General features: G+C 71.6%; 53 protein-coding genes and 2 pseudogenes (1 of these 55 cut by a window edge). 22 read left to right on the forward strand and 33 right to left on the reverse strand.

The genetic code is table 11. The annotated features are described in order from the left end of the window. Positions 1-287: helix-turn-helix domain-containing protein (locus T328_RS22200; RefSeq protein WP_496497879.1), on the reverse strand; the 287-nt coding region annotated here is incomplete at its 3' end. Positions 288-499: 212 nt separating this feature from the next. Between T328_RS22200 and T328_RS22205 the strand changes: the two genes are divergently transcribed. The 3 genes from T328_RS22205 (at position 500) to T328_RS22215 (ending at position 1,728) form a co-directional block, all read left to right on the forward strand. Then, positions 500-724 carry a hypothetical protein gene (locus tag T328_RS22205; protein ID WP_496497880.1) on the forward strand — a complete coding sequence of 75 codons (225 nt, stop codon included), beginning with the start codon at positions 500-502 and terminating at the stop codon, positions 722-724. A 306-nt stretch (positions 725-1,030) separates the two neighbouring features. After that, positions 1,031-1,309 carry a CopG family transcriptional regulator gene (locus T328_RS22210; RefSeq protein WP_496497881.1) on the forward strand — a complete coding sequence of 93 codons (279 nt, stop codon included), beginning with the start codon at positions 1,031-1,033 and terminating at the stop codon, positions 1,307-1,309. After that, a complete protein-coding gene (locus T328_RS22215) occupies positions 1,306-1,728 on the forward strand; it encodes a hypothetical protein (protein WP_496497882.1) in 423 nt (140 codons plus the stop codon). The genes T328_RS22210 and T328_RS22215 overlap by 4 nt, the downstream gene beginning before the upstream one ends. A gap of 245 nt (positions 1,729-1,973) precedes the next feature. On the opposite strand, the pseudogene T328_RS22220 reads toward T328_RS22215, so the two are convergent. The 11 genes and pseudogenes from T328_RS22220 to T328_RS22270 all read right to left on the reverse strand — a co-directional run. Beyond that, positions 1,974-2,189 (reverse strand): annotated as a pseudogene (locus T328_RS22220) (site-specific integrase); the annotation flags it as partial. Positions 2,190-2,391: 202 nt separating this feature from the next. Then, positions 2,392-3,846 (reverse strand): aldehyde dehydrogenase family protein, encoded by a 1,455-nt coding sequence (locus T328_RS22225; RefSeq protein ID WP_496497883.1) that lies wholly within the window; start codon positions 3,844-3,846, stop codon positions 2,392-2,394. 14 nt (positions 3,847-3,860) lie between these two features. Then, complete coding sequence (locus tag T328_RS22230) at positions 3,861-4,922, reverse strand: C45 family autoproteolytic acyltransferase/hydrolase (RefSeq protein ID WP_496497884.1); 1,062 nt, start codon at positions 4,920-4,922, stop codon at positions 3,861-3,863. Continuing rightward, positions 4,919-5,524, reverse strand: a complete 606-nt coding sequence (locus T328_RS22235; protein WP_496497885.1) for an FMN-binding negative transcriptional regulator — start codon at positions 5,522-5,524, stop codon at positions 4,919-4,921. The genes T328_RS22230 and T328_RS22235 overlap by 4 nt, the downstream gene beginning before the upstream one ends. Further along, on the reverse strand, positions 5,524-6,516 hold the full coding sequence (locus tag T328_RS22240) for a P1 family peptidase (protein ID WP_496497886.1): 993 nt from the start codon (positions 6,514-6,516) through the stop codon (positions 5,524-5,526). The genes T328_RS22235 and T328_RS22240 overlap by 1 nt, the downstream gene beginning before the upstream one ends. Next, on the reverse strand, positions 6,513-7,250 hold the full coding sequence (locus T328_RS22245) for an ATP-binding cassette domain-containing protein (RefSeq protein ID WP_496497887.1): 738 nt from the start codon (positions 7,248-7,250) through the stop codon (positions 6,513-6,515). Before T328_RS22245 ends, T328_RS22240 begins: the two co-directional genes overlap by 4 nt. Next, positions 7,247-8,167: an ABC transporter ATP-binding protein gene (locus T328_RS22250; RefSeq protein ID WP_496497888.1), complete on the reverse strand. Its 921-nt coding sequence runs from the start codon at positions 8,165-8,167 to the stop codon at positions 7,247-7,249. Before T328_RS22250 ends, T328_RS22245 begins: the two co-directional genes overlap by 4 nt. Continuing rightward, on the reverse strand, positions 8,164-8,979 hold the full coding sequence (locus tag T328_RS22255; RefSeq protein WP_496497889.1) for an ABC transporter permease: 816 nt from the start codon (positions 8,977-8,979) through the stop codon (positions 8,164-8,166). Before T328_RS22255 ends, T328_RS22250 begins: the two co-directional genes overlap by 4 nt. After that, complete coding sequence (locus tag T328_RS22260; protein ID WP_496497890.1) at positions 8,976-9,878, reverse strand: ABC transporter permease; 903 nt, start codon at positions 9,876-9,878, stop codon at positions 8,976-8,978. The genes T328_RS22255 and T328_RS22260 overlap by 4 nt, the downstream gene beginning before the upstream one ends. A 2-nt stretch (positions 9,879-9,880) precedes the next feature. Continuing rightward, entirely contained in the window at positions 9,881-11,488 is a 1,608-nt protein-coding gene (locus T328_RS22265) for an ABC transporter substrate-binding protein (protein ID WP_496497891.1), read from the reverse strand. An 11-nt stretch (positions 11,489-11,499) separates the two neighbouring features. Further along, positions 11,500-13,413, reverse strand: a complete 1,914-nt coding sequence (locus tag T328_RS22270; RefSeq protein ID WP_496497892.1) for a primary-amine oxidase — start codon at positions 13,411-13,413, stop codon at positions 11,500-11,502. Between the two features lie 193 nt (positions 13,414-13,606). Here T328_RS22270 and T328_RS22275 point away from each other — a divergent pair, with 193 nt between their 5' ends. Beyond that, positions 13,607-14,599, forward strand: a complete 993-nt coding sequence (locus T328_RS22275; RefSeq protein ID WP_496497893.1) for a LacI family DNA-binding transcriptional regulator — start codon at positions 13,607-13,609, stop codon at positions 14,597-14,599. Positions 14,600-14,650: 51 nt separating this feature from the next. Here T328_RS22275 and T328_RS22280 read toward each other — a convergent pair whose 3' ends face one another. Beyond that, complete coding sequence (locus T328_RS22280) at positions 14,651-15,826, reverse strand: acyl-CoA dehydrogenase family protein (protein ID WP_496497894.1); 1,176 nt, start codon at positions 15,824-15,826, stop codon at positions 14,651-14,653. A 105-nt stretch (positions 15,827-15,931) separates the two neighbouring features. Between T328_RS22280 and T328_RS22285 the strand changes: the two genes are divergently transcribed. From T328_RS22285 to T328_RS22300, 4 genes are all read left to right on the forward strand, one after another. Continuing rightward, the gene (locus T328_RS22285; RefSeq protein ID WP_496497895.1) at positions 15,932-17,173 is read left to right on the forward strand and encodes a CaiB/BaiF CoA transferase family protein; all 1,242 of its coding nucleotides are present in this window, start codon (positions 15,932-15,934) and stop codon (positions 17,171-17,173) included. Between the two features lie 185 nt (positions 17,174-17,358). Next, positions 17,359-18,036 carry a GntR family transcriptional regulator gene (locus T328_RS22290; RefSeq protein WP_496497896.1) on the forward strand — a complete coding sequence of 226 codons (678 nt, stop codon included), beginning with the start codon at positions 17,359-17,361 and terminating at the stop codon, positions 18,034-18,036. Between the two features lie 633 nt (positions 18,037-18,669). Further along, positions 18,670-19,317, forward strand: coding sequence for a hypothetical protein (locus T328_RS22295; RefSeq protein WP_496497897.1), 648 nt, complete (start codon positions 18,670-18,672; stop codon positions 19,315-19,317). Positions 19,318-19,681: 364 nt separating this feature from the next. Continuing rightward, positions 19,682-22,279 carry a type 1 periplasmic-binding domain-containing protein gene (locus T328_RS22300; RefSeq protein WP_496497898.1) on the forward strand — a complete coding sequence of 866 codons (2,598 nt, stop codon included), beginning with the start codon at positions 19,682-19,684 and terminating at the stop codon, positions 22,277-22,279. A 68-nt stretch (positions 22,280-22,347) separates the two neighbouring features. Here T328_RS22300 and T328_RS22305 read toward each other — a convergent pair. The 8 genes and pseudogenes from T328_RS22305 to T328_RS22340 form a co-directional block, all read right to left on the reverse strand. Beyond that, positions 22,348-22,515, reverse strand: a pseudogene (locus T328_RS22305) (DNA-binding protein); the annotation flags it as partial. A 43-nt stretch (positions 22,516-22,558) separates the two neighbouring features. After that, complete coding sequence (locus T328_RS22310) at positions 22,559-22,807, reverse strand: hypothetical protein (RefSeq protein WP_496497899.1); 249 nt, start codon at positions 22,805-22,807, stop codon at positions 22,559-22,561. Positions 22,808-23,054: 247 nt separating this feature from the next. After that, a complete protein-coding gene (locus T328_RS22315) occupies positions 23,055-26,318 on the reverse strand; it encodes a SpoIIE family protein phosphatase (protein WP_496497900.1) in 3,264 nt (1,087 codons plus the stop codon). A gap of 26 nt (positions 26,319-26,344) precedes the next feature. Further along, positions 26,345-28,171 carry a PEP-utilizing enzyme gene (locus T328_RS22320; RefSeq protein ID WP_496497901.1) on the reverse strand — a complete coding sequence of 609 codons (1,827 nt, stop codon included), beginning with the start codon at positions 28,169-28,171 and terminating at the stop codon, positions 26,345-26,347. Continuing rightward, the gene (locus T328_RS22325; protein ID WP_496497902.1) at positions 28,168-29,322 is read right to left on the reverse strand and encodes a PEP/pyruvate-binding domain-containing protein; all 1,155 of its coding nucleotides are present in this window, start codon (positions 29,320-29,322) and stop codon (positions 28,168-28,170) included. The genes T328_RS22320 and T328_RS22325 overlap by 4 nt, the downstream gene beginning before the upstream one ends. 177 nt (positions 29,323-29,499) lie before the next feature. Beyond that, positions 29,500-29,991, reverse strand: coding sequence for a hypothetical protein (locus tag T328_RS22330; protein ID WP_496497903.1), 492 nt, complete (start codon positions 29,989-29,991; stop codon positions 29,500-29,502). Between the two features lie 130 nt (positions 29,992-30,121). Then, positions 30,122-31,243 carry a cation diffusion facilitator family transporter gene (locus T328_RS22335; RefSeq protein WP_496497904.1) on the reverse strand — a complete coding sequence of 374 codons (1,122 nt, stop codon included), beginning with the start codon at positions 31,241-31,243 and terminating at the stop codon, positions 30,122-30,124. An 87-nt stretch (positions 31,244-31,330) separates the two neighbouring features. Next, positions 31,331-32,533 (reverse strand): MFS transporter, encoded by a 1,203-nt coding sequence (locus tag T328_RS22340; RefSeq protein WP_496497905.1) that lies wholly within the window; start codon positions 32,531-32,533, stop codon positions 31,331-31,333. A gap of 87 nt (positions 32,534-32,620) precedes the next feature. Between T328_RS22340 and T328_RS22345 the strand changes: the two genes are divergently transcribed. The 5 genes from T328_RS22345 (at position 32,621) to T328_RS22365 (ending at position 36,938) form a co-directional block, all read left to right on the forward strand. Further along, positions 32,621-33,190, forward strand: coding sequence for a CGNR zinc finger domain-containing protein (locus T328_RS22345; RefSeq protein WP_496497906.1), 570 nt, complete (start codon positions 32,621-32,623; stop codon positions 33,188-33,190). 135 nt (positions 33,191-33,325) lie between these two features. Beyond that, positions 33,326-33,910, forward strand: coding sequence for an SRPBCC family protein (locus tag T328_RS22350; RefSeq protein ID WP_496497907.1), 585 nt, complete (start codon positions 33,326-33,328; stop codon positions 33,908-33,910). Positions 33,911-33,982: 72 nt separating this feature from the next. Then, positions 33,983-34,480, forward strand: a complete 498-nt coding sequence (locus T328_RS22355; RefSeq protein WP_496497908.1) for a MauE/DoxX family redox-associated membrane protein — start codon at positions 33,983-33,985, stop codon at positions 34,478-34,480. Continuing rightward, positions 34,477-36,102: a radical SAM protein gene (locus T328_RS22360; RefSeq protein WP_496497909.1), complete on the forward strand. Its 1,626-nt coding sequence runs from the start codon at positions 34,477-34,479 to the stop codon at positions 36,100-36,102. Before T328_RS22355 ends, T328_RS22360 begins: the two co-directional genes overlap by 4 nt. Continuing rightward, complete coding sequence (locus tag T328_RS22365; protein ID WP_496497910.1) at positions 36,099-36,938, forward strand: class I SAM-dependent methyltransferase; 840 nt, start codon at positions 36,099-36,101, stop codon at positions 36,936-36,938. Before T328_RS22360 ends, T328_RS22365 begins: the two co-directional genes overlap by 4 nt. A 53-nt stretch (positions 36,939-36,991) precedes the next feature. On the opposite strand, the gene T328_RS22370 is transcribed toward T328_RS22365, so the two are convergent. The 3 genes from T328_RS22370 to T328_RS22380 all read right to left on the reverse strand — a co-directional run bounded on the left by T328_RS22370 (position 36,992) and on the right by T328_RS22380 (position 40,647). Continuing rightward, positions 36,992-37,741: a polyamine aminopropyltransferase gene (locus T328_RS22370; protein ID WP_496497911.1), complete on the reverse strand. Its 750-nt coding sequence runs from the start codon at positions 37,739-37,741 to the stop codon at positions 36,992-36,994. A 60-nt stretch (positions 37,742-37,801) separates the two neighbouring features. Further along, on the reverse strand, positions 37,802-39,391 hold the full coding sequence (locus T328_RS22375; protein ID WP_496497912.1) for a peptide chain release factor 3: 1,590 nt from the start codon (positions 39,389-39,391) through the stop codon (positions 37,802-37,804). A 158-nt stretch (positions 39,392-39,549) separates the two neighbouring features. Continuing rightward, positions 39,550-40,647: a sensor histidine kinase gene (locus T328_RS22380; RefSeq protein ID WP_496498057.1), complete on the reverse strand. Its 1,098-nt coding sequence runs from the start codon at positions 40,645-40,647 to the stop codon at positions 39,550-39,552. Positions 40,648-40,862: 215 nt separating this feature from the next. On the opposite strand from T328_RS22380, the gene T328_RS22385 reads away from it, so the two are divergent. Further along, positions 40,863-42,062, forward strand: coding sequence for a lipid II:glycine glycyltransferase FemX (locus T328_RS22385; RefSeq protein WP_496497913.1), 1,200 nt, complete (start codon positions 40,863-40,865; stop codon positions 42,060-42,062). 34 nt (positions 42,063-42,096) lie between these two features. Then, positions 42,097-42,639 carry a GNAT family N-acetyltransferase gene (locus T328_RS22390; RefSeq protein ID WP_496497914.1) on the forward strand — a complete coding sequence of 181 codons (543 nt, stop codon included), beginning with the start codon at positions 42,097-42,099 and terminating at the stop codon, positions 42,637-42,639. On the opposite strand, the gene T328_RS22395 is transcribed toward T328_RS22390, so the two are convergent. Further along, positions 42,632-43,975 (reverse strand): UDP-N-acetylmuramoyl-tripeptide--D-alanyl-D-alanine ligase, encoded by a 1,344-nt coding sequence (locus tag T328_RS22395; protein WP_496498058.1) that lies wholly within the window; start codon positions 43,973-43,975, stop codon positions 42,632-42,634. The two genes, T328_RS22390 and T328_RS22395, sit on opposite strands and share 8 nt — an antisense overlap. A gap of 275 nt (positions 43,976-44,250) precedes the next feature. On the opposite strand from T328_RS22395, the gene vanH reads away from it, so the two are divergent. The 5 genes from vanH (at position 44,251) to T328_RS22420 (ending at position 48,285) form a co-directional block, all read left to right on the forward strand. Beyond that, the gene (gene vanH / locus T328_RS22400) at positions 44,251-45,291 is read left to right on the forward strand and encodes a D-lactate dehydrogenase VanH (protein ID WP_496497915.1); all 1,041 of its coding nucleotides are present in this window, start codon (positions 44,251-44,253) and stop codon (positions 45,289-45,291) included. After that, positions 45,284-46,324, forward strand: a complete 1,041-nt coding sequence (gene vanA-Sc, locus T328_RS22405) for a D-alanine--(R)-lactate ligase VanA-Sc (protein ID WP_496497916.1) — start codon at positions 45,284-45,286, stop codon at positions 46,322-46,324. Before vanH ends, vanA-Sc begins: the two co-directional genes overlap by 8 nt. Continuing rightward, on the forward strand, positions 46,321-46,929 hold the full coding sequence (vanX, locus tag T328_RS22410) for a D-Ala-D-Ala dipeptidase VanX (protein WP_496497917.1): 609 nt from the start codon (positions 46,321-46,323) through the stop codon (positions 46,927-46,929). The genes vanA-Sc and vanX overlap by 4 nt, the downstream gene beginning before the upstream one ends. 277 nt (positions 46,930-47,206) lie before the next feature. Next, entirely contained in the window at positions 47,207-47,545 is a 339-nt protein-coding gene (locus tag T328_RS22415; protein WP_496497918.1) for an ArsR/SmtB family transcription factor, read from the forward strand. Next, positions 47,542-48,285: a cation efflux transmembrane domain-containing protein gene (locus T328_RS22420; protein ID WP_496497919.1), complete on the forward strand. Its 744-nt coding sequence runs from the start codon at positions 47,542-47,544 to the stop codon at positions 48,283-48,285. The genes T328_RS22415 and T328_RS22420 overlap by 4 nt, the downstream gene beginning before the upstream one ends. A 174-nt stretch (positions 48,286-48,459) precedes the next feature. Here T328_RS22420 and T328_RS22425 read toward each other — a convergent pair whose 3' ends face one another. From T328_RS22425 to T328_RS22455, 7 genes are all read right to left on the reverse strand, one after another. After that, a complete protein-coding gene (locus tag T328_RS22425; RefSeq protein ID WP_496497920.1) occupies positions 48,460-49,188 on the reverse strand; it encodes an SDR family NAD(P)-dependent oxidoreductase in 729 nt (242 codons plus the stop codon). Continuing rightward, positions 49,185-49,313 carry a hypothetical protein gene (locus T328_RS22430; protein WP_496498078.1) on the reverse strand — a complete coding sequence of 43 codons (129 nt, stop codon included), beginning with the start codon at positions 49,311-49,313 and terminating at the stop codon, positions 49,185-49,187. Before T328_RS22430 ends, T328_RS22425 begins: the two co-directional genes overlap by 4 nt. A gap of 127 nt (positions 49,314-49,440) precedes the next feature. Beyond that, positions 49,441-50,232 carry an ABC transporter permease gene (locus tag T328_RS22435; protein ID WP_496497921.1) on the reverse strand — a complete coding sequence of 264 codons (792 nt, stop codon included), beginning with the start codon at positions 50,230-50,232 and terminating at the stop codon, positions 49,441-49,443. After that, positions 50,229-51,209: an ATP-binding cassette domain-containing protein gene (locus tag T328_RS22440; RefSeq protein WP_496498059.1), complete on the reverse strand. Its 981-nt coding sequence runs from the start codon at positions 51,207-51,209 to the stop codon at positions 50,229-50,231. Before T328_RS22440 ends, T328_RS22435 begins: the two co-directional genes overlap by 4 nt. Positions 51,210-51,274: 65 nt before the next feature. Further along, positions 51,275-52,132, reverse strand: a complete 858-nt coding sequence (locus tag T328_RS22445; RefSeq protein WP_496497922.1) for a DUF4097 family beta strand repeat-containing protein — start codon at positions 52,130-52,132, stop codon at positions 51,275-51,277. Positions 52,133-52,233: 101 nt separating this feature from the next. Then, positions 52,234-52,746: a hypothetical protein gene (locus T328_RS22450; RefSeq protein ID WP_496497923.1), complete on the reverse strand. Its 513-nt coding sequence runs from the start codon at positions 52,744-52,746 to the stop codon at positions 52,234-52,236. A 170-nt stretch (positions 52,747-52,916) separates the two neighbouring features. Further along, complete coding sequence (locus T328_RS22455) at positions 52,917-53,570, reverse strand: DUF1707 SHOCT-like domain-containing protein (protein WP_496497924.1); 654 nt, start codon at positions 53,568-53,570, stop codon at positions 52,917-52,919. Positions 53,571-53,805: 235 nt separating this feature from the next. Here T328_RS22455 and T328_RS22460 point away from each other — a divergent pair, with 235 nt between their 5' ends. Further along, positions 53,806-55,179 (forward strand): TrkH family potassium uptake protein, encoded by a 1,374-nt coding sequence (locus tag T328_RS22460; protein WP_496497925.1) that lies wholly within the window; start codon positions 53,806-53,808, stop codon positions 55,177-55,179. Continuing rightward, the gene (locus T328_RS22465; protein ID WP_496497926.1) at positions 55,176-55,901 is read left to right on the forward strand and encodes a potassium channel family protein; all 726 of its coding nucleotides are present in this window, start codon (positions 55,176-55,178) and stop codon (positions 55,899-55,901) included. Before T328_RS22460 ends, T328_RS22465 begins: the two co-directional genes overlap by 4 nt. Before the next feature lie 72 nt (positions 55,902-55,973). On the opposite strand, the gene T328_RS22470 is transcribed toward T328_RS22465, so the two are convergent. Further along, on the reverse strand, positions 55,974-56,809 hold the 3' portion of the coding sequence (locus tag T328_RS22470; protein WP_496497927.1) for an FAD-dependent oxidoreductase. It continues 550 nt past the right edge of the window; only the last 836 of its 1,386 coding nucleotides appear in the window; the start codon falls outside the window, past its right edge; the stop codon is at positions 55,974-55,976.

Consider the following 56,809-nt stretch of genomic DNA (forward strand, 5'->3'; position numbering starts at 1 on the left):
GCCTCGATCTGCTCGTCCGTGACCTTCCGCGGCGGCCCCGGACGCGGCCTGTCCGTCAGGCCCTCCAGCCGGTCGGCGACGAAGCGGGCCCGCCACTTGCGTACCGTCTCCCGCGAAATGCCCAGGTCATCCGCGACCTGCGCGTTCGACAGACCCTCCGCGCAGGCAAGCACGATCCGAGACCGAAGCGCCAGCGACGCAGCAGCGGTCCGCTTCCTCAACCAGCCCTTCAACACCCGGAATTCATCATCGGACAGCACCACCGGCAACGGCTTCGGACCAGGCATCACCCCACCCTACAACCGCCAACGAAACCACGACTCAGGACACTAGCCTCGCCCTTTCATGACGGCCCGCCGGATCTTGCGGCGGGCCGTCTCGGCGACGGACCCCGACCGCCCCCATCTCCACCGAGGTTTCGCGGCGGCGGCTGTCAGAGCTGCTGCCCGTCGGCGGCAGGCCGTACGCGGGCATCCGCTTCCGTGATGACCCGGGCCGCGTGGTCGACTCGTTCGCGATCGCCTCCGATCCGCTCACCATGTACGGCCAGGCACACGGCGACCGGGTCACGACGCTGTGCCTCACGCTCTCCCCCGATGCCGCGACGGAGTCGGCGTCCGGCCTCGAACAGGCGATGCGCGAGTCCGACCTGTTGCTGGCCGACTGGTGCAACGGCCGGCTGCTGGACGCCTCGGCCATCGGCGCCTTCGTGAATCCGGCGTAGCCGCCGAGGAGCCAGGCTCGCCCGTCCTGGACTTGCTCGCTCGGCCGCTGCCGGCAGCACCGCTCCCGGCAGTACCGGGCCGCCCCGGCTCCACAGCCAAGCAGCGAGCGCCGGAACGGGAAGAAGGGTGCACGCTGCATGGGTGGCGCTGCCGCGGTCGGTCGGCATCCGCGGGGCCCGGCAACCACGAGTTCCTCTCAGCACAGCGCCCAGAGGGCCGGCGCCCTGGGGCAACTCGCATGTCGCGGCATGGCACGCGAATACCGAGCTGGTAAGCAGCTGGATACGTGGAGTATGGTCAATAGTATGGCGACCAAGAAGGTGACGGTCACGATCCCCGAGGAGCTCCTTGAGGAGATCCGCGGGGAAGCCGCCGATCGGGGACTGTCGGCGTACGTGGCAGAGGCGCTGCGCTTCAAACGCGACCGGGACCGGCTGCAGGAACTGGTGGACTGGCTGCAGGAGGAGCACGGCTCGGTCACCGAGGACGAGAGGGCGGCGGCCTTCGAGGAACTGGAAGATCTCGACGCCGAGCACGAGCGCCGCCGCGCCACCGGGAAGAACGCACCGGGAGAGGCTGCGTGACGAAGCGACGCGGTGAGCGCCGGCCGCCGCTCCGCGTCTTCGTGCTCGACTGCGAAGCCCTCTCCCTGGCCGTACGCGGCGACCGGAAGATGATCGCCTGGCTCGACCTCGCGGCCCGCGGTGAGGCCGAGATGGTGACGTCCCCTATGACGCTGGTCGAGGCGTACGACGGCAGAACCACCGAGCAGCGCTGGGACTGGGTACTCTCCCGGCTCAAGGTCGCCACCATCGGGAAGGACGAGGCCCGCCAGGCCCGCCGGCTCCTGGCCGACACCAAGCTGCACGGCCACAAGTACGCGATCGACGCGGTGCTAGCCGTCATCGCACGCCAGCAGCAAGGCCAGGTCACCGTCTTCACCTCAGACGTAGACGACCTGGTGAAACTGGTCCCGGACTCGATCGTCGTCAAGAAGATGTGACCCGCCGCTCTGGTCTCAGTTCTGGTCTCATTCAGGCCCGTTCACATCCGTACGCGAGCCTCGATCACAGCCACAGGCCGACAGGTCAGAACGGAGCCGGCCCGGCCCGGACAGCAACACGGCGAATTGGAAAGCGTGTTGGGTTCACACCCTCACGAGTTCGAATCTCGTATTCTCCGCACCCCGCCTGACCAGGCAAAACGAAGTGGCCCGCTGATCTTCAGCGGGCCACTTCGTCGTTGTCCTCAGCCGTCGTTGTCCTGGTTTTTGTCCACAGGGCGTGTCTCCGGGGGTCCCCAGATGGCATCGGCGATCTTCCGGGCCACGTCCTTGAGCATGGCGTCCGGCACGTGGAGGTACCGGGCCCGCATGCTTGCGGAGGTGCCGGGCGCCCACCCCATGATCTGGTCAATGACGCGGTCCGGGACACCGAGCAGCGTAAGCACGGTGGCGGCCGTGTGAATGACCACGAAGCCCGTGCCTGCTCTGCAATGCACCCCGACCGGTCATGTCCGGACCAGCCACACGACTCCGGAACTTGATCAAGCCCTGTCCCGGCCCAGGCTGCCTGGTTGTCGGAGGGCCGCGTGACGTTCCGCGGCGAGCCGGACGAACTGCGCGCGGACGCGGGCGCGTCCGCGACCTCCTCGCGTGCGTGCTTCGTCAGGCTGAACGCGGGAGCCCGCCGCCGAGGTACACGCTGACCGTGTGGGTGTAGAACTCCCGCGGGGCGCGACCCTGTTCGCTCGGGCCGAACCCGCTCCCCTTGAGCCCGCCGAACGGCACCGACGGGGACGTGCCGGACGACTCGGAGTTGACGTGAAGCACGCCGACGTCCAGGCTCTCGACGGCGCGGAGGACCACTCCCAGATCCCGGGTGAAGATTGCCGCCGACAGGCCGTGGTCGCTCCGGTTGGCCAGCGCGATCGCCTCCTCCACGCCGCCTGTGCGGACGGCGCCCAGCACGGGCCCGAACAGCTCTCGCCGCCAGAAGTCGGCCTCCGTCCCCGGCAGCTCAAGCAGGGTAGGCGGGGTGAACCAGCCTTCGCGGGCGTACGGGCCCGCGCCGGTGAGGGCGGTGGCGCCTTGCGAAAGCGCCAGCCGTACGCCCTCGCTGACCCGGTCCAGGGCGGCGGAGCTGACGAGCGGCCCCATCTCGACGCCGTCCGCGAGCGGATCGCCGACGACCAGGCCCTCGGCCAGCGCGGCCACCCGCTCCAGCAGTTCGTCGGCGACCTGCTCGGCGACGATCAGGCGGGAGGTCGCGGTGCACTTCTGCCCGGTGGACCGGAACGCGCCGGACGCCACCTGCTCGGCGGCGAGCTCCAGGTCGGCGTCGGCGAGCACCACCGCGGCGTTCTTGCCGCCCATCTCCGTCTGGACCGGCTTGCCGAGCTCCCCGCAGCGGGCGATGATCGCCCGGCCGACCTGCGTGGAGCCGGTGAAGGAGACGACGGACACTTCGGGGTGGTCGACGATCGCGGAACCCACCTCGCCTTCCCCGTACACGAGGTTGACCACGCCGCGGGGCAGGCCGGCCGCCTGCAGCGCCTCCGTCAGCCGCATCGCGAGCAGCGGCACGAGTGAGGAGGGCTTCCACACGACGGTGTTGCCGTAGACGAGGGCGGGGGCGATCTTCCAGGCGGGGATCGCCGCGGGGAAGTTGAACGGTGTGATCACTCCGGCGACCCCGACCGGCCGCCGCATCACCAGGAGGTTCTCGCCCGGCCGCGGCGAGGGGTAGATCTCGCCGCTCTCCCGGTCGGCCTCGGCGGCGTAGTACCGCAGCATCGTGGCGGCGTACCGCAGCTCACCGACCGCCTCCGGGAGAGTCTTGCCCTCCTCCCGGGTGAGCTCCCGGCCCCACTCCTCCGCCCTCTCCGACACCGTGGCCGCCGCCGCCGACAGCACCGCGGCGCGCTCGTGGTACGGAGCGGCGGCCCAGCCGGGTGCGGCCCTGCGAGCGGCGAGGACCGCCCGCTCCACCTCCGCCGGGGCGGCGAAACGACCGCGCGCCACGGTCTCGGACGGCCGTGCGGGGTTGGCGTCGGCGAACTCCTGACCGGCGCCGTCGATCCAGGCGCCGTCGACGAGGTTGCGGAGCTGCAATGGGGTCACCCTTCCCATGGGTCTCAGAAGTTCTGCCAGGTCGTCTCTGCCACCTGGCAGAGCCGTCCCCGGTGCACCCGCAGTCGGGCCGCGGACAGGTCGATGCTGATCGCTGCGAGGGTCGTCCACCGTTCCTGGAGGGGCAGGGCGGGGTCGGGGTGGGCGCACACCGGCGCCTCGCCGTGGGTCGTCATCGCCCGGGTCCTGGCGGTGTCGTCCGGTGCCGCCAGGGCGGCGGAGCCGTCGAGCAGGTGGGCGAGCCTGGCGTAGGTGCCGGGCCGTTCGACGCCGTGCACCTCTCCGGTCGCGAGGGCGGGGTCGAGGAAGTGGTTGGTGTGCGCGAGCACCCCGTCCTCCCGGGGGTCGACCACGCCGACCCCGGCCGGAGAGATCTCCAGGACGCGGGCGGCGTCCCGCGTGACGACCGTGAGGACGGTCGAGGCCGAGGTACGCGCGGACCGGGCGATCTCGGTGGCCTCGCCGACCGTGGTCGCCTCGTCGAGGATGCGGCGGGCGACGAGGTGGACGGGGACGCCGATGTCGGCGCTGTCGCCGGCGTGCCGCAGGATGTTGAAGTGGACGCCGAGCCCCGCGTCGGACACGCCGATCTTGGCGAGCGTGCCGGCCTCGGTGAAGGTGCGGACGACGCGGTCCGGGGAGGCCGCGTACTCCCACAGGAGGGGGGCGTCGCGCAGATGGTCGAGCCAGTCCCAGGTCTGCAGGGTGAGCGGCGGCCCCCCGTCGCGCAGCACCACCAGAGTGGAGCATTCGCCGGGCCCGGTGTCCCGCAGCGCGGCGAGGATCTCCGTGCGCGCGTTCATCGCCGCCACCTGCCACGTCTGCAGGCCCGCACCCCTGGCGACCGCTTCGATCTCCGCGACGAGGCGGGGCGCCCAGGCGGCCGTTCGCTCCAGCGCCCGCTCCGCCCACGCCCGTACGCGGTCCTCGGTGGCCCCGGTGGCGCCGAAGAGCGTGAGGTAGCCGTCGAGGTTCCGCTGGATGGCCGGGCGGTGCCGGGCCCCGAGCTCTTCGGCGGTGCCGGCGAAGGCCGGATAGCCGGTGCCGGTGCCGGTGATCGGCGTCATCGGGGATCCACCTGGTCCATGAGCGCGGCGAGTTCGGGATGCGCGTCGCGGTGGACGCGGGCCCGGACCTCGTCGTCCTTGTCCTGGCTGAGCTTGAACATCCGCTCCTCGGCGGTGATATGGACGCGGAACGCCACCACGCCGGGCGCCAGCTTGGCGAAGACCTCCCGGGATGCCTCGCTCGGCCGCCAGACCGGGGCACGGCACGACTCCACCGCCGCCACGGTCCGCTCGACGACGTCCAGCACGTCCTCGATGACCTCGATCCGGCCGGTCAGGTGGACGGCCGCGTAGTCCCAGGTGGGGACCGCCGGATCGACCGCGTACGTGGTGGGTGACACATAGCCGTGCGGTCCGCCGAACACCACCAGGACCTCGGTCCCCCGCTTCCAGTCCCGCCACTGCGGGTTGGCCCTGGCGAGGTGGCCGAGCAGGCTCGCGCCGACGAACGACTCGCCGGCCTCACCGTCGAGGAGAACCGGCGTGTGCGTGGCGACGGGAGTCCCGCCGACGGCGCTGACGAGCAACGCGAACGGGTTCTGCCGGACCAGCTCGACCGCGTGGGCCTGCGTCTCCGTGGCGAAGCGCGCGAAGCGGTGCATCAGTCGCGCCCGGCACTGACGATCGCGTCCCAGGCCAGCTCGGAGGCGAGCGTGCCCAGGCCGGCCGGCGTGACGCCGGCGAGCTCGACATCGTCCGTGGTGAGCGTGAACAAGACGTCGCCGTCCTGCTCGGTGTGGAAGGGCTGGATGCCGCGGTGCATGGAGCTGTGGACCTGGCGGCCGAACTGGTCCAGCTGCTGGTCGGTCAGCTTGACGTTGGTCACCAGCACGCTCAGCGTGGTGTTGCCCATGACCGCCGGGGCGCCGGCGAGCGCGGCGTAGTCCTCGTGGGGGTGGCGGCGCACGTCGTCGGCGTGCAGGTTGCCGCGCAGAATCGTGCCGTCCCGGTCGACGATCACACCGATCGAGTTGACCACGGTGGCGAAGAGCACCTTCGCCGTGCCGAACGTGCCGAAGGCGGCGCCCTGCCCGGTCGGCTCGGCCCGGCTGCGGTCCACCTTGCCGGCGCTCGCGCTCCGGCCGGCACCGCAGCGGCCCACCGGGAACACCCCCTCCCCGGCCGCGCGGAGCGCGGCCCTGCCGAGTTCGGCGTCGGGGTGGATCGCGGTGCTCCGCAGGGTGTAGTCGAAGATCACCGCCCCGGAGACGAGCCGCAGGTCCTCCCAGCCGGTGTGGTTGCCTCTCTGCCGCAGCAGCTCGTCGCTGACGCCGGCGGCCGCGGCGAGCCCGTACACCGAGCCGCCGGCGAGGCAGATGGCGTGGTTGACGCTGTAGCCGCCGGACAGGCCGACAGCGCCGCCGCGGGAGTCCACGGCGGTACGCGCGCCCGCCGGGATGTGGACGACGGTGCAGCCGGTCGGGCCTTCGGCGTACTCGGCGGTGCCGACGTGGACGCCCGGAAGGTCGAACGCGACCGAGCCGCGGCCCGGGCTCTCCCGCGGTGTCAGCGGCTGGTCGGCGTTGCCGGGCAGGCCGTCGGAGAGGGCGGATGCCGATGCCGAATCGTCGTTCACATCGGTCGCGTCGGTCACAGGGCCTCCAGCAGTTGGCGCGAGTACGCGTGCGCGGGTGTGTCGTAGAAGATCTCGGTGTCGGCTGTTTCGACGACCTCGCCGTACCGCATCACGGCGATGCGGTCCGCCACATAGCGGACCGCGCCGAGGTCATGGGAGATGAAGAGCGCGGCGAAGCCCTGCTCCGCCTGCAGGTCTTTGATGAGGTTGAGGATCTGCGCCTGCACGGAGACGTCGAGGGCGCTCACCGCCTCGTCGAAGACGAGAAAGTCGGGCTCGGTGACCAGGGCCCGGGCGATGGAGACCCGCTGCCGCTGACCGCCGGAGAGTTCGTGGGGGTACCGCGTCGCGAACGACGGCTCGAGGCCGACCTGCTCCAGCATCGCCTCGACCGCCGCGCCCACCGGCCGTCGCAGCACCGCCATCGGCTCGGCGATGCTCGCGCCGACCCGCATCCGCGGGTTGAGCGACCAGTGGGGGTGCTGCAGGACGGCCTGCATGCGGCCGGCAAGCTCGCGGCGGCGCTTCGGGAAGGGGCTGCCGTCGAAGGCGACCGTCCCGGAGGCGGGGCGCTGCAGGCCGAGCGCGACCCGGCTGGCGGTGGTCTTCCCCGACCCCGACTCGCCCACCAGGCCCAGCGTTTCGCCCGCCGCGACGGACAAGGACACCCCGCGCATCGCGTCCACGTGCCGGCGGCGCAGCGGCGGTCCTGAGGTGAAGGTGACCGTCACGTCGTCGAGTTCCAGGATCATGCGCTGACCTCCGGTCCTGTCGGGTGGTGGCAGAGGATCTCCCGTTCCCCGGCGGTGACGGCTGGGGGGCGCTGGTCCACGCAGACCGGGCCGGCGAGAGGGCAGCGCGGCTCGAAGGCGCAGCCCTGAGCGGCTCCGGTCAGCACCGGCGGCCGGCCCGGCACCGGCCGCAGCCGGACACCCCGTTCCGCCCGGGCCGGCGCGGAGCGGGCGAGGGCGGCCGTGTACGGGTGGACGGGATCGCCCAGTACGTCGGCGGCGGGGCCCTGTTCGACCACGCGCCCGCCGTACATGACCGCGACGCGGTCGCAGCGGCGCGCGACCGCCGGGAGGTCGTGGCTGAGCCAGAGGATGCTGGTGCCGGCCTCCGCGGCGAGGGAGAACACCGTCGTCAGCACCTCCTCGCGTACCTGGGTGTCGAGGGCGGCGGTCGGCTCGTCGGCAATCAGCAGGTCGGGGGTGGTGGTCATCGCCATGGCGACGGCCACCCGCTGCGCCATGCCGCCGGAGAGCTCGTGCGGGTAGGACCTGGCGGTATGGGCAGGGAGCCGTACCCGGTCCAGGAGCTCCGCGGAGTCTCCGCCGGCGACCTTCAGCTGCGCGCCGACCCGCATGGTGGGGTCGAGCGTCGCGATCGGGTCCTGGAAGATGAAGCCGAGCCGCTGCCTGCGCAGCTCGCGCAGCTCGCGCGGGGCGAGGTCGAAGACCGGTGCGCCGCAGACGTCCACCGTGCCTGCGGCGCGGCTCGCCGTACGCGGCAGCAGGCGGCCGATCGCCATGCCCAGCGTCGACTTGCCCGAGCCGCTCTCGCCGACCAGGCCGACCGTCTCGCCGGCCGCCACCGACAGGTCGGCGCCGTCGAGGGCCCTGGTGGCCGCGTAGTCGACCACGAGGTTCTTCACGTGCAGGACCGTCATGTCAGTGACCTCGTCTCCCTCGCCTCAAGCCGGTCCCGCAGCCCGTCGCCGACGACGTTGACGGCGAGAATGGCCAGCACGAGGACGACGCCGGGGGAGATGACCAGCCATGGGGCGGACGCCATGTAGGTGGTGCCCTGCGCGATCAGCACGCCGAGTGAGGACTGGGGCGGCTGGACCCCGAACCCGAGGAAGCTGAGCCCGCCCTCCACCGTGATGCCGACGGAGAGCGCGTACGTGCCCTGCACGGCGATGGTGCCCGCGACGCCGGGAAACAGGTGCCGGCCGAGGAGCCGGGGCAGCCCGGCGCCGCTGATGATCGCGGAGGTGACGTAGTCGCGCTGGGCGATGCCGATCGCCGCGGTGCGTACCAGCCTGGTCATCAGCGGGATCGTGACGAGCACGATGGCCGCGACGGCGGCCGTCTGGCCCGCCCCCACGACGGCGGTGACGAGGATGGCCAAGACGATCGAGGGGAACGCGTACAGCACCTCGACGACGCGCATGACCAGCTCGTTCACGACCCCGCCGCGGTATCCGGCGACGATCCCGAGGGTGACGCTGAACACTGCGGTGGCGGCGACGGCGACGGCGGAGATCAGCAGCGTGGTGCCGATGCCCTCCAGCACCCGGGGAAGGAGCGAGCGGCCCAGGTTGTCGGTGCCGAGCCACCACTCGGTGCCCGGCGGCTGCAGCCGCGGCCCGACGATCTCCTCGGGGTCGCCGCCGAGGTTCAGCAGCGACGCGAGCGCGGCGAGTACAAGTAGTCCCAGGAAGCCGAGACCGGCCAGGGACAGGCGGTCGAGTCTCATGCCCGCCTCCCGCCCAGGCGCGGGTCGATCAGGCCGACGGCCAGATCGATCAGGATGTTCATGACGATGAACACCGCGGCGGCGAGCAGCACGCCCGCCTGGACGACGGCGTAGTCCCGCCGGCTCACCGCCTGGACCACGTACGACCCGATGCCGGGCAGGTTGAAGACGTACTCCACGATCAGCGCGCCCCCGAGCAGATGGGCGGTGACCGTCGCGAGCAGGGTGAGGACCGGCGCCGCGGCGTTGCGCAGCACGTGGTGGCGGACGATGAACCACGGGGTGTGGCCGCGCGCCACCGCCGCGGTGATGTGCGGCTCCACCAGCACGCCCATGACGGCGTCCCGGGTGGTCCTGGCGGTCACCGAGACCGCGAACAGCGACAGGACGGCGGCGGGCAGCAGATAGCCGTCGACCTGCAGCCCGTACCGGGAGAGCAGGAAGACCGCGAAGCTGCCGAGCGCGAACTCCGGGACGCTGACCCCCAGCCCCGACAGGATCCGGCCGACCGAGCCGCCCCGGCCGCGCAGCGCGGTGAGGACGCCGAGCGGCACCCCCACCACGACGGCGATCGCCACCGCGTAGCCGGTGAGCCGAACGGTCCCCGGCAGCCGGTCCAGCAGCTCGGTGGTGACCGGGGTCTGACTGATCATCGAGCTGCCGAAGTCGCCGCCGGCGACCGCGCCGAGCCAGTGCAGGTACTGCAGGAGGACCGGCTCGTCGAGCCCGTAGCGGTCGGCGAGCTCGGCCTTCTGCTCCCCGGTCGCGAACGGGCCGAGGATGGTCTCGGCGAACCCTCCCGGCATCAGCCGGGCCGCCACGAAGATCAGGGCCGAGACGGCGAGCAGCGTCACCAGCGCGCTGAGCAGCCTGCGCAGCCACCACAGGAACAGCCGCATCGCTACTGCGCGCCCGTGATGCGGAAGTCGTTCACCAGCCGGAGCACGTTGCCGTAGCCCTCCGTGGCGTACAGGCTCGGGCTGAGCAGGTCGGTGCGGTAGGCGACCGTTACCGGCCGGGTGACCAGCGGGACCATCTGCGAGTCGGCCTCGACCGCGGCGGCGAAGTCCTTGAGCGCGGCCTTGCGCCCCGCGCCCGCGGGCTCCTGGTTGACCTGGGTGATGAGCCCGTTGAGCTCCTTGTTCGGCTTCATGAAGCCGACGTTGAACCCGGCGGCGGCGGGGTTCCACCACTGCGCGACCATCCCGGCGTCGGCGTACCCGGCGAACCACGACAGGGCGGCGTCGAACGTGCCCGGGTCGTCGCCGTAGACCTTGCCGGACCAGCTCGCCTCGTCGAGCTGCTCGATCTTCATGCTGATCCCCGCCGCCTTCAGGTCGCTCTGCATCACCTGGGCGACCGCCGGCGCGGGCTCGGTGGAGTAGATCGTGAGCGTGAACGACAGGTCCTCGGCCCCGGCCTCCGCGAGCAGCTTGCGGGCGCCCTCGGCGTCCCCGCCGGCGGCGGGGGCGGCGGCGCCGGGCAGCCCGACCGGGGTGGCCGAGGTCGCCTTCCCCTTGCCGCCGAGGGCGACCTCGGCGATCTGCTCGCGGTCGATGGCCATGTTGACGGCGCGGCGTACCCGCTCGTCGGCGAACTTGGGGTTCTTGGAGTTGAGCATCAGGTAGTAGAAGTCGGTGGCGGACTGGTCCGCCACCTTGACGTCCGAGGCGCCGGCGAGCATGTCGGCGCTGTCGACGTTGCCGAGCACGGACATCGCGGCGCTGCCGTTCTGCACGGCCGCGACCCGGGCGGATTCCTCGGGCGCGATGGTGATGTCGACGCCGTCGATCGCGGGCTCGCCCTCGGCCCAGTACTTCTCGTTGCGCTCGAACGTCCACGACACGTCCTGGCGGTGGTCCTCGACGACGAACGGGCCGGTCCCCAGGAGCTCCTTGGCCGGGTCGACCGACTTCGCGTCGATCTCCTTCATCGGCAGGATCGCTGCCGGGACGTTGGCGAGCGCGGCCAGGAACGGCGTATAGGGAGCGCTCAGCTTCACCTCGACCGTCGCGGCGTCCTTCTTCGTCACCTTCTCGACCGGGCCGAGCTGGGCCCGCCACACCGACTCGGACGCGAGCAGCCGGTCCAGGCTGCCGACGACGTCGTCGGCGGTCATCTCCCGGCCGTTGGAGAAGGTGACACCGTCCCGCAGGTGGAAGACGTACGTGGTGGGGTCGGGCGTCTCCCACCGCTCGGCGAGCAGGGGCTCCACGCCGGCGTCGGGGCCGATGGTGGTCAGCGTCTCGTAGCTCAGCGACAGCAGCTGCCAGGTGCTGGCGACATCGGCGAGCTGCGGGTCATAGCCGGTGGCGGCGTCGCTGTCGACGCCGACCTGCAACTCCAGCGTCCCGCCCGGCTGCGCGTCCGAGTCGGCGACGGCGAGATAGCCCGGCTTCGCGGTGGTCTTTCCGTCACCGTCACCGTCACCGTCGGTGGGCGTGGCGGCCGTACAGGCGGATACGACGAAGAGCACAGCGACGGCGCCGCCGGTCAACCAGGATCGCATGGGGGCCCTCTCTAGTGACATGGACTGGTGGTGGGGCTGGCAGTGGAGCTGGGCGGCACGTCGAGAGTGGGGTTCCGGTCGAAGAACCCGACCGGCTTGAGGACGAATCCGCAGGTGTCGACCGGCATGACCGGCCAGTCCTCCGGGCGGGGGAAGTGCGTGAGCCCGAAGGTGTGCCAGAGCACGAGGTCCTGGCCGTCGATATCGCGGTCGGCGGCGGTGTAGGCGGGCAGCCCGGCGCCGCCGGGGTGCTGGGTGACCAGGTCCCCGGCCGGGTAGCGCTCGTCCGGGTGGTAGCGGGTGACCCACAGGTGCCTGGTCGCGAACTCGGCCCGGGCGCGGATCGAGGACCCCTCCTGCGCCAGCAGCGTCGGCTTGCCCTCCGGGTAGAGCGCGTAGCCGACCGGTTCACCCAGCCGGTTCGTGACGGCCGGGTTGACGACGTGCCACGTGCGCTCCCGCGGCATGTCGGCGTCCCGGACCGCCTCGGACTCGGTGCGCAGCCGGGTGGCCCTGCGGCCGAACGCGTTGCCGTGCGGCCCGCCGAGGGGTTCCACCTCGACCTCGTCGACGGCGTTGACCGGGCCGTCGACCGTCATGTCGAGCCGGGCGCCGAACAGGTGCTGGTGGTAGGGGGCGGCGAGGCCGGGAGCGACCTGCGAGGAGTACGGCCGCGCACGCTCGTCGTAGGCGCCGGTGAAGACGATCCCGGTCGCCTTGACTTCGAGTTCGATGGTGCCGTCGAGGTAGAGGTACCAGTAGAACCCGTAGTCGTAGTTCCCGACGGTGACGAAGAAGGAGATGACCAGCCGGCGCTGGCGGCGGGTCTCCCGGGACCCGTTCGCCGGGTCGGTGTGCTTCCACAGCACGCCGACATCCTCTTCGTGCATGCAGAGCGCGTTCTGCTTCACCACCGGGCGGCCGTCGTCCCCGGCGACGGCGACGTCGAAGTAGGTGATCTCGCCGAGGCAGTCGCAGCCGAGCTCAAGGCTGTTGACGAGCTTGCCGAGCTGGTACTCGCCGGTGTCGAAGTAGTTCTGCCAGAACCGCACGGGGCTGGGGTCGCCGTACGGGACCACCATCTCGGCGACCGACGCCCGGTAGACGATCGGCCGGCCGTCGAAGCCGAGCTGGTGGAGCACAAGGCCCTCGCGCATGTCGTACCCGACGCGCACGGTCCACTTCTCCCAGGTGACGACGCTGCCGTCGACGGTGAAGCTGGGACCCTCGGGCTGGGTGATGTGGATCGGCTTCTGGGAGGTCCGGAACTCGGTGTCCAGGTGGTAGTCGCCGGGCTCGGCCGGGATCGGCACAGGACCGGTGTCGACGACCTTCAGGACCTCCTCGGTCATCAGGTCGATGTAGGCGACGAGGCCGTCGATGGGGTGGGCCCAGGGCAGGCTCTCCTCGGTCGGCTGCAGGTGGGCGAGGACCCGGGCTATTCGGCGGCCCTCCTCCGCGGGCAGGTCGTAGTGGCCCGAGCTGAGGGCGGCGACGTAGACCTTGCCGGGGTCGGTGACGCCGCGACAGGCGAGGGCCCTGCCCCACTCCTCGTCGTCCAGCAGCACGCGGCGTACGAGTTCGTGTTCCGCGTCGAGCATCGGCACCTGGCCGTCGGCGACCGGATCGATCGACGCCTTCGCGAGGACCGTCCCCTCGGTGAGGCAGACGGTCACGTCGTAGGCGGTGTTCTTTCCGGTGCTCCCGGTGCCGAGGTCGAGCAGAAGGGCCCGGACCCGCCGGGGCGCCGGCTCGCCGGCGAGCACCGCCTGCTTGTCGGGTTCGGCGAGACCGAGGTAGGCGACGCGGACGTGCTCGCCGAGCACGCCGGCCTCGGCCAGGATCTCCCGCGCCGTCTCGAACTCGGCCGCGCTCAGCGGGTCGAGCGGATGGGGGGTCGTCCCCGTACCCAGGAATCGGGCCATCTCTCGTGTCTCCTGCCTCGCTCGCCTTGCTCTGCCTCACTTGCCGGAACGTTCCGGCAAGAGGTGAGCAACGTACGCGGTCCATGGGATGGGAGGCAAGAGATGTCACCCGTCGTTAACGCGGCGAACTGGCGTGAAACACGATGCCCGTGCGGACTGCTGGGGCATCCTCTCGTCGTACTAGCATGCGGGCGTGCGCCCCGACATGCAGGTCACCATCCACGCCGTCGCGCGAGCGGCCGGCGTGTCCAAGACGACCGCGTCCGACGCCCTCCGCGGCAGCGGACGGGTCTCCGAGCGCACCCGGACACTGGTCGTGCAAGTCGCCGACGCGCTCGGCTACGTCCCCAACGGCTCGGCCCGGCACCTGCGCCGGGCGAGCACCGGAACGATCGGCCTGCACCTCCCGGAGGTGCTCACCCGCTCCAGCTACTACATGGCGTTCGTCTTCGGCGTGGTGGAGCGGGCCGCCGAGCGCGACTACGACATCACCCTGATCACGTCGGGGCGCCGGCGCACGCCCAGAGCCGACGGCCTGCTGCTGGGCGACCCCCTCCTCGGGGACCCCGTCGTCGAGCAGTTGATGGCGTCCGGGCTGCCGACCGTGACGTGCGAGCGGTTCCCCGGCACCCGGCAGGCGGACGGCATCGTCTGGTCGAGGCACGCAGCCGAGGTCGGCAAGCTCCTCGACCACCTCCGGGAACGGGGAGCCTCACGTCCCGCGCTGATCGTGACGGGCGGCGAGAGCGACTGGGCGGCCAGCGTCCACCACGGCTACCGCGAGTGGTGCGCACACAAGGGCGTTCCCGCTCAGGTACGGCAGGTCCCGTTCGCCGGACGTCGGGACGACATACAGGCCGCGACCGGGGATCTGCTGGACGGGTCAGGGCCGGATGTCGACGCACTGGTCTGCGCCCCCACCGGTGCCGCCGCCGAGGCCCTCCCCGCCATCAGGCGGGCGGGCCGCACGGTCGGCGGCGATCTCCTGCTCGCCTCCTGTGTCGACAGCCCGGCCATGCGGATGGCCGACCCGCCGATCACCTCGATCGACCTGCGCCCCAAGGAGGCGGGGGTCGCCTGCGTCGAGTTGCTCTTCGACGTGATGGCGAGCGATGTGCCGAGCCCGGTCGAGCGGGTCCATCCCGTACGGCTCAACGTCAGGGCATCGACTGCGCCGAGCGGCTGAGCGGCCCCCCGGCCTGGCGGGCAACTCCAAGATCCCCGCTTCAGAGTCAGGCTAGCGGAAGGCGGCCTCCCCGGTGAGCGCGTTGCCGACGACCAGGGTGTGCACCTCGCTGGTGCCCTCGTATGTCAGCACCGACTCAAGGTTGTTGGCGTGGCGCAGCACCGGGTACTCCAGGGTGACGCCGTTGGCGCCGAGGATGGTGCGGCACTGCCGGGCGATGTCGAGCGCCTCCCGCACGTTGTTGAGCTTGCCCACGCTGACCTGCTCGGGGGTGAGCTGCCCGGCGTCCTTCAGCCGCCCCAGGTGCAGCGCGAGCAGCATGCCCTTGCCCAGCTCCAGGGACATGTCCGCCAGCTTCTGCTGGGTCAGCTGGTACGAGGCGAGCGAGCGGCCGAAGACCGTGCGGTCACGGGCGTACGAGAGCGCCGTCTCCAGGCAGTCCCTGGCGGCCCCGAGCGCGCCGAAGACAATGCCGAACCGGGCCTCGTTCAGGCAGCCGAGCGGGCCGGACAGACCGCGGGCCGCCGGCAGCAGCGCGCCGGCCGGAAGCCGGACGTCCTCAAGGACCAACTCGCTGGTCACGCTTGCCCGCAGGGAGAGCTTGCCCTTGATCTCGGGGGCGCTGAAGCCGCGCGTGCCCGCGGGCACCAGGAAGCCCCGGACGCCGTCGTCGGTGCGGGCCCATACCACCGCCACATCGGCCACCGAGCCGTTGGTGATCCACATCTTGGTGCCGTTCAGCACCCAGTCGGAGCCGTCGCGCTTGGCGGTGGTGCGCATGGCGGCCGGGTCCGACCCGGCGTCCGGCTCGGTGAGGCCGAAGCAGCCGATCCTCTCCCCCGCCGCCATGCCCGGCAGCCACTCCTGCCTGTGCTCCTCCGAGCCGTACTTCCCGATCGCGTACATCGCGAGCGACCCCTGCACCGACACCAGGCTGCGCAGGCCCGAGTCGACCGCCTCCAGCTCCAGGCAGGCGAGGCCGTAGGACACGGCGTTGGTGCCAGCGCAGCCGTACCCCTCCAGGTGCATGCCGAGCACGCCGAGTCCACCCAGCCTGCGGGCCAGTTCGCGGACGGGGACCGCCCCTTCCTCGAACCATCCGGCGACGTACGGGCGCAGCTCGCGCTCCCCCATCGTCCGCACGGTCCGGCGGATCTCGCGTTCCTCGTCCGTCAGGAGCCCGTCGACGGCAAGCAGGTCGAAGGGGTGCACAGGCGATGACTTCATCTCGGCCTCCAGACAGCTGAAGCGGGTATCGAATATTGGATCCAGTATTGAATATATCTCCAACGTTCCCTAGGTTTCTACGGAAGACGGGGAAGGGAGAGCCGCATGCGACCAGGTCAACCGCTCCCCGGCGGAGCCCTGGAGGGCCCGGAAGCCGCTGAGGCCCGGGAAGGTGCACTGTCCGGGATCGTCGTCGCCGACTTCAGCCGGGTCCTCGCGGGCCCGTACATGACGATGCTGCTGGCCGACCTCGGCGCCGATGTCATCAAGGTCGAACGGCCGGGGTCCGGGGACGACACCCGCGCCTGGGGTCCGCCCTTCGCCGGCGGCGAGGCCACCTACTTCCTGGCCGTGAACCGCAACAAGCGCTCCCTCACGCTCGATCTGCAGGACGAGCACGACCGGGAGACCGCCCGCGCGCTCGTCGCCCGCGCCGACGCCCTAGTGGAGAACTTCCGGCCCGGCACCATGGACCGGCTCGGGCTCGGGTACGAGGAGCTCCGCATCCTCAACCCCGGCCTGGTCTACTGCTCGGTGACCGGCTTCGGCGCTGCGGGAGGCGCCCGGCTGCCCGGCTACGACCTGCTCGTCCAGGCGATGGGCGGGCTGATGAGCGTCACCGGCGAGCCGGGCGGCCAGGGCACCAAGGCGGGGGTAGCGCTGGTCGACGTGATCACCGGGCTGCACGCGGGCCTCGGCGTCCTCGCCGCCCTACGGCACCGGGAACGCACCGGCGAGGGCCAGCGGGTGGACGTCTCGCTGCTGACCTCGCTGCTGTCCGCACTGACCAACCAGGCGTCGGCGTACGTCGGCGCGGGCGTGGTGCCGCAGGCGATGGGCAACCGGCACCCGAGCATCGCCCCGTACGAGGTGCTCCACGCCAAGGACCGCCCGCTGGTGCTCGCCGTGGGAAACGACCGCCAGTTCCGGGCGCTGTGTGCCCGGCTCGGCCGCGCACGGCTCGGCACCGACCCCCGCTTCGCCACGAACACGGCACGGGTCGCCCACCGGGAGCAGCTGATCGACGAGCTGGCCGGCCCGCTGGCCGAGCGCACCGCGGACGCCTGGTTCGACGAACTCACGGCGGCCGGGGTGCCCTGCGGCCCGATCAACGACCTCGCCGCGGCCTTCGACCTCGCACAACGGCTCGGCCTGGAAGCCCGAGTCCGGGTCGAAGAGCCCCGTCATGGCACACCGGTCGACCAGGTCGCCAGCCCCGTCCGCCTCGGCGCCACCCCGCCTGCCTACCGCAAGGCGCCTCCGCGGCTCGGCGAGGACACCGAGGCCCTGCTCGCAGAGCTCGGCCTTCCCTCCCGTAGAGCAGGGGCCACCGACGCGGACGCGTAACGACCCGGGGAGCAATAGCCCGCGGGCCCGCGACGCCGGCTACGCGCCCTCGCTGCGTACAAAGTGCGGAGGCGAAGCAAGCGAAGCGCACCTGACGCCCCGGGTCGTAGGAAGATGTACGGGGTCAAGGTGTACGGGGTCGGCTCCGGGGACCGGCCATGGGACTCGACGAGAGGTGACGGGCGATGAGCGGCGCTGTGCAGCGGCGGCGGCCCCCGACCGCCCAGCAGTTCGTCCTGGACGAGCTGCGGCGCGCCATCACCGGCGGGGAACTGCAGCCGGGCACCCCGATCCGGCAGGACGCCCTGGCCGAGCGGCTCGACGTCAGCCGCGTGCCGCTGCGCGAGGCGCTGAAGATCCTCGAGGGCGAAGGGCTGGTCGTCCACCAGGCGCACCGCGGCTACTTCGTCGCCGAGCTGTCCCTCGCAGACCTCAGCGAGGTCTACCGCATCCGGGAGATCCTGGAGGCGGAGGCCGTCCGGGCGGCGGCCGTCCGGATGGGCCCCGAGGCCCTCGCCGAGACCGTCGCCGCCCTCGAGGAGGCCCAGCTCCAGGTCGAGCAGACCGGCGCGGCCGGGGACGTCGCAGCCATGGCAGCGGCGAACCGCCGTTTCCACTTCCTGCTCATCGAAGCCTCGGGAATGCCCCGGCTGGTACGGCTGATCGGCACGCTCTGGGACGCGACCGACGCGTACCGCTCCCTCTACTACGCCGAGGCCCCCAACCGCGAGCGGGTCCTCCACGAGCACCGGACAGTGCTCGAAGCGCTGCGCGACGGCGACGTCGAGGGTGCCGTACGGCGCCTCGACGAGCACCGCGCGCACGCGGTATCGGCGCTGCGAGAGGTCCTCGGCTCCCCGTGACGGGCCGGGGAGGCCACCCTACGAGGATGCGAGGCCACGCCACGGCGGTGGCGCCGTGGCGCAGGGCTGGTCTTCCTCGGCCAAGCCCGACCCGGAGAAGGCGGAGGTCACCGGCTACTGCCCGCATGCCCTGCCGCGCGACGATCACGCCCGACGGCAGCACGCCCGCGAGCGCCTTCCCAGAAGTAGGGGTTCAGTTTACAGAACTGTACTTCTATATATAGGGCCGGCATGGATAAGCCTTCCGATGTGCGGCTCCGCATTGTCCTTCATGGGCCGGCTGCTGTCAGGAAATGCCCCCCTGCGCGGACGGGCAGGGCTGGAGTTGGCCGTCCGCCCTCTCGACCACCGGCTCGCCGCCGAGTTCTGGGACATCACCGACCCCCACCTGGCCATGAAGGTGCATGCGGTCGTCGGCGGCACCCCCGCCTACCGACGCGAGTTCGCGCGCGGTGACACTCCCGAGGGGCCGGACGACTTCGACGACTGGATCGTCCGCACCGTCCTCAACCCCGAGACCCCCCTCTTCCGCGAAGCCCGCTACTTGCTCGCCGAAGAACCCGACTCCGCGACACCGCCCTGTACCTGTCCGTTCTGGCCGCCGTCGCCGATGGCAACGCCACGCGGGGTGGCATGGCCGGCTATCTGGAGCGCAAGGCCACTGACGTTGCACATCCCATCAATGTGCTCGAAGACGCGGGACTGCTGCACCGTGACGCAGACGCCTTCCGCGACAATCGGCCGACTTACCGCATTGCCGAACCATTGATCGGCTTCTATCACGCGATCATGCGTCCGGTCTGGGACCAGCTTGAACGCCCAGGAAGCGCGCCGCGGGTCTGGCAGGCCAGCCGTCGCCGCTTCATGAGCAATGTCCTCGGTCCCCATTTCGAGCAAGTCTGCCGCGAGTGGGCCCTGCACCATGCCGGTCCCGGGCTTCTGGGCGGCCTGCCCGCCCGTGTCGGACACGGCGTCGTCCACGATTCCAAGGCCCGCATCGGCCACGAGATCGACGTGGCGGTCATCGGAGTCGCAGACGGCACCAAGCCGCCCCTCCTGGCCATCGGGGAAGCCAAGTGGAACGACACCATGGGCATGGCCCACATCGAGCGCCTTCGGCACATCCGCGACCTCGTCGCGCAGGCCGGACGCTACGACACGACCGGAACACGACTCATCTGCTTCAGCGGAGCGGGCTTCAATGACAAGGCGTACGCCGCAGCAGCAGCCGACCCGGACGTCCAGCTGATCGACCTGGCGACCCTCTACGGCCAGGTCTGACGCATGCGTACGTCTTCTGCCCGGCAGGGGACAAGGATGAACACCTCCCGTTGCCGGCGTTGTGGCGCGCCAGGCGCCATCTCCTCAACGAGGGCGTAGCCCGGCTCGGCACCTCAGCGCGGGAGGGGTCCCCGCACTCACCTCAGACACTACGAGTGGGTAAAGGACCTATGCGGCGACACGTCCGGTTGCCACACTGACGGGTCCAACATCCGGAGATCTGTGGGACGTTCGGCTCCACGAGTAGGAGCCGGGGGAGACGACGATGTCTTGGCACTCTGTGGTTCACGCGTTCCGGTACGCCGCCGCTCCGTGGCGCGAGGGAGACCCAGACACACCGGATCGGAAGACGAAGGCGCGGGTCGTGGTGCCGCCCCTCGTGGTGCGCGCCGCCGGGGAAACCGGGCAGGCGGTGGAGACCCTGAAGAGGGTCCTGAACGATGACGACGGGCGGTGCGTTGCCCACGTGCGCACCACCGTGGGCGCGAACACCTGCTCGCCGCACGATTCCGTCACGCCGCTGTGTGACACCGTCGTGCCGGACGAGGTGCGAGGCGGCGTGGTGGAGCGGACGGGCCGGTTACGGCTGCCGAACTACTCGCTGATGTGCGACATCGTCAAGCGGGCAGGGGATGAGGAACTCCAACAAACCTGTTTGCGTGACTTCTGTTTCGAGCGCGAGCGGGAGCGGCGGCTCATCTTGCGTGTGCTGTGGAAGCTGGGAGGTACACAGGCCGACGGGGTCGCACTCGCCGGCCTGTGGAATACGCTCAGCGGCTGGCTCTTCCAACTCTGTCCCCGGTGGTGGTGGGAGCACGGGCTCACCCGCCACCTCCTGCGGTCGAACCGAAGGCGGCACGGCTGGTATCGGTCCGCGACGGGAGAGAATGCCCGGGTCTTCGCGGTGGACTTCTTCAAGCATGTCGAGCCACGCGTGAGCGGCCTCCTGAAGGGCGGAGACGCGCACAGCGGGTCGGTGGCGGAGCGGCAGCGGGAGCTGGACCGGCTCCTGCTGCACGCGCTGCTGGCCGATCTGGCGCGCTGGGCTCGACCGACGCGTATCGCGCCGTGGCGGCGCCGACGGGTGACCCGCTTCGTCTTCCTGATGCACCTGCCCGATGAGGGGATGGCGGCGGGCAACCGCTGGGAGCACTTCTTCGAGGAGTGCGGCTCGGCTGCCCAGGCAACCCGATGCGGTGCGGCGCTGTGGGCCGCTGTCGGCCCGCCGAACGCCGCGATAGCGGGCGCTGACACAGAGCTGGACGCCGCCGCTGCCGTGCTCAGATCAGGCCAAGCCGACACCCACGACGACGTCCGGCCACTGCGGGTCTCGCTGCCGGCAGATGCGGAGCAGCCCAGGGTCCTGCCGGTGCGGCGCATCAGGTCCTTCCCCGGGCCGCGCCTGTGGGCGACTGCTCAGACGCTGGCCCTGGTGCCGATCGTCGCTCTCTTCATCTGGGCCGTCGGGACACTCTGGCCGCCCGGCCCGGAGCCCGACCCGGCCTGCCTCGGCGGCTCGTCGCCCGATCGGGTCGCCGGTTCCCTCGGGGACCCGGCGGACAGGGACCTTCTCAGCCTGTACAACGAGGCGCGGAAGATGGTGCGGGAGGAAAACGCCCGGGCAGAGCAGGCGGCGGCACAGGGCAGGACGGTCCGGACGATCGCCTACATGGCCGTGCCCGTCAGCACCGACTGGGATGAGGAGCAGCAGCGGTCGGACGGAGCCGTGCCGGAGCTGCGCGGCATCGCCCTGGCCCAGCGGCATCTGAACGACGAGGCGCGCAGCGACGACCAGAAAGTCTGGCTGCGCGTGGAACTCCACGATGCCGGTGAGGGATACCGGGACGCGCCCGATGCCGCCCGCGAGATCGTGGCGCAGACCGAGTCCGATTCCGACGAACTGATCGGTGTGGTCGGTATCGCGCAGAGCTGGGACACCACCCAGGAGGCGGTGCAGATCCTCAGCGCGGCGCAGATCCCCACGATCGCCACCAACGCCACGGCAGACGAAATGCAATCGGGCGTCTATTTTCACCAGATCGCACCGCCCAGCAGCCGTGAGGCGGAGATCGCGAGCGCGTTCGCACGTCATGCCAACATCGTCAGGGACGCCTCGGCCGGCTGCGCTCCCGCCGAGGCGGCGGTAGTGGTCCAGGACCCGAACGACCTGTACAGCATGTCCGTCGGCACCAGCTTCAGCCAGGCGTTCGCAGGTGACGGCGGGGGCAGCGTGCAACGTCTCTGGTATTCCCCCGAGCCCGGCTCCCCCAGGCCAACGCCGCCGACGGACGCCTCGTGGGAGGAGAGCGTGCACGGCGTGGCCGAATCGGTGTGCGAGCGGATCCAGCGAAATCCGGACACGCACACCACCGTGTACTGGGCGTCACGGTCGCGCGAATTCGACGCGTTCCTCAACGACTTCGAGGACTCGACGCCCTGCGCGGGGGACACCCTGACGGTGGTAGGAGGCAACGAACTCACGAACGCCGCCCTCTCCGGGATGTATGAGAACCCCTCGTGGCTGCGTCTGTACCACGCCGTGCACGTCCTGCCCGTCGGCCAGTCGCTCAGCAACATATCCCAGAAGTTCAATACCACTTATGCGCGGGAGTACGGGAAGGAGGACCCCTGGCGCAACGACGGGCATGCGGCACTGGCGTACGACACGATGCAAATGATGGCGGAGGCCGCGAACGAGGCGTACCGCAGGACCGACGGGCAGAGCATCAATCGCGCGAGCGTACAGGTCATCCTGACCGGGGGCATCGGAAAGGCCGGCGCCAGCGGCGACATCCAATTCCCCCAGAACGAGCCGGTTTCGCGGGACAAGCCCCTGGTCATCCTGTACCACACCGACAAGGGCTCCGAGCCCGTGCTGCGGTGCGGGGCATTCACGCCGAACGACGGTCCGGTCACGGAATGGGGCCCACACGGAGAGTTCGCCTGCCCGCCCGACAGGTGACATGCCACGGGCTGAGATCAAACTCCGCTTCCAAGCGAAGCAAGCTCAGGTCACGGGGCATGTCATGGTCACAGCCCGATCAACCGGACCTTGCTGCCGCACAGCCGGGTCATGTCATCGACATCCGACGTGAGGATGGCGACCGGGCCAGGCTGACGCAAGGCCGCTTCCGCGAGGGTGGCGTCGATCGCGTACTTGTGTCCGTGCAGACCGGCGCCCTTGAGTAGTTGCGCCGCGACAGCCCCTCACTGTCCAGGACAACAGTCTCCACGTGCCCGCTCACGCAGCGCTCGCGCCGCCGGCGGCCTGCGTCGTACCGAAGATCCGTGCCCGCGCCTCAGCCAGCTCTTCTTCACTGAAGTCCCCGTGCTCGTCTGTGTGGCTGCGCAGCTCGGCCCCCAGAAGCTGGTGCCGGATCTGTCTGGCGACTGCTTCGGCCACGTAGCCGGAGATGTTGTCCGTGATCTTCTTCAGCTCCGCCACCTGCTCGGTGGGGAGCGTCACCGTGATGCGCGTGGTGTCAGCCATAGCGACAAACATACTGCGGTATGCGCACAAGGTGGTCTCTGCTCCCCGCGGCAGGTCCGGTCGGCTGTGGCCTCTTCGACCAACGCCTCCAGCGCGGCTGGATCCCAGGTGCTCACAGCCTCACCGTAGCGCTGCACCGTACGGCTGAGGTCTTTCTCCACGTGGGGCCCCGGGGCAACGGTCGGCTGTTGGACGCCTCGGCCATCGACGCCTTCGTGAATCCGGCGTAGCCGGAACCCGGAACCGCTCAGTCCGCCCGGGGGCCGAATACGGCGTGATCAGGTGGCGGCGTTTCCCTCCGGAGAGGGAGCGGGGCGCCGGCCGGGGTCAGGGGCTGCTCGCACCAGATCGTCTTGCCCGCGGCCGTCTGCCGGGTGCCCCAGCGCTCCGTGAGCTGTGCGACCAGCAACAGGCCCCGGCCGCCCTCGTCCAGCACCCGGGCCCGCCGCAGATGCGGTGCGGTGTTGCTGGAGTCGGAGACCTCGCAGATCAGCATGCGGTCGTGGATCAGCCGCAGTTGGATCGGCGGGTCACCGTACCGGAGGGCGTTCGTGACCAGTTCACTGACCACCAGTTCGGTGACGAACGCGGCCTCTTCCAGTCCCCACTCGTCAAGGACGCGGACGGCGTCCGACCGCACCCGCGCCACGGCGGCGGCTTCGGCGTCCACGTCCCACACGGCGACCCTGCCGCTGTCCAGGGCCCGGGACCGCACCAGGAGCAGGGCGGCATCGTCGGCGGAGTGGTCGGGCAGCATCGTGCGTACGACGTGGTCGCACAGCGAGTCCAGCGAGTCCAGCGAGTCCGGCGGCGCGGCCAGTGCCCCCCGCAGGGCGTCGAGTCCCTCCCCGATGTCACGGTGGCGAGCATGGATCAGGCCGTCGGTGTAGAGGGCGAGCAGGCTGCCCTCCGAGAGGGTGACGTGCGCCGGTTCGAACGGCAGCCCGCCCAGTCCGAGCGGCGGTCCTACGGGGACGTCCAGGAACCCGGCGGTGCCGTCCGGGCGTACGACGACGGGCGGGGGGTGACCGGCGAGTGCCATGGAGCAGCGCCTGGAGACCGGGTCGTACACCGCGTACAGGCAGGTGGCCCCGATGTCCGCGGCGACCTGCGCTCCCAGCGGCTCCGCGTCGGCACCGGACTCCGCCGACAGCCGGATGACCAGGTCGTCGAGGCGGGTGAGCAGTTCCTCGGGAGCGAGGTCGACATCGGCGAGGGTGCGTACTGCGGTACGCAGCCGTCCCATCGTGGCGGCCGCGAGGATGCCGTGCCCGACCACGTCGCCGACCACCAGCGCGACCCTGGCTCCGGAGAGCCCGATCACGTCGAACCAGTCGCCGCCCACGCCGGAACGCTGTGCGGCGGGGAGGTAGCGGGAGGCGATGTCCACCGCCGACAGCTCCGGCATCCGCCGCGGCAGCAGGCTGCGCTGCAGAGTGAGAGCCGCAACGCGTTCGCGGGTGAAGCGCCGGGCGTTGTCCAGGCAGACCGCCGCCCTCGCCACCAGGTCCTCGGCGAGGGAGAGGTCGTCCGCCCCGAAGCTCTCGGGTGTCTCCCGGGTGCGGGTGAACCACACCACGCCGAGTGTCGTACCCCTGGCCTTCACCGGGACGAGCATCCAGGAGTGCGTCCCGAGCCGCCGGACCTTCGCCTGCCGCTCGGGGCTCTGGTCGATATAGCTGCGGATCGGCGGTTCGTCATTGGTCCGGTACAGCGCGGACCGGCCGGTGGCCAGGCACAGGGCGGCCGGTGAGTTCTCGAGGTAGACGTCGGCTTCGCCGGCGGTGTGCTGTGCCGTGGTGACCCCCTCGGCCAGGGTCAGTTCCGCGATGCGGCGCAGCCGCACGGGGCCGGCCAGCGGCCCCGGAGCGGGTTCGTCGCCCCTGAGGATGACCTCCAGCAGGTCCACGCGGGCGACGTCGGTGAGCCTGGGCACGGTCACCTCAGTGAGCTCCCGTGCGGTCTGTGCGATGTCGAGGGTGCTGCCGATGCGCAGGCTCGCGTCGTTCAGCAGGGAGAGCCGCTCGCGGGCCCGACGCCTCTCGGTCACGTCGCTGACGAGGGTGCAGACGCCGACGATGCGACCCTCCGCGTCCCGCAGCGGCGTCGCCGAGACGCTGAGGACGCGCGACCGGGCTTCGGCCAGGTGGGTGCCCTTGAGCTCACTGACCTGCTCCTCCCCTGTGGCCATGGCCAGCCGCAGCCGTTCCTCCCACTCCACCGCGTCGGAGCCGGTGAAGACCTCCGTCAGCCGGTGGCCGGGCCGCGCCTCGCCCGGCAGGCCGCAGAGGCGCTGCATCGCGGCGCTCTGCCACACGCAGCGCAGATCGGTGTCGTACACCGTCAGGGCCAGGGGCGAGTCCTGCAGTGCCCAGCCGGACAGCGCCTGCCGCAGGCGCTCCGCCGCCGGCCCGGACGGCGGGCCGATGAGCAGGACGCTGCCGGACCCTGCCCCGGTGCCGTACGCCCCAGGGGCGAAGGTGTGCCGGGAGACGGCCACGCTCAGCCGGTGCCCGTCCCGGTGACGTACGTCGAGGCCCGGGTGCCGCTCACTGCCCTGGGCCGGCTCCCCGCCCGCGAGTGCGGGAGCGTCCAGCAGCTCCGCCGCGGACCGGCCACGGGCCTCGGCGTCGGTATACCCGAGCAGGCGCTCCGCTCCGGACGTCCACCCGATGATCAGGCCCTCCGGGTCGGTCACGACCACTCCGAGCGGCGGATGCGCGTCCATGCCACCAAGGATCACGCCTGATATATCCATAATCAACCTAAATAATCGAACTGATGAACCCCCTTCCCGCCGCGGTGGAGGGTGCTCGGGGCGCGTGGCTTGGTCGCCGAGGTCGGTGCGGACCAGCGCGACGAGGGTGGCGGCGACGGCACGGGCCGGTTCGGTGAACAGCCGGTCATAGGTGTGCGCCCCCACGAACCGCAGCGTCTGGTCCCGGTCCAGGGCGAACCACGCGCCGATGGTGCGCAGACCGTGCGGGGTCAGTCGCCACAGCTTGTCGGCGTCCCTGACCACGGCGTCGTCCACGCCGAGGGCATCGCGGCGGGTGTCGTGCCCGTCGATGATGGCGACGATCCGCTCGGTGTCCCGTGCGGGGTAGCCGATGTCGGAGAGGATGCCGGCGGCGATGGCGGCTCCCTCGGTCTCGTGCCTGCGTATCGTCTCGTGCGCGGCAGGTCCGGAGCGTTGGGCGATGGCGGGCAGGATGTCCGCGGGGTCGACCATCTTCCAGCCGGTGTCGTGCAGCAGCACGGCGGGCAGCACGACGTCCGCCCGCGCCCCCGGCAGCGCGTTCAGCAGCGCGGACGCCAGCGCGTGGGCCCCCAGCGAATGGGCGGCGTTGTCCCGTACGTCGAGGTACGGAAGGGCACGGTCCCATATCTCCCGCCGGGCGCCGGTCAGCGGCGCGGGCCGGGGAAGTGCGTCGCTCGGGGGGATCTCCGAGGCGGCGAGCGGAAGCACCGGCAGCGGCAGCGGCCCGCGGGTCGCTCGGTCGGAGGACATGGTGTCTCCTGTCGTACGTAGCTGGTTCAGTCGAGAAGGGTGACGGTGCCGGCCGTGCCGTCCACATGGATCCGCTGGCCGGTCCTGATGCGGGTGGACGCCGAGCCCGTGCCGGTGACGGCGGGCAGGCGGTACTCGCGGCAGACGATGGCGGCGTGGGACATGACTCCCCCGATGTCGGTGACGGTCGCGCGGATCTTGCCGAAGACCGGCCCCCAGCTCGGCGCGGTGACCGGCGCGACGAGGATCTCCCCCTCCTGGACGAGGTCCAGTTCGTCGGGGCTGTGGATCACCCGGGCCGGGCCCTCGACGACGCCCGGCGAGGCGGCCATGCCGGTCAGGTCGCCCTGGTCGCCCTGGTCGCCCGGGGCTGCCAGCCAGGACCGGACCCGCTCGCCGGTGATGCCCCACAGCATGACGCTGAACGGCTCGGTGACGTCTCCCGGAGGCGCGTTCAGCGCGGGTTCCGGGCGCTGCTGCGCGAGCGCGGCCACGATCCGGCGGCGCCGTGCCACCTCCGGGGGCCAGTGGCCGGGGCCGGCCGGCTCGACGCCGATCGCCCACCCGGACGCGTAGTCGAACAGCGCGGCCCGGACTTCGTCACGCGTGAGGTAGAACATGTCGTTCGCGCCGGGCCAGAACCCCGCCCGGGACAGCAGGGCGGACAGCTCCCTGGACTTGCGCCAGAAGACGCCCATCGACCAGTGCTCGATGTAGAAGTTGTGGTTCTCCACATACGGGTAGACCTGGCGGGCGAGGTCCAGCTTCGCCTCGAAGTCGGCGCGTTCCGGGGAGTCGAGCAGCGCGGCGTACTCGCCGGTGATCCGCTCGCGCTCGGCGACGAGTTCGGCGAGGGGCCGGTCGATGGCCTGGCCCCGCCGCAGGCGCAGGATGTAGTCGCGGATGTACCCCAGGGGAAGCGAGAGGGTGTCCCGCCAGTACCGGTCGCTGCTGTAGAGGCCGTTGCCCGACGTGAAGTTGAACCAGGGGTCGCGGGCGGCGTTCCAGGCGTCGAGCCAGTCACGGCCGCGCGGTTCGCGGGCGACGGCGGTCAGGGTGTGCTCCCCGGGATCGGGCACGGTCAGTGCCCTGTCGGCGCCCAGGGCGACGGCGAGCTTGGCCAGCTTCTTGAGCTCGTCGTCCGGGCGGAACAGCTCCATCTCCGCGCCCGTCACCATCGCCGCGATGCCCTGGTCCGGGATGCCGGGGAACCGTTGCTTGCAGAAGTGGAAGAAGTCCAGGTAGGCCGCGTAGCCGAGGTTCAGGAACTCGAAGTGGTACTGCCAGGCGCGGTGGCACAGGGCGAGGAGCCGGTCGTACCCGCCGAGCAGGGCATCGGTGGCATCCAGGCCGACCCCCGCTTCGATCTCCTCGTACGGCTGGACCTCCGGCAGCTCGGTGAAGCTGATCGACTCCAGTTCCCGGATGATGCCGAGGACCTTCCCCTTCCAGTTCTCCAGCAGCCTGTCCCAGTGCGCGTAGTAGTACCCGGCGCGTTCCAGGAACTGCGGCACGCGGGCGGGGATCCGGCTTTCCGGCACGTCCACCGGGCTCAGATAGACGTAGCCCTGGTGGACGCGGTACGCGATGCCGTACGCGGGCGGTATGACGAAGTGCCGGGTGTTGAACTGGCTCAGGCCCTTCATCGCAAGCTCGACGACGACCGTCTCGAACGGCTTCACCACAGTGGGCCAGTGCTGGCTGTCGCGGAACCAGAACCGCCCCTCCTCGGCCGCACGCCGCCAGGGCTGGAAGAGCACGTGGTACGGGTACAGCCGCTCCCAGCCCGCCGCGCCGGCCGGGGCGGGCATCTCGTAAGGGCTCGGGAACGCGGTGCGCGACGCCGTCGTCATGACGTGGTCCCTTCATCCCCGGTGCCGAGCAGGGTGTCGACGATGCTGGCGGCGCCCGCGCCGTGGCTGGTCCGGGCGGGCGCCCTCGGCCGGCGGCTCCAGACCGTCTCGGGCCGCGACTGGAGCAGCACCGGGGCGGCGCCCGTGCCTGTAGCGGTGCCCGTGCCCGTGGCGGTGCCCGTACCCGTGGCGGTGCCCGCACCCGTGGCGGCGCTCGGGTGGCGGTCGACGGCCCACTCGATGTGCTGCGGGAAGCCGAAGTGCCGTTCGGCGGTCTTGGCCAGCCGGGCGATCTCGACGACCTCCTGCGGAGCCAGGCAGGGGATCCGCTGCCGGCCCTCCTCGACCGCCCGCTGTACGAGCCCGCGCCCGTCGGGGGCGGGGACCAGTTCCTGGTGCTTCCGCGACACCGTCGTCCGTGTCGTGGTGAGCAGCACCTTGTCCACCACGTAGTCGTCCGGGGTCACCTGGCCGGACGCCATGAGCTGCCCCAGTCCCCAGATCGCCTCCACCACGATCTTCGAGGGGTCGCCGTCCGCCGGGTTGACGGTCGCGGCGGCGCCGGAGGTACGGGCATCGACCATCTGCTGCACCCCGACCGCCATGCGCAGCCCTCGCTCCGGCAGCCCACGGGCCGCGCGGTACGCGATCGCGCGGTCGGTCCACAGGCTCGCCCAGCAGCGCCGAACGGCGTCGAGGACGGCACCGGCGCCCCGGATCCACAGGAACGTGTCGTGCTGCCCGGCGTAGCTCGTCTCCGGCTGGTCCTCCAGCTCGGCGCTCGATCGGACGGCCACCGCAGTGTCAGGGCCGCCGCCGGCCGCGGCCCGGCAGAGTTTCTCGTACGCCTCCGTCACCGCCGACGCGACCGATGGGTGCACGGGCCGGTCGCCCACCAGGCCGCGGATCTCGGCGCCGCGCACCGCCACGGCGCCCGGATCAGCAGTGAGCCCGGCGAGGGCGTCGTCGACGGCCTGGCGCAACCCTCCGCGGTCGAGCTGTGCCTCAAAGGCATCCGTGGTCACCGCGAACCCGGGCGGCACCGGAACGCCGACCCGGGTCATCGCGACCAGCGCGGCGCACTTGCCGCCGAGCCGGCTCGTTCCGGACCCGGCAAAGCTGTCGAACGCTACGGTGTACGGAGAGTTCACGGCCTCTCACCCCGTTGCACAGGGATATCAGCGAGCGGCCCCGGCATCGGCCGTGCCTTCTCCCATGAAGACACGATCACTGAATCCCAGGCTAGTGCTCCTGGGGCGCTCGTGCTCTTCGGCACCAGTCCCGACCGACCCGCCCGCAGATGCCGCTCGGGCCGCCGGGCCGTCGCCTCAGTGGTCCGCGCAGCACGCGATCTGGTTGCGGGCCTCGAACGGCACCAGAACGCCGACCGCGCCCCGCTGCACCAGCAGCGTGCAGCAGCCGTCCCGCCAGGTGGGGCGGGCGAAGCCGGTCGCGTCCAGGACGGCGTCCGGGGTGACGGTGACTCCGGCCAGCCCTTCCACGGCATCGAGGCAGCTCACGGCCACCGCGTCGGCGGGTGTCGTACGCCGCTCGACTCCGGCCCGGCCGGGGTAGCGGGCCAGCCGGCCCGCCGCCCGCCGCCGGGCCTCCCCGCCCGCGGCAAGCGCCCCGGGGGCCAGCGCCGCCTCGGTGACCAGGGCCCCGTCGACGGCGGTCAGCTCCGGCACGGCGGCCAGCAGCCGGGCCGTGATCCGCTCCGGCTCCGGGCCACCGCGCCAGCTCACCACGGCCGCGAAGCGGCCGACCGGCGCACGGGCGACGTGGGTGCTGACGACGTAGCCCTCGGGGCCGTCCTCCATGAGCAGACCCGCCAGCGCCAGGCCACGGCCACCGCGGCAGGAACGGCGACCAACCGGACGACGCGGCCGGAACGCTGTGACACATCTCCTCCCGGGCAGGTGTCGGGGGCAGTAGCTCCTCAGTCCGCGGCTACCCCGCCGATGCCTCCGCGGCACGCCGCGGAGCGCCGGCCCGGGCCGCGTGGTGGGCCAGTGCCGCGTGCGGGTCCGCCAGGCCGGGAACCGGGGCGGGGTCGGCGTGCACCAGCGCCGCGGTGAGCTTCGGCGCCGCGTGCAGCAGGGCGTGCTCGGCCGCCACCGCGACCTCGTGCGCCTCGCGCACGCTCAGCTCGCCGTCGACCACGACGGCGACCTCCGCACGCAGCCGGTGGCCGATCCAGCGCAGCCGCAGCTCGCCGACGGCCCGTACGCCCGGCACGCCGCGCAGCGCGTCCTCGGCGGTGTCGACCAGCGCGGGGTCGACGGCGTCCATGATCCTGCGGAACACCTCGCGCCCGGCGTCGCGGAGGACGAAGAGGATCGCCGCGGTGATCAGCAGGCCCACGACCGGGTCGGCCGCCTGCCAGCCGAGTGCCGCGCCGCCCGCGCCGACGAGCACGGCCAGCGACGTGAATCCGTCGGTGCGGGCGTGCAGGCCGTCGGCCACCAGCGCGGCGGAGCCGATCTCGCGCCCGACGCGGATGCGGTAGCGGGCCACCCACTCGTTGCCGAGGAAGCCGACGACCGCGGCGGTCGCCACCGCGGGCAGGTACGCGACGTCGCGCGGGTCGAGCAGCCGGTCGATCGCCGTCCAGGCGGCGAAGGCGGCCGAGGCGGCGATGGTCAGCACGATGACGATGCCCGCCAGGTCCTCGGCGCGGCCGTAGCCGTAGGTGAAGCGCCGGGTGGCGGCGCGGCGGCCCAGGACGAAGGCCAGGCCGAGGGGTACGGCGGTCAGCGCGTCGGCGGCGTTGTGCGCGGTGTCGCCGAGCAGCGCGACCGAGCCCGAGAGGACCACGACGACCGCCTGGGCCAGGGCCGTGGCGCCCAGCATGGCCAGCGAGACCCACAGCACGCGCATGCCCCGGGCGGAGGACTCCAGCGCGGAGTCGGTCTTTTCGGCCGCGTCGTGGGAGTGCGGGGTGAGGACGTGCGCCGCACGGTGCCGCCAGCGGGACGGGCGACGGGGCGGGCCGTCGTGGCCGTGCTGACGGTCGCGGTCGTGTGCGTGGCCGTGGTCGTACGCGTGGGTGTGCTGGTGCTGCTCGCTCACGGAACTCCGTCCTTCCGGCGCGGGTGGACCAGGCGACGCCGGTGGCGCCCACTCCATTATGTGCACATGCGCGCACGCAAGCACTTATCAACTGCTTGCGATGCGCAGCCGCAACCGCCTGGCCGCGGCTGCCCGTACGACAGCAGGCTGCACGACCGCCAGCACCACGCACAGACCGGCCATGACGGACCACATCCCGGCGACCCCGGCGCGGTCGAGGAGCTGGGTGCCGAGCAGCGGTGCGGCAACCGCGGCGATGCCCCACCCGGTGCCGTAGACGGCGAGGTAGCGGCCGGTGCCGCCGGGCGGCGCCAGCTTCGCGACGACCGCGAGGGCCCGCCCGACCAGCAGCAGGTCACCCAGGCTCCACACGACGGTCGCGACGACGTGGCCGCCGAGGCCGTCGGCCACCGCGTACCCGGCGAGACCGGCGGCCAGCAGGACGCCGCCGACCGCGAAGGCGACCGGAGCGGACCAGCCGGACAGCGGCCTCAGGCGCAGCAGCGGCTGGCCGGCGACGATGGCCAGCGCCGAGACGGCGAGCAGCAGACCGGCGTCGGCGGGCTCCAGGCCGCGGTCGGCGAGCGCGAGGGGGAGCATGACGGCGATCTGCAGGTAGACCAGGGCGAACAGCGTGCCCGTGGACAGCATCGCGAGGAGCGTACGGTCACGCCACGGCGCGACCACGGCGCCGCCGTGACCCTGCCCGCCCTCCCGCGGGCGGTCAGCCGGCAGTGCGAGGTGTACGACGAGCGCGCACGCAAGGCAGGTGACGGCGTCGGCGACGAACAGCCAGCGCAGATCCCACCGGCCAAGACCGGCGGCGAGCACCCCGGCGGCCAGGCCGGCCACCGCGAGCGCGGCGTTGAGCAGGCTGTACGCGCGCACCCGCGCGGCCTCCCCCACGGCGTCGGCGATCATCGCCTGGCTCGGCGGTTCGTACAGCTCGAAGACCAGCCCGAGCAGCATCGCGAACCCCACGACGACGGCCAGGTCCGGCGCCGCGGCGATCCCCGCCTGCGCCACGGCGCAGCCCACCAGCCCGACGACCATCGTCCGTCGCCGCCCGAGCCGGTCGGCCAGCCGGCCGCCGACGAGCCGCGAGGGAATCGTGGCGAGCCCGAAGACGGCGACGACCAGCCCCGCGGTCCCGGGGGCGGCCTCGTACCGCGCCGTGATCAGCACGGCGAGGAACGGCAGCGAGAAGGCCCCGAGGCGGTTCACGGCACGGGCGGCGATCAGCACCCAGACCGTACGCGGCAACCGTTGCCCGCCCGGCAGACCTCGCACGCCCGGCACCGTCCCGTCCGTCCCGTCACTGGCGAATCGGATAATGTCAGTGACGAAGCTAGACCCGAAGGAGTGACCGGTCAAGTGATGTTCGACAGTCACGTCGCGACGCTGCTGGACGTGTCCGCCGCCCTGGTGAACACGCTCACCGACGGCTCCGCCCGCGGTCGCCCGTACGCCGCACCCCGCGCCGGCGACCTGCCGGCGGCCGTCACCGCCGCCCTCCCCGGCGAACCCCGGGTCGAGCCCGCGGCGGCGGCCCACCTCGCCCGCACCGCCGAGCGGCTGCGGACCGTCTTCGAAGCCGTGGAGGAGCAGCGCATCGACTCCGCCGCCGATCAGCTCAACGCCCTCCTGCGCACCACCGGCGCCCGCCCGCAGCTCGACCGCGTACCGGGCGAGCCGTGGCAGGTCCACTTCCACGGCGCCGACGACACCCTCGCCGTCGGCTGGAGCGCCGGCTGCGCCACCGCCCTCGCGCTCGCCGTCGGCAGCGACCTCGCCGGCCGCCTCGGCGTCTGCCGGGCCCCGCGCTGCGACCGCGTCTACGTCGACAACTCCCGCAACGCCGCCCGCCAGTTCTGCTCCACCGCCTGCCAGAGCCGCGTCAAAGCCGCCGCCTTCCGCGCCCGCCGGACCCCCACCGGGCCACCCTGACGCGCGGACACCGGTCGGGCGCCCGCCGGTGTGCCCCGGCGTCGTACCGTGAAGCCCGTGCCCGGCCGCCGGTCCCAGGCGGGACGGCTCGGCGTGGGCGGCGGCAGCGGTACCCGGGAAGGATCTGGAGGAGCCATGGCGCGGAGGACTCGGCTGGCACGGAACGCGGCCCTCGCCGCCTGCCTCGGCGGCGGGCTGGCCGCCGGCTGGCTGGGGCTGGTCACCGGGGCCGCCCCGGTCGACGTCGGGGTGGGGCGGCGCACGCGGCTACTGGGTCCGCAGACCGCCGACATCGCGGCGCCCCGCGAGGTGGTGTTCGACGTGGTGGCCGGCCCGTACCTGGGCCGCACCCCGCGGGCGATGCGCGACAAGCTCAACGTGCTGGAGCGCGGCAGCGACCTGGTGCTCGCCGAGCACTTCACGCCGGTCGCGGGCGGGCGGCTGACCGCGGTGACGGTGGAGACGGTCCGCTTCACCCGCCCCGAGCGCATCGACTTCCGCCTCGTGCGCGGCCCGGTGCCGCACGTGACCGAGTCCTTCGTCCTCGTCGAGCAGCCGTCGGGGAGGACGCGGTTGGTGTACGAGGGCGAGATGGGCACGGATCTGTGGTGGCTGGGAGACCGGTGGGGGGCGGCGGTGGCCGAGCAGTGGGAGGCCACGGTGGCCGCCTCCCTCGCCACGGTCACCGCGGAGGCGGAGCGGCGGGCCGGCCGCCGCTGAACCGCTCGCGGTTCAGGCTCGGTACGCGCGCTCACCGTTCCCGCGCCCCTGCGGGCCCGTACCGTAGTGAGCATGGTGCTACGCCTCGTGCTCGGCGTGATCTACACGGCGATGGCCGTCGGCCAGCTCGCCTCCTTCGGTGAGATGGCGGAGATCCTCGGCGCGTACGACCTGGTGCACGGCGCCGCCGCGCACGCCCTGGCCGCGCTGCTGATCGCCGGCGAGCTGGGGTGCGGGGTGTGGTTCCTGGCCCGGCCGCGCTCGGCGGCCCTGGCTCCCGTGGCGGCGTACACGGCCGTGTCGCTGGTGTGGAGCGCGCTCGCGGTGCAGGCGTACGCCCGCGGGCTGACGGTGGACAACTGCGGCTGCTTCGGGGGCTACCTCACCCAGCGGCTCGGCCCCGTGGTCCTGGCCCAGGACGCGCTGACCCTGCTGTACGCCGCCCTGCTCCTGCGCGGCGTCCGCCGGGCCCGGGTCACCGAGACGCACGAGCACGAGCACGGCGATCGCACACGCTCCGACCGCTCCATCGACGACGACGGCACTGCGACGAAGGCGAGGACGCGATGACGGTGGACCCCACCGCGGGCTCAGCCCGGCGGGACGCGGCAACCGAGGCCCCGGCCGGGACGACGAAGCGGGACCGGGAGGAGGTGTTCATCGAGTTCACCAAGTCCGTCTGCCCGCTGTGCAAGACACCCGTGGACGCCCAGGTCAACATCCGCGAGAACAAGGTCTACCTGCGCAAGCGCTGCCGCGAGCACGGCGAGTTCGAGGCCCTGGTCTACGGCGACGCGGAGGAGTACCTGTCGTCGGCCCGGTTCAACAAGCCCGGCACCATCCCGCTGACCTTCCAGACCGAGGTACGGGACGGCTGCCCGACCGACTGCGGCCTGTGCCCGGAGCACAAGCAGCACGCCTGCCTGGGCATCATCGAGGTCAACACCGGCTGCAACCTGGACTGCCCCATCTGCTTCGCCGACTCCGGCCACCAGCCGGACGGATACTCGATCACCCACGAGCAGTGCGCGGCCATGCTCGACACCTTCGTCGCCGCGGAAGGCGAGCCGGAGGTGGTGATGTTCTCCGGCGGGGAGCCCACCATCCACAAGCACATCCTCGACTTCATCGACCTCGCCCAGGCCCGCCCCATCAGGAACGTCACCCTCAACACCAACGGCATCCGCCTGGCCACCGACCAGAACTTCGTCGCCGAGCTGGGCAAACGGAACCAGGTGCCGGGCCGGTCGGTGAACGTCTACCTGCAGTTCGACGGCTTCGACCAGCGGACGCACACCGAGATCAGGGGCCGGGACCTGCGCACGTTCAAGCAGCGGGCGCTGGACAACTGCGCGGCGGCCGGGCTCACCGTCACGCTGGTCGCCGCGATCGAACGCGGTCTGAACGAGCACGAGCTGGGCGCGATCATCGAGTACGGCGTGGACCACCCCGCGGTGCGCTCGGTCGCCTTCCAGCCGGTCACCCACGCCGGCCGGCACGTGCCCTTCGACCCGCTGAACCGGCTCACCAACCCCGACGTGATCCGCCTCGTCGAGGAGCAGTTGCCCGGCTGGTTCCAGAAGGGCGACTTCTTCCCCGTCCCCTGCTGCTTCCCCACCTGCCGCGCCATCACCTACCTGCTCGTCGACGGCGAGCCCGGCAACCGCACCGTCGTGCCCATCCCCCGGCTGCTGAACGTCGAGGACTACCTGGACTACGTCACCAACCGCGTCATGCCCGACCCCGGGATCCGCGAGGCGCTGGAGAAGCTGTGGTCGGCCTCGGCGTTCATGGGGACCACGACCACCGAGGAGAAGCTGCGCGCGACCGCCGAGGCGCTGGACTGCGCGGACGCGTGCGGCATCGACCTGCCCGAGGCGGTCAAGGACCTGGGCGACAAGGCGTTCATGATCGTGGTGCAGGACTTCCAGGATCCGTACACCCTGAACGTCAAGCAGCTGATGAAGTGCTGCGTCGAGGAGATCACGCCGGACGGACGGCTGATCCCCTTCTGTGCGTACAACTCCGTCGGCTACCGCGAGCAGATCCGCGCGCAGATGTCCGGCGTCCCCGTGGCCGACGTCGCCCCCAACGCGCTGCCGCTCGCCGGCCGGCTCACCGACACCCCGTACGGCTCCAAGACCGCCGGCCCTCCGGTGCCCGTACGCGACTCCGGGGAGGGCGGGCGATGACCGGCGACGCGGCCCCGGCCACCGCGGGCACCACGGGCACCACCCGAGCCGACGAGCTGAAAGCCTGCTGCGCCGACGCGTACGCCTCCGACGCCGTCGCCCTCCTGCTCGGCGACGCCTACCACCCCGGCGGCACCGCCCTGACCCGCCGTCTCGCCGACCACCTGAACCTGCGCCCGGACAGCCGGGTCCTGGACGTGGCCTCCGGCCGCGGCACCACCGCCCTCCTGCTCGCCGGCACCTACGGCTGCCGGGTCGACGGCGTGGACTACGCACCGGCCAGCACCGCCCGCGCCCAGGGCGCCGCCGAGGCCGCCGGGCTCGCCGGCACGGCCGTCTTCACCACCGGCGACGCCGAGCACCTGCCCTACCCGGACGGCACGTTCGACGCCGTCGTCTGCGAGTGCGCGCTGTGCACGTTCCCCGACAAGGCGCGGGCGGCGGCCGAGTTCGCCCGCGTCCTCAAGCCCGGCGGACGGCTCGGCCTCAGCGACGTCACCGCCGCACCCGACCGGCTCCCGGCCCAGCTGACCGGCCTGGCCGCGCGGATCGCCTGCATCGCCGACGCCCGCCCGGCGTCCGCGTACGCCGAGATCCTGGCCGGAGCTGGGCTGCGCACCGTACGCACCGAGCGCCACGACGCGGCCATGTCCCGCATGGTCGACCAGATCGAGGCCCGCCTGAACCTGCTCCGCCTCACCGCCGCCGACCGGCTCACCGCCGCCGGCATCGACCTCGACGCCGACGCCGCGCCCGCCGCGCTGACCGCGGCCCGCACCGCCCTCGCGGACGGCCACCTCGGCTACGCCCTGCTGATCGCCGAGAGGTCGCCCTGAAGACCGCGCACCCACCGGCCCGTACGCAGGCGCTCGGCGAGAGGACCTGAGGCTCACGGCCCGGCGTCATTCCCCTGCGGGGCCGCCGATGCGGTACGCGCCACGTAGACGGTGTTCGTCGCCGTCCCGCCCTGCAGCGGGTTGTCGAACGTGACGACGTGGCCGGTGAACTCCGGGAAGACCTCGGCGAGAACGGCGGTGAAGCGCCGGCTCGGCGGGTCGTTGGACCACAGTGCGAAGACGCCGCCGGGGTGGAGGCGGTCGGCCAGCTTCCGCAAGCCAGCGGGCTGGTAGAAGGCCGCGTGCCCGGGGTGCAGCACGTGCTCCGGGGAGTGGTCGATGTCCAGCAGGACGGCGTGGAAGCGCCGTCCGGGAGCCCCGGGGTCGAAGCCGCGGTCGTCGCCGGCCAGTGCGAAGAAGTCGCCGTGGATCAGCCGGCAGCGATCGTCGCCGGTCAGGTCTGCGCCGATCGGTACCAGGTGCCGTCGGTGCCAGTCGATGACCTCACCGAGCGCCTCCACGACGAGCAGGCAGTCCACGCGCGGATCGTGCAGCACGGCGCGCGCGGTGTAGCCGAGACCGAGGCCGCCCACCACGACGTCGAGCCCCGCGCCGGCCAGCTCCCCCAGGCCCAGTTCGGCGAGTGCGACCTCGCCCGCGGTGAACAGGCTGGACATCAGGAACTCGTCGTCGAGCCTGATCTCGTAGACATCTGCACCCGAGACAGGCTCCCTGCGCCTGCGCAGGCTGATGTCGCCCATCGGCGTGGGCTGCCAGTCGATCTCTTCGAAACGTGTGCTCATCCGGCTCCGTCCGGCTGGAAGGTGTTCTGGTGGCCGGTCCGCGCGGCCGGGCGTCTGCCGCTACTCGTGGGCGGCGACGAGGTTGCCCAGTCGGGAGCCGGGGAACTCCCGCTCGAAGGAGTTGGCCTGCCAGCGGTCCGGGAACAGCGCCAGCACGCTGCCGTCCCGGAGCCGGGTCAGCGCCTCGCCGCGTACGACCCTGGAGCCGTTGAGCGCTTCGGCTCCGGTCGCGTCGGTGGCCCGCGCCAGGTGGTACGGCAGCGTCTCCAGCCGCAGCGGCGCGGAGAACTCGTTCTCCATCCGGTGGGTGACGACGTCGAACTGCATCGGCCCGACAGCCGCCAGCACGGGCGCCTGCTCGCCGCGCCGGTCGGAGACCAGCACCTGCACCACACCCTCCTCGTCCAGCTGCGCGATGCCGCGGCGGAACTGCTTGGTGCGGCCGACGTCGACCGGCCGCGCCACCGCGAAGTGCTCGGGGGCGAAGGTCGGCATCGGCGGGAACACCGCCCGCGGACCGTCGTAGAGGGTGTCGCCGACGCGCAGGGCGCCGGCGTTGACGAGGCCGACGACGTCGCCGGGGTAGGCGACGTCGACCGAGGAGCGGTCCTGGCCGAAGACGCTGTGGGCGTACTTGGTGGCGAACGGCCTGCCGGACGCGGCGCGGGTGACCGTCATGCCGCGGGTGAAGACGCCGGAGCAGACGCGGACGAAGGCGACGCGGTCGCGGTGCGAGCGGTCCATGTTCGCCTGCACCTTGAACACCAGCCCCGCGAAGGGCGCGTCGACCGGGCGGCTGCCGCCGCCCGCCAGCGGCCGGTCCGGGGGCGGCGGGGCGAGGTCGACGACGGCGTCGAGCAGCAGCCGTACGCCGATGTTGGACAGCGCGGCGCCGAAGAACACCGGCGTGGACTTGCCCGCCAGGAAGCTCTCGCGGTCGTACACCGCGCCGTCGGCCGCCAGGAGTTCGATCTCCTCCCGCGCCTGCTCGTGGTCCGCGCCCTCCTCGGCGGCGGCCCGGTCGGCCGGCACCCGTTCTTCGCGGGCTTCTCTGGCGCCGCCGGGGACCTTGGTATAGCGCAGCATGTGCGTGTCGTCGCGTACGTCGATCAGGCCGCGCAGGCGTCCGGCAATGCCCACCGGCCAGGTCACCGGCGTGGGCTTGAGGCGGAACTCGCGCTCGATCTCGTCCAGCAGCTCCAGCGCCTCCCGGCCCGGCCGGTCCCACTTGTTGACGAAGGTGATCACGGGGATGCCGCGGTGCCGGCAGACGTCGAACAGCTTGCGGGTCTGCTCCTCCAGCCCCTTGGCCGCGTCGACGAGCATCACCGCGCAGTCCACCGCGGCCAGCACCCGGTACGTGTCCTCGGAGAAGTCCGCGTGCCCGGGGGTGTCGAGGAGGTTGAGCACGTGGCCGCGGTGGGCGAACTGCAGGACCGCGGAGGTGACGGAGATGCCGCGGGCCTTCTCCATCTCCATCCAGTCGGAGGCCACCCCGCGGCGCCCGGCCTTCCCGTGCACCGCGCCGGCCTCGGTGATCGCGTGCGCGTGCAGCGCCAGCGCCTCGGTCAGCGTCGACTTGCCCGCGTCCGGGTGGCTGATCACCGCGAACGTACGCCTGCGGGCCGCCTCGACTGCCACCGGACTCATCGTGCCCCTCATTTCCGCGCCGGGTCGGCCTCGCCGCCGGCGGCGTCGATCAGCCGGCGAGCTGTGTGTGCAGCGTACGGGCGACGCCCTCGGCCGCCGCCGGCCGGCCCCGCAGGTCCTCGCACCGCGCGTCGGCCACCACCCGGAACGCGGGTGCGTCAACCGCTGGTGTGCGGGGTCGTCGGCGGCAGTTCCACGGTGATGCAGAGCCCGCCGGCGGGGCGCGGGGCGAGGGTGAGGGTTCCGCGGTGTGCGTGGGTGATGGTTTTGACGATGGCCAGGCCGAGGCCGACGCCGCCCGCGTGGTCGGTGTGGACGCGTTCGGTGCCGCGCTGGAACGGTTCGGTGAGTGTCGAGGCCAGTCGTGGGGGGATCTCTTCGCCGGTGTTCTCGACGGTGAGCACCGCACTGTGGTGGCGGACGCCGGTACGCACCCGGACGCTTCCCTGTTCCGGCAGATTGTGGACGATCGCGTTGTGCACGAGGTTCGTGGTCAACTGCAGCAGGAGCGCCTCCGACCCGAAAGCCGGGGTGATGTGACCGGAGGTGTCGACGGTGACACCGCGCTCCTCGGCGAGCGGGAGCAGCGTCTCGGTGGCCTCCTCCGCGAGCAGGGACAGGTCGACGTGTTCCCGGGTGAAGGACCCCTGTTCCGCGCGGCTGAGCACGAGGAGCGCCTCGGTGAGGTCGATGGCGCGGGTGTTGACGTTGCGCAGCCGGTCGACGAGTTTGCCGGGCTCGTGTGTCGGGTCGTTGTGAGCCACGTCGAGGAGCGACTTGGATATCGCAAGTGGCGTGCGCAGCTCGTGCGAGGCGTTGGCCGCGAATCTCTGCTGTTCGGCGACGTGGGCTTCGAGTCGGGCGAGCATCGCGTCGAAGGCGTCGGCGAGTTCGCGGAACTCGTCCCTACGGCCCGGCAGCCGGATCCGATGGGAGAGCGATCCGTTCGTGGCCATGCGGGTGGCGTCGGTGATGCACGACAGGGGAGCGAGCATGCGGCCGGCGAGGATCCATCCCCCCACGAGGCCGAACACCAGGAGAAACACCATGACCGCGGCTGCCATGGGGGCGAAACCGCGCACGAAGTAGACGCCCGGAGTTGCGCGCCATGCTCCCTCTTCGTTGATTCGCAACCACCCTTCCCGCAGGAGAAACACGCCGATGGCGGAGAGCAGCAAGGCACCCGCGAGCATGAGGAACCCGGCGTAGCTGAGCGTGAGCTTGACGCGAACGCTCAGACCAGGCCGCCTATCCACGGTCCAGGCCATGGCGGATGGCTTCTGCCGGACTGGTCTCGCCCTCAACGATCAAAACGCGCATGCCACTCATGCTACGAGTCGGTGCATATCGTCCACGTATCGGAAACCGCATGTGACCCCACGACGCTACCTACCTACCTGCCGGTAGCATTTCGTCGGCATATCGAAAACCACATACGTACCGGCAACGCCGCGCTGTCTTGACTGGCTGCATGTCCTCCAGCGAGCCGGGTCGAACCGCGCGTCCACAAGAGCCGGGGGTCTCGGGCGTGCGCCTGACCGTCGGGCCGATCACCGCCGCCGAGCACCTGGCTTTCGTACGGAAACAACGGTCGGTCAGCTTCCTGCAGACCCCGGCGTGGGGCCGCGTCAAGACCGAGTGGCGCAGCGAGTCCCTCGGCTGGTTCGCCGGCCGGAAGCTGGTCGGTGCCGGGCTCGTCCTGCACCGCCCGGTGCCGCGCCTCGACCGCTTCACGCTGGCCTACCTGCCCGAGGGCCCGGCCGTCGACTGGACCGGCGAGATCGACGCGTGGCTCGACCCGCTGGCCGCCCGTCTCAAGGCACACGGCGCGTTCGCGATCCGGCTCGGCCCCCCGGTGCGTACCGACACCTGGAGCGCCGGCCAGGTCAAGGAGGGCATCGCCGACCCGGGCGTCAAGCGGCTCACCGAGATGTCCGGGAACTGGGCGGACCCGGTCGGCGCCCGCGTGACCGCCCGGCTCAGGGACGCCGGCTGGCTGCCGCAGAGCCCCGAGGACGGCTTCGGGACCGGGCATCCGCAGTTCAAGTACGAGATCCCGCTGGCCGGCAGGACCGAGGACAACCTGCTCACGAGCATGAACCAGCTCTGGCGCCGAAACATCAAGAAGGCGGCCAAGGCCGGTGTCGAGGTCACGGTCGGGGAGGGCCCGGAGGATCTGAAGGCGTTCCACGACCTGTACGTCCACACCGCCGAGCGCGACCGCTTCACACCCCGGCCGCTGCGCTACTTCGAGACCATGTTCGCGGCGCTGAGCGCCGAGGACCCCGAGCGCATCAGGCTCTACCTGGCCCGCCACCAGGGCGACCTGGTCGCCGCCACCATCCTGGTCCGCGTCGGAGGGCACGCGGTGTACGCCTACGGCGCCTCCTCCACCGGCAAACGCGAGGTGCGCGGCTCCAACGCCTGCCAATGGGCGATGATCCGCGACTCGCTGGCGCTCGGCTGCGACGTCTATGACCTGCGCGGCATCACCCCCACCCTGGACGCCGACGATCCGCACGTCGGGCTGATCCAGTTCAAGGCCGGCACCGGCGGTCAGGCCGTACGGTACGTCGGCGAGTGGGATCTGCCGCTGCGGCCGATGGTCTACCGGGCGTTCGACCTCTATCTGAGGCGGCGCGAGTCCGTCAGGCGGCGGGCGCGGACATGAGCCGGCATCCGGTTGAGCCGCGGCGGTGGGCGCGATGAACATGAAGATCCGATCGGCACGCGGCGCCGACGCCCCGGCCGTCAACGGGCTACTGGGCCAGCTGGGCTATCCGCAGGACGGCCAGGACGGCCAGGACGACCGGGCGGCGACGGCAAGCCGTATCCAGACCTGGGCCGAGGATCCGTCCGGAGCGGTCTATGTGGCTGAGGCCGACGACGACGTGCTGGGGGTCATCGCGGTCCACGTATGCCCGTTCTTCGAACGTGACGGCGCCTGGGGCCGGATCGTAGCCCTGGTGGTGTCCGATCGCGCACGCGGCCGTGGCGTCGGATCGCAACTCGTCGCCGCCGCGGAATCCTTCGCCGCCACGCGCGGATGCCTCCGCATGGAGGTCACCAGTGGGGATCACCGGCGCGCCGCGCACGAGTTCTACCGGCGCCGCGGCTACATCGGCGCGGCCGGAAAGTCGTCCCGGTTCCTGCGAGACCTGCCCGACGCCGACGACCACCCCGGTCAACCCCTGCCAGAGCGCGGCGACGCGGACGTCCCGGCTCGCCCCGCCCGCCCGGCTACGTGAGCGCGGCGGCGACCTCGTCGAGGCACGCCCCGCGGGAGGCCTTGACGAGCACCACATCGCCGGCGGCGAGGTTGCCGCGCAGCCAGTCGACGGCGGCGTCGTTGCCGGCCAGCACCACCGCCCGCGCTCCCGCGCCGTCGGCGATCGGCCGGGCGGCCTCGCCGACCGCGAGCACCAGGTCGGTCCGGGAGGCGGCGTACGCGCCGACGGCACGATGTTCGGCGTCGCTCTCCTCGCCCAGTTCGAGCATCTCGCCGAGGACGGCGATGCGGCGCCCGCCCTCGATCGCCGCCAGCGCGTCCAGGGCGGCGCGGGTGGAGTCCGGGTTGGCGTTGTACGAGTCGTTGAGCAGCGTCGCGCCGTTGGCGAGGTCGCGCGGCTCCATGCGCCACTTCGACAACGACGCGGTGGCCAGCGCCGACGCGGCGACGTCGAGGGGAAGTCCGGCCGCCAGCCCCGCCGCCACGGCAGCGGACGCGTTCAGCGCCTGGTGGGCGCCCAGCAGCGGCAGCGCGACGCGAGCCGAGGCGTCGGCGGTCCGCAGCGTGAAGGACGGCCGGCCGCGCTCGTCCAGCGCCAGGTCGAGCACCCGCACGTCGGCGTGCTCCGCCCGGCCGAAGGTGAGCACCGGACCGTCGGTGAGCGAGCGCATCGCGGCGACTCGCGGATCGTCGGCGTTGAGGACGGCGGTGCCGCCGGGCGCCAGCCCCTGGACCAGCTCGCCCTTGGCCTTGGCGATGGCCCCGCGCGAGCCGAACTCGCCGAGGTGGGCCTGGCCGACGTTGAGGACGACGGCGATGTCGGGCGCGACCAGCCCGGTGAGCGCGGCGATGTCGCCGACGCGGCGGGCTCCCATCTCAAGGACGAGGAACTGGGTGCCCATGTCGGCGCGCAGCATGGTCAGCGGCACCCCCAGCTCGTTGTTGAGCGAGCCGATCGTGGCGATCGTCGGCGCGGCACTCGAAAGCACGGCCGCCAGCAGGTCCTTGGTGCTGGTCTTGCCCTGAGATCCGGTCAGCCCGGCAACGGTCAGCCCCCGGCGCAGCCGGGCCACGACGTGGGCGGCAAGCGCCTGCAGCGCCGCCTGCACGTCCTCGACGACGACGGTGGGCAGCGGCGTGGGCCGGGAACCGAGCACGGCCACCACGCCGGCCCGGCCGGCCTGCCCGGCGTAGTCATGGCCGTCGACGCGCTCCCCGGCGAGGGCGACGAAGATGCCACCCGGCTCGGCCAGCCGACCGTCGAGCACGGCCGGAGCGGTCACCGTCACGGCACCGTCGCCCTCGACCGTCCCGCCGACGACCGCGGCGATCTCGCGGAGACTGAGCGGAATCACGCCCGCGCGGCGCGGGAGCCGGGGAGCAGGAGCGAGGCCGGAAAGGTAGAGGTAGGAGGAGGCTCGTTCGTTGCAGGTCACACCTCCAGCCAAGGCAGTGCGGTGTTGCAAGCGCGTATACAGATTTCGATATGCCGACGATATGTGTTGACCGTTCGGCGAGTACGTGATCAGAAAGTGGCCCTGAGCCGCGCATGCCACCGGGCGGCAACATATCGCCGGCATATCAGAATCCGCATACCCTCCGGCAACACCACACTGCCTTGACTGTAGGCATGACCTACAGCGAACCAGCACGAGCGGCGGCCCGTCGCACCCCCTCGCTGGCGTCCGCTTCTCCCTCGGCTGTCGCAACAGCGGGAATCACCCTTTATGGCTGCGGGCGCGATGAGACGATGCTGGTCCGGGAGCTGGCGTCTCGCTTCGGCTTTGTGCCGACCATCACGGCGGCGGCGGCATCCGAAGCCAATACCCAGCTCGCGTCCGGAAACCGCTGCATCAGCGTCGACCACAAGACTCGAATCACCGATTCCACTCTTCTTGCGCTGAGTCGGGCCGGCGTCGCCTACATCTCAACCAGAAGCATCGGCTGCAACCACATCGACGTAGAGTATGCGGAGAGCGTCGGAATCTCCGTGGGAAATGTTGCCTATTCGCCCGACAGCGTGGCCGACTACACACTGATGCTCATGCTGATGGCGGTGCGGCATGCAAAATCCACCATCCGTCGTGCAGATGTCCACGATTACAGGTTGCACGAGGTGCGCGGGAAGGAACTGCGCGATCTGACCATCGGGGTCGTGGGGACCGGACGCATCGGCGCAGCAGTCATGGATCGGCTACGGGGCTTCGGCTGCCGAATCCTGGCATACGATGCCCGCGCCACCACCGCCGCCGATTACGTGCCTCTCGACGAACTGCTGCGGCTGAGCGACATCGTCACCCTCCATATACCGCTCACCCCGGAAACACACCACCTCCTCAATCGTCGACGCATCGGGCAGATGAAGCACGGCGCCTTCATCATCAACACCGGACGCGGCGCACTGCTTGACACCGAGGCCCTGCTGCCGGCATTGGAAGACGGCAGATTGGGCGGTGCCGCGCTGGATGTCCTCGAAGGAGAGGAAGGAATCTTCTACTCCGACCGCAGAAACAACCCCATTGAGAATGGGCCGTTGTTGCAGCTCCAGGAAATGCCGAACGTGCTCATCAGTCCGCACACCGCGTACTACACGGACCACGCCCTGAGCGACACGGTCGAAAACTCCATCACCAACTGCCTGGAATTCGAAAGCAGGAATCGGCATGAGTAGGCTGAAGGTCGGAATCGTCTTCGGGGGCTCTTCCGAAGAACACCCCGTCTCCGTGAAGTCTGCGCAAGAGGTCGCACGAAACCTCGACCTCGAAAAGTACCAGCCGTTCTACATCGGAATCACGGAGAGCGGCGCCTGGAAGCTCTGTGACGGCCCTGGCCCGGACTGGGAGACCGGCAATTGCCGTCCGGCCCTGCTGTCACCGGACCGAAGCGTGCGCGGAATTCTCGTGCTGGAGCAGGGACGGTACGGAACGATCAGTCTGGACGTCGTACTGCCCGTTCTGCACGGCAAACTCGGCGAGGACGGTGCGATGCAGGGCTTGCTGGAACTGGCCGGCATCCCCTACGTGGGCTGCGATGTCCAGAGTTCCGCGTTGTGCATGGACAAATCCCTTGCCTACGGCGTCGTCAGGAACGCAGGAATCGCGACGCCGAATTTCTGGACCATCACGGCGGACGAGGATATCGCCCCGGACCGGCTGACGTATCCCGTTTTTGTCAAGCCGGCCCGTTCTGGCTCGTCTTTCGGCGTCAGCAAGGTGTCCCGACCGGAGGAACTGCCGAGCGCGGTGAAAACCGCACGGCAGTACGACTCGAAGGTGCTGATCGAGGAGGCGGTGGTCGGCAGCGAGGTCGGGTGCGCCATCTTGGGCAACGATCTGGATGTCATCGCAGGCGAGGTAGATCGAATCGCGCTGTCGCACGGCTTCTTCAAAATCCATCAGGAGGAGAACCCGGAAAGTGGTTCCGAAAACTCGACCCCCATCGTCCCCGCCGACATTTCGGCGGAATCGCGCTCGCTTGTCCAGGAGACCGCAAAGGCCGTATATCGCGCCTTGGGCTGCAGCGGACTGTCGCGGGTCGACATGTTCCTCAAGGAGGACGGGAAAGTAGTCCTCAACGAGGTTAACACTTTTCCTGGCATGACCTCCTACAGCCGTTATCCGAGAATGATGGCCGCGGCGGGCTTCCCGCTTTCCGAGGTGATCGACCGGATGGTGTCTCTGGCATTGGCAGGAAAAGCCCGGTGAACGACGACTTCGCCTTTGTGGACGAGCTTGCACCTGGAATACGGTGGGATGCCAAGTACGCCACCTGGGACAACTTCACCGGCAAGCCGGTGGACGGTTACCTGGCCAATCGAATCGTAGGCACGAGAGCTTTGTGCACGGCCCTGGGCAGAGTGCGAGAAAAGGCGGAGTCCCGTGGGTTCGGTTTGCTGCTCTGGGACGGCTACCGCCCGCAACAGGCCGTAGACTGCTTTCTGCGCTGGTCGGAGCAGCCGGAGGATGGACGCACAAAGCAACGACACTATCCGAACATCGGCAGAGCCGAGATGTTCGAGCTGGGATACGTCGCTGCCAGGTCTGGACACAGTCGGGGCAGCACCGTCGACCTCACCCTCTACCATCTGGATACCGGTGAGCTTGCCCGCATGGGGGGTGACCACGACGTGATGGATGCCATCTCGCACCATGGCGCAAAAGGGATCACGCAACACGAGGCAAGAAACCGTGAACACCTCCGCTCCCTCATGGAGGCTTGCGGTTTCAGCGCATACGAGTGCGAGTGGTGGCATTACACGCTGAACGGCGAGCCTTACCCGGACACCTATTTCGATTTCCCCATCACATAGGGGCCGCAGCCTGACGACGTCGACCGCTTAGGCTCCGCCTTCACGGCCCTGGCCCCCCGCGTCGCCCACATCCTGGGCACCGCCACCCGCCCCTGACCGCGCGTACGGGCCGCTGCGCCCGTACGCGCCGGTGCGGGGACGGGGCGCAGGAGATGCCGGAGAACGACGCACGCTGTGGTCAGCGCGCCCGCGGCGCGCCTCCGGCCGCGGGTCCGGCTCCCCGCGCCGTCCAGATGCAGGGTTTTCTGAATTCAGGATCCCATGTATCGTCCGGAGGGTGCTGACTCTCGCCACCGACATCGACGCCCTGACCCGCTTCGGCCGTGCGCTGGCCGACCCCATCCGCTGCCGCCTGCTGCTCGCCCTGCGCGACGCCCCCGCACATCCGGCGGACCTGGCGGAGCAGTTGGGCATCTCCCGTACCCGGCTGTCGAACCACCTGGCCTGCCTGCGCGACTGCGGTCTCGTCGTCACCACCCCCGTCGGCCGCCGGGTGCGCTACGAACTGGCCGACTCCCGGCTCGGGCACGCGCTGGACGACCTGCGCAGCGCCGTCCTCGCCGTCGAGGCCGACCGCACCTGCGACGACGCCGAGCAGGAGGGCTGCTGCCCGTGACCGCGATATCCCTCGGACCCTCCCCGCGGCGGCAGGCGGCGCTCGCCCACCGGATACGGCTGCTGGTCGCGGCCACCATTGCGTACAACGTCATCGAGGCCGTCGTCGCGATCACCGCCGGCACGCTCGCCTCGTCCACGGCGCTCATCGGCTTCGGCCTTGACTCGATCATCGAGGTCGCCTCCGCCGCCGCGGTCGCCTGGCAGTTCTCCGCCGCCGACCACGCCACGCGCGAGGCCCGGGAGAAGACGACGCTGCGGATCATCGCCGCATCGTTCTTCGCCCTCGCCGCCTACGTGACCTTCAGCTCCGTACGGGCCCTGGCCGGCGGCAGCGAAGCCGGGCACTCCACACCCGGCATCGTGCTCGCCGCCCTGTCGCTGGCGGTCATGCCGTTCCTCTCCGCCGCCCAGCGCCGCGCCGGCCGCGAACTCGGCTCCGCCTCGGCGGTCGCCGACTCCAAGCAGACCCTGCTGTGCACCTACCTCTCCGCGGTGCTGCTGCTCGGGCTGCTCGCCAACTCCCTCTTCGGCTGGTCCTGGGCTGACCCCGTCGCCGCCCTGGTCATCGCCGCCGTCGCGGTCAAGGAGGGCCGCGGGGCCCTGCGCGGCGACGCCTGCTGCGCCGTCCCGGCGGCACCGCGGAACGCCAAGACCGCCCCCGACGCGGACGCGGATGCCGGCAACGCGGCGGACGCCTGCTCCTGCTGCAGCCCGGCCGCCGGGGCTGCGGCCGGCTGACGCCGGAACGAACGCCCGGTCCGAGGGCACGTTCTCGACATCCCCAGACCGCCGGACTCCGGCAATCTGGATCGCACCTCGGCGCCGGAGCCCGTCGTGGGGCACGCTGCCCGGGCGGTGCCCCCGGGCCCGCCCGGGGCACACCGCAGGGCACACCGCGGGGTACCGCCCAGCTCAGGCGAGCGCCGTGCCGGTCTCCTCGGCCAGGGTCAGCAGGAGGCGGTCCTGGAACGCCTCGTCGCCGACCGCGTCGTGCGGCTGCTGCCGCCGCTGGTGGTACCAGTAGCCGCCCGTGGTGAGGGCCTCGGGATCGTCGCCGGAGGCGAGCCAGACCTGTGTCCGGTGGCCGAGTTCGAGGTCGTCCGGTGCGCCGGGGCCGCCCATCCTGGTGGGCACCCAGCCCGGGTCCACGGCGTTGCTCCGCACGTCGGGGTGCAGGCGGGCCACCGCGGCGGCCAGCGCGGTGACGAACAGCTTGCTGTCCGCGTACGACCCGGCCCCCCGACCCCGCCAGTCGACGCCGGCCGTCGACGGGCGTCCGTCGAAGTGGGAGCCGCTGCTCAGATACACCAGCCGGCGCGGCCCGGGCAGCAGAGCGGTGAGCAGGTACGGGGCAACGATGTTGACCGGCATGACCGCCGGTCCGCTCCACACTCCAGCGTTGTGGATGACCGCGTCGAGCGGCTCGTCCTCGCCGAGCGAGGCGGCGATGCCCCGCACCGCGCCCCGGTCGGCGAAATCACCGACCACCATGCCGGCGCCGCGCTCGACGAGCGGCTGCAGGGCGGCGGCGCGCTGCCGGTTGCGGGCGTGCACCACGACGTCATGCCCCGCGGACAGCAGGGCATCGGCCGCCGCCCGCCCGAGGCCGTCCGCGGAACCGGTCACCAGGATCCTGCTCACGATCGCACTCTTCCCTTCGGTGGACGGACCTGCCCGCCGGTCGTACCCGTCGGCGGGCCGCTCTCCGGGGTGATCTTGGCGCACCGCGAGGTCAGGAACTCGCGGACCACCTCACGGTTGTCCATGTCTTCGACGGTACGGCCTGCCCGACGGCGGAGGCGCACTGGTCGCCGGGGGCTACCGGGCGATGGACGAGCGCCGCGCCGTCAAGGCCCTGCTCAAGCCGTGAGCGGCGCCCCCGGCCGGGTATCGCTACTTCGGGTCGCGGTTGAAGACCGCCTGGGACCAGCGGTAGCCGAGTGCCGTCAGGGCCAGGCACCACACGACGGCCAGCCAGCCGTTGTGGCCGATCCCCGTGCCCAGCAGCAGGCCGCGCAGGGTTTCGATGGCCGGGGTGAAGGGCTGGTACTCGGCGATCGGCCGGAACCAGCCCGGCATGGCGTCGACCGGGACGAAGGCGCTGGAGATGAGCGGCAGGACGATCAACGGCAGGGCGTTGTTGCTGGCCGCCTCGGCGTTCGGGCTGACCGTGCCCATTCCCACCGCGATCCAGGTGAGCGCTGTGGCGACCAGCGCGGTCAGCCCGAGGGCCGCCAGCCACTCCAGGGCCGTGGCGTCCGTGGCGCGGAAGCCGACGGCCACGGCGACGGCGCCGACGAGGGTCACGCTCGCGACCGACTGCAGGACGCTGCCGACGACGTGGCCGACGAGTACCGAGCCGCGGTGGATGGCCATCGTGCGGAAGCGGGCGACGATGCCCTCGGCCATGTCGTTGGCGACGGACACCGCGGTCCCGACCACCGTGGCGCCGACGGTCATCATCAGGATGCCTGGCACCACGTAGGCGACGTACGCGGAGCGGTCGGCGGCGCCGCCCGCCATGCCCGCGCTCATCACGTCGCCGAAGACGTAGACGAAGAGCAGGAGCAGGACGACCGGCGTCAGCAGCAGGTTCAGGGTGAGGGACGGGTAGCGCCGCGCGTGCAGGAGGTTGCGGCGCAGCATCGTGGACGAGTCGCGTACGGCGAGGGAGAGGGAACTCATGGGGTGGCCTCCTCGGTCCGGTGCGGGACGGTGGTGCCGGTCAGGGCGAAGAACACGTCGTCGAGGTCGGGGGTGTGCACCGACAGCTCGTCGGCCTCGATGCCGGCCGCGTCCAGCGAGTCGAGTACGGCACGCAGCCCGCGCTGGCTGCCGTCGCTGGGGATCTGCAGTGAGAGGGCGCCGTCGTCGAAAACGGCGTCGCGGCCGGCGTCGCGCAGGGCGGCGGCGGCCGACCGGTACGCCGCCGGTTCGGCGAAGCGGATCCGGACGTGGCCGCCGGGGACGAGGCGCTTCAGCTCGTCGGCGCTGCCCTCCGCCACGATCGTGCCGCCGTCGAGGACCGCGATCCGGTCGGCGAGTTCGTCGGCCTCGTCCAGGTACTGGGTGGTGAGGAAGACGGTGACGCCGTCGGCGACCAGCTCGCGGATGATCTGCCACATGTGGTGCCGGCTGCGCGGGTCGAGACCGGTGGTCGGTTCGTCGAGGAAGAGGATCCGCGGACTGCCGATCAGCGTCATCGCGATGTCCAGGCGCCGCCTCATGCCGCCGGAGTAGCTCTGGGCGGGCTTCCCGGCGGCGTCGACGAGGTCGAAGCGCGCCAGCAACTCGGCGGTGACCCGCCGCCCTTCGCGTCGGGGCAGGTGGTGCAGGTCGGCCATGAGGAGCATGTTCTCCTCGCCGGTGATCAGGTTGTCGACGGCGGAGAACTGCCCGGTCACGCCGATCGCGGCGCGCACCCCGTCCGGGGACGCGGCGATGTCGTGGCCCGCCACCTGGGCCTGCCCGCCGTCGGCGGTGACGAGGGTGGACAGGATCTTCACGGCGGTCGTCTTGCCGGCCCCGTTCGGGCCGAGCAGGGCGAACACGGACCCGGCCGGGATGCGCAGGTCGATGCCGTCGAGGACGGTCTTGTCGCCGTACGACTTGCGCAGGCCGATGGCGGAGATCGCGGCCGGAGGCGGATTGGATGTGGGCATGACAGATGCGCGCATGACGCACTCCCGTTCTCGGGCTGAGGTGGCGGGGTTTTCGCTGTTCGCGTTCAGGACCGGGCGCGGCGGATGTCGATGTTGCCGTTACGGGTGCGGGCCCGGACCTCGACGGTCTCCTCGGTCTTCGCCGGGGCCGGCGCCTCGGAGGCGGTGAGCGTGTTGCGCACCTGCCCGGAGCCGGAACTGACGTCGAGCCAGGCGGCCGTGCCCGCGCGGATGCCGACCTCGATCGCCCCGTGCGAGGTCTCCAACTGGACGGTGCCGCGGGCCACGTCGGCCGCGCGCAGGGTGCCGTAGGCGGTGGTCGCGGCGACCGAGCTCTCGGCGCTGGCGATGTCGATGTCGCCGTGCCCGCCGCGTACCCGCAGCTCACCGGCCACGGCGCCGACGGTCGTCGTGCCGTGCGCGTTCTTCAGGGTCGCCGGGCCGTCGACGGTGCCGACGCGCAGGCTGCCCGTGCTGGTGGTGATCTCGGCCTCGCCCTCGACCCGGTCGACGGTGATCGAGCCGTGTGCCGCGGTCAGTTGCAGCGGCCCGGTGGTGTCGAGACGGGTGTCGCCGGACGCGGTCTTCACCCGGGTCTCGCCGAGTCGGCCCTCGCCGAACACCTGGGCCCAGCCGCCGGTCACGTCGACGCGCGAGCCGGCGGGCAGTTCGAGCACGACGTCAACGGTGCCGGTGCCGGTGCGGCCCAGGAGGTAGCGCGGCTTGGGGGTGCGGACGGTCAGGGTGCCGTTCGCGTACGCCACCTCCGTCTGCTCCGCGCTCCGCACGTCCTGGTCCTTCTTCGGGTCGCGCGGGCGCACGTCCACGACGGTGTCGTGGCGGTCGCCGGTGGTGAAGCGAATGGAGCCGGCCTCCACGTGGGCGACGACGGAGATCGGTTCCGGGCTGTCGAAAGTAGGCATAGCTGTGCCGTCCTCATCAGTCTGTGGGCCGTTCCCGCAGGCGGGACGGGGTGAGTGAATGGGTGAGGTGGTGCGCGGTGCGCGGGGTGCGGGCGGTGCGGCTAGCGCACCCAGCCCGTGAAGCTCTGTCCGATGGCCTGGGTCTTCTCCGGGGCCCGTGGCCGCGTGCCGCCGTCGACCGCCGCCGCCACGGCCCGTACGAGCCAGGCGTTGACCGACAGCCCCTCGCGGACCGCCGCCTCCTCGGCCCGGGCCTTGAGCCGGGCCGGCAGCCGGAGGTTGACGCGGGCGGTGCCGCCCTCGTCGCCGTCGGCCGGGGCCGGCGCCGCCTCGGCGGACGGGACCGGCCCGGCGGGGACGCCGCCGTCGGCGGGCGGCGGCGTCACCACGAAGTCGGGGTCCAGCCCCCGCAGCCGCACGTCGACGGAACCCGGGGCCAGCTCGCGGGTGATCTCGTCCATCGCGGCGGAGAGCACGTTGAGCATGATCAGCCGGGTCGCCGACTCCAGCGGCGCGGTGAGCCGCTCGGCCAGCTCGCGCGCTTCGTCACCGCCGGCCTCGGCGGCGACCGCGAGTTCGCGGTGCAGGGTGTCGACATACGGGGTGAGGTCCATGACGCCATCATGGCACCAATGTGGCTCCCCACGCCAGCCTTGATGGCACCGCATGCGGAGCCCTCACCACGTCATCCGCTCCACCTGCACGAACACACCCCAGAAGAGCTGAGCCAGATTGGCACCAGATAGCGCCATCTGGCGCCACGCGACCGTAGCCGGCCAGGCGGCTACCGCCTCGACCCCTGCGACCTGCGCAGCAGCCACTGCCCGAACGTCCGCCGCCGGGGCCGTACGATCACGCGGCCGTGGGCCTTCTGCCCGTACAGCTCCACGCGCAGCCTGACCGGCGTACCGGGCTCCGGCGGCGGCTGCCGGGAGACGACCTTGCTGTGCACCAGCTGCAGGCCGTCGGTGTCGACCACGATGCCCGGCCCGGTGACCAGCGTCAGTTTCTTGCCCATCATGGCCACGTCGATCCGCAGGGTGTCCTGCGTGATCACCGCGTCGGTGAAGTCGAGCGTCACCTCGCAGTACGTCACCGCGAGTTCGAGTCTGCGCGGCACCACCCAGCTCCCCACGCGCTCGATCGCACCGCTGTGGATCTGCTCGATCCGGACCAGGTCCTTCACCTCCGCCCCGGCCGTGCCGGCCGCGGCCGGCACGGCCGGCAGATCGGCGGTGAGCGCGGCCAGTTCGGACCGGGTCCGCGCCGACAGGGCGGCCTCCACGCGCTGGTCCAGCTCGTCCGCGGTCAGCAGGCCGTCCCCCGCCGCGATCCGCAGCACGTCCACCACCCGGTCCCGGTCGGCGTGCGAGGCGCGCAGCTCGGGCGGCGAGCCGGGGCCGGAGCGCTTCCCGGTGGGCGAGATCTCTCCCGACATGCTTCCGTCCTGCTCCTGTCGAACGTCGACACGCGGCGCGGGCAGCGGCGCGCCCACAAGGCTAGCGCTATATCGCGACATACGACCGGCCCGGCCCCTCGGGGAGCGACGGGGGCCAGGGGGCGCCCGGGGGAGCCCCTGGTGGCGGTTATGGTGTGGATCGGATGTCGACGGTTTGCTGACGGAGTCCTGGCGCCGGTTGCGCCAGCCGCCCCGGGCAGGGAGAGGGGCCGCTGTGCGAGGCTGGCTGCGTTCGACCGGCCGGTCCTTGCTGGCCACGCATCCCGCGCGGCTGGTCGTGCTGGCCTTCGGTCTGGTCATCCTCCTCGGCACGTTGCTGCTGTCGCTGCCGGTGGCGGCGGCGGACGGCTCCGCGACGGGCCCGGTGCCGTCGTTGTTCACCGCCACCTCGGCGGTGTGCGTGACCGGCCTGACGGTGGTGGACACCGGGACGCACTGGAGCGCATTCGGCGAGGGCGTGATCCTGGCGCTGATCCAGGTCGGCGGCTTCGGGATCATGACCCTGGCGTCGCTGCTGGCGCTGCTGGTCGCCGGCCGGCTCCGGCTGCGCCTGCAGCTGACCGCGCAGGCGGAGACGAAGTCCCTGAGCCTGGGCGACGTACGCCGGGTGCTCCTCGGCGTGGCGGGCACCACGCTGATCGTGGAGCTGTCGGTGGCGGCGCTGCTGGCGCTGCGCTTCCGTTTCGGCTACGACCAGGGCGTGGGCGAGTCCGCGTACTCCGCGCTCTTCCACTCCGTCTCCGCCTTCAACAACGCGGGCTTCGGACTGCACGCGGACAGCCTCACCCGCTACGCCACCGACCCCTGGGTGACGGTGCCGATCGCGGCGGCCGTCATCTGCGGCGGCCTGGGCTTCCCGGTGCTGCTGGAGGTGCTGCGGCACCGGCGCCGGCGGCGGGTGAGCGGCCGGCGCACCTGGTCGCTGCACGCCAAGCTCACCCTGACGACCACCGCCGTCCTGCTGGCCGCCGGGACGGTTCTCACCTGTGCGCTGGAGTGGTCCAACGGCGCCACCCTCGGTCCGTTCGGCACCGGCGGGAAACTGCTCGGCGGCTTCTTCCACTCGGCCATGACCCGCACCGCGGGCTTCAACGCCGTCGCCATCGACGGGCTGCACCCGGCCACGCTGCTGGTCACCTGTGTACTGATGTTCATCGGCGGCGGGAGTGCCGGGACCGCGGGCGGCATCAAAGTCACCACGTTCGCGGTGCTGACGGTCGCCATGGTCGCCGAGGTACGCGGCGAGCCCGCCGCCGAGACCATGGGCCGGCGCATCCCGCCGGCCGCGCTGCGGCAGGCGCTGACCGTGGCGCTGCTCGCCATCGGACTGGTGATATCGGCCACCACTGTGCTGCTGACCATGACCGAGGAGAGGTTCGAGGCGGTGCTCTTCGAGGCGGTCTCCGCCTTCGGTACCGTCGGCCTGTCCACCGGCATCACCGCCGATCTGCCCGCGGCCGGGCAGCTCGTCCTGGTGCTGCTGATGTTCGTCGGCCGCGTCGGTCCCATCACCCTGGTCTCGGCGCTCGCCCTGCGCGAGCGTACGCGCCGCTTCCAACTGCCCGAAGAACGCCCCGTCATTGGATGACCATGAGCAACTACCTGCACCACTTCCACCGCAGGCACGGCAAGCAGCCGGCGGCCGGCCGCCGGCAGGGCGGAGGGGACAGGATCGCCGTCATCGGCCTGGGCCGCTTCGGCGGCTCACTGGCCGACGAGTTGACGCGCCGCGGATGGGACGTCCTGGGCATCGACACCGACGCCCGGCTCGTCCAGAAGTACAGCGACGAGCTCACCCATGCCGCCGCCGCGGACTGCACCGACCCACGCACCCTGGAGCAGTTGGGCGTCAAGGACTTCACGCACGTGGTCGTCGGCATCGGCACCGACATCCAGGCGTCCATCCTGGTCGCCTCGAACCTGCTGGAGTTCGGCGTGCCGAACATCTGGGCCAAGGCCATCAGCCGTCAGCACGGCCAGATCCTCGAACGACTCGGTGTGCACCACGTCATCCTGCCGGAGCACGAGATGGGCGAGCGCGTCGCCCACCTCGTGACCGGCCGGATGCTCGACTTCATCCAGTTCGACGACGACTTCGCGCTCGCCAAGACCGTGGCGCCGAGACTTGCCATCGGCGTCCCCCTGGGCGAAAGCCGGGTCCGCACCCACCACGGCGTCACCGTGGTCGGCATCAAACGCCCCGGCGAGGAGTTCACGTACGCGACGCCCGAGACGGTCCTGGAGAAGGGCGACGTCATCATCGTCACCGGCCGCACCCAGGCGGTCGAGACGTTCGCCGAACTCACCTGAGCCGGCGCGGCGACCGCGGACACGTGCTCTCCGCCGACGCGGACGGGCGGACGGGCCGTCGGCGGGCGGGCGTCAGCAGCGTCCGGTGGTGGTGGTGCCGATCTGGATGAGTCCGGTCGCGGGGGCGGCGCAGCAGCCCGCGGACTGGGCGGCATCGTCCGGTGCGGTTGCAGCGACTTCGTCGCCGGTGCCGGTGCCGAGTCCGGAGCCGCCGCAGACGCCTGTTTCGGGGAGGGTGAGTTCGACGCGGGCGGCGGCCTCGTGGTCTCCGTCGAGGGCGGCGGCGATGGAGCGGACCTGCTCGAAGCCGGTCATCGCGAGGAAGGTGGGGGCGCGGCCGTAGGACTTCATGCCGGCGAGGTAGACGCCGGTCTCGGGGTGGGCCAATTCGGCGGCGCCGTGGGGGTAGACGGTGCCGCAGGAGTGGACGTTGGGGTCGATGAGCGGGGCCAGGGCGACGGGGGCCTGGAGGCGTTCGTCGAGTGCGAGGCGCAGCTCGTCCAGGTACGACAGGTCGGGGCGCAGTCCGGTCAGGGCGATGACTTCGTCCACGGGGGTGCTGCGGCGGCCGTCTTCGGCGACGAGTACGAGACGGTCGGGGTGGTCCCCGTCGCGTTCGACGGCCGCGGTGCGGAAGCCGGTCACGGCGGTGGCGTGGCCGCCTGCGACGGCGGCCTTGGCGGCGAGGCCGAGGGCGCCGCGGGCGGGGAGCTGGTCGGCTTCGCCGCCGCCGTAGGTGTCCGTGCCGATGCCGCGGCGCAGGATCCACAGGCTGTGGGTGCCGGGGGCGTCCTCGGCGAGGTCGGCGAGGGCCGCCAGGGCGGTGAAGGCGGAGGCGCCGGAGCCGACGACCGCGGTGGTCCGGCCGGCGTAGCGGGCGCGTACGGCCGGGTCGGTCAGGTCGGGGA

The sequence above is a fragment of the Streptomyces sp. CNX435 genome (assembly GCF_059570575.1).

Excerpts from the sequence above, each read along its gene's own strand:
- T328_RS22210 (WP_496497881.1), top strand. The coding sequence starts at position 1,031 with ATGGCGACCAAGAAGGTGACGGTCACGATCCCCGAGGAGCTCCTTGAG.
- T328_RS22230 (WP_496497884.1), bottom strand. The coding sequence starts at position 4,922 with ATGACGCCGATCACCGGCACCGGCACCGGCTATCCGGCCTTCGCCGGC.
- T328_RS22235 (WP_496497885.1), bottom strand. The coding sequence starts at position 5,524 with ATGCACCGCTTCGCGCGCTTCGCCACGGAGACGCAGGCCCACGCGGTC.
- T328_RS22245 (WP_496497887.1), bottom strand. The coding sequence starts at position 7,250 with ATGATCCTGGAACTCGACGACGTGACGGTCACCTTCACCTCAGGACCG.
- T328_RS22250 (WP_496497888.1), bottom strand. The coding sequence starts at position 8,167 with ATGACGGTCCTGCACGTGAAGAACCTCGTGGTCGACTACGCGGCCACC.
- T328_RS22255 (WP_496497889.1), bottom strand. The coding sequence starts at position 8,979 with ATGAGACTCGACCGCCTGTCCCTGGCCGGTCTCGGCTTCCTGGGACTA.
- T328_RS22260 (WP_496497890.1), bottom strand. The coding sequence starts at position 9,878 with ATGCGGCTGTTCCTGTGGTGGCTGCGCAGGCTGCTCAGCGCGCTGGTG.
- T328_RS22265 (WP_496497891.1), bottom strand. The coding sequence starts at position 11,488 with ATGCGATCCTGGTTGACCGGCGGCGCCGTCGCTGTGCTCTTCGTCGTA.
- T328_RS22270 (WP_496497892.1), bottom strand. The coding sequence starts at position 13,413 with ATGGCCCGATTCCTGGGTACGGGGACGACCCCCCATCCGCTCGACCCG.
- T328_RS22280 (WP_496497894.1), bottom strand. The coding sequence starts at position 15,826 with ATGAAGTCATCGCCTGTGCACCCCTTCGACCTGCTTGCCGTCGACGGG.
- T328_RS22285 (WP_496497895.1), top strand. The coding sequence starts at position 15,932 with ATGCGACCAGGTCAACCGCTCCCCGGCGGAGCCCTGGAGGGCCCGGAA.
- T328_RS22290 (WP_496497896.1), top strand. The coding sequence starts at position 17,359 with ATGAGCGGCGCTGTGCAGCGGCGGCGGCCCCCGACCGCCCAGCAGTTC.
- T328_RS22295 (WP_496497897.1), top strand. The coding sequence starts at position 18,670 with ATGGCCGGCTATCTGGAGCGCAAGGCCACTGACGTTGCACATCCCATC.
- T328_RS22310 (WP_496497899.1), bottom strand. The coding sequence starts at position 22,807 with ATGGCTGACACCACGCGCATCACGGTGACGCTCCCCACCGAGCAGGTG.
- T328_RS22315 (WP_496497900.1), bottom strand. The coding sequence starts at position 26,318 with ATGTCCTCCGACCGAGCGACCCGCGGGCCGCTGCCGCTGCCGGTGCTT.
- T328_RS22320 (WP_496497901.1), bottom strand. The coding sequence starts at position 28,171 with ATGACGACGGCGTCGCGCACCGCGTTCCCGAGCCCTTACGAGATGCCC.
- T328_RS22330 (WP_496497903.1), bottom strand. The coding sequence starts at position 29,991 with ATGGAGGACGGCCCCGAGGGCTACGTCGTCAGCACCCACGTCGCCCGT.
- T328_RS22345 (WP_496497906.1), top strand. The coding sequence starts at position 32,621 with ATGTTCGACAGTCACGTCGCGACGCTGCTGGACGTGTCCGCCGCCCTG.
- T328_RS22350 (WP_496497907.1), top strand. The coding sequence starts at position 33,326 with ATGGCGCGGAGGACTCGGCTGGCACGGAACGCGGCCCTCGCCGCCTGC.
- T328_RS22355 (WP_496497908.1), top strand. The coding sequence starts at position 33,983 with ATGGTGCTACGCCTCGTGCTCGGCGTGATCTACACGGCGATGGCCGTC.
- T328_RS22360 (WP_496497909.1), top strand. The coding sequence starts at position 34,477 with ATGACGGTGGACCCCACCGCGGGCTCAGCCCGGCGGGACGCGGCAACC.
- T328_RS22365 (WP_496497910.1), top strand. The coding sequence starts at position 36,099 with ATGACCGGCGACGCGGCCCCGGCCACCGCGGGCACCACGGGCACCACC.
- T328_RS22370 (WP_496497911.1), bottom strand. The coding sequence starts at position 37,741 with ATGAGCACACGTTTCGAAGAGATCGACTGGCAGCCCACGCCGATGGGC.
- T328_RS22375 (WP_496497912.1), bottom strand. The coding sequence starts at position 39,391 with ATGAGTCCGGTGGCAGTCGAGGCGGCCCGCAGGCGTACGTTCGCGGTG.
- T328_RS22385 (WP_496497913.1), top strand. The coding sequence starts at position 40,863 with ATGTCCTCCAGCGAGCCGGGTCGAACCGCGCGTCCACAAGAGCCGGGG.
- T328_RS22390 (WP_496497914.1), top strand. The coding sequence starts at position 42,097 with ATGAACATGAAGATCCGATCGGCACGCGGCGCCGACGCCCCGGCCGTC.
- vanH (WP_496497915.1), top strand. The coding sequence starts at position 44,251 with ATGACCTACAGCGAACCAGCACGAGCGGCGGCCCGTCGCACCCCCTCG.
- vanA-Sc (WP_496497916.1), top strand. The coding sequence starts at position 45,284 with ATGAGTAGGCTGAAGGTCGGAATCGTCTTCGGGGGCTCTTCCGAAGAA.
- T328_RS22430 (WP_496498078.1), bottom strand. The coding sequence starts at position 49,313 with ATGGACAACCGTGAGGTGGTCCGCGAGTTCCTGACCTCGCGGTGCGCC.
- T328_RS22435 (WP_496497921.1), bottom strand. The coding sequence starts at position 50,232 with ATGAGTTCCCTCTCCCTCGCCGTACGCGACTCGTCCACGATGCTGCGC.
- T328_RS22440 (WP_496498059.1), bottom strand. The coding sequence starts at position 51,209 with ATGCCCACATCCAATCCGCCTCCGGCCGCGATCTCCGCCATCGGCCTG.
- T328_RS22445 (WP_496497922.1), bottom strand. The coding sequence starts at position 52,132 with ATGCCTACTTTCGACAGCCCGGAACCGATCTCCGTCGTCGCCCACGTG.
- T328_RS22450 (WP_496497923.1), bottom strand. The coding sequence starts at position 52,746 with ATGGACCTCACCCCGTATGTCGACACCCTGCACCGCGAACTCGCGGTC.
- T328_RS22455 (WP_496497924.1), bottom strand. The coding sequence starts at position 53,570 with ATGTCGGGAGAGATCTCGCCCACCGGGAAGCGCTCCGGCCCCGGCTCG.
- T328_RS22465 (WP_496497926.1), top strand. The coding sequence starts at position 55,176 with ATGACCATGAGCAACTACCTGCACCACTTCCACCGCAGGCACGGCAAG.